The following is a 57,671-nucleotide window of genomic DNA, read 5'->3' on the forward strand; positions in this document are numbered from 1 at the left end:
AATATTCTGGTTCTTTTTAATCTTGAAGAATCTGGAGGTTTAAGAAGGCCTATTAAGATTGATAGCTCCAGATTTTTGTGTGCGATTAAAGGAGGAGCTGTGAAAAGAAACTTTAGTCCTCTTCCCTACTATCAGCTAGCTGATGAGGGGTTGATACCTGAAGCTCATATTAAAAAACGTGATAGAAATATTGAGCTGATAAGTGAGCTAATAGAAAATCCAGATTTTCTCCTTGAGATTTCTACTGAAGAAAGAAGCAAAGTTCTGGTAAATCAGGCGAAAAGTAAAGGGGTAAGGGCTCAGAGAATATATAGGTTATTAAATCAATATTGGAGGGGTGGGCAAGAAAGAAATGCCCTCCTGCCTGCTTACAAGAATTCTGGAGGAGCTGGAAGAGTTAGGGTCTCAGGAGGTCTTAAACGTGGAGCTCCAATAAGAATGCTTACACCGAGCATGGAAATACACCAAGGGGTTAACACTTCGGAAAATGATAAGAATAATTTTATTTTAGCGATGAAGAAGTATGGCTTGAAAGGGCGTCGAGTTCCATTTAGTCAAGTTTATGAAAAAATGTTGAAGGAGCTATACTCACAAGAACTAATACTGGCAGAGAGTGAATCTAGGTCGCCGAATGTTCCATCATATCGTACTTTTATATATTGGGTTAAAAAATTAATCCCAAAAAATGAAATAATCCGAAAGCAAACTACAGTGGGTGACTTTGAAAGAAACAAGCGTGGGTTAAGAGGAGCTGCGACAGATCATACCGAAGTTCCTGGAAGTTGCTTTGAATTGGATTCAACAGTACTGGATGTTCATATTGTCTCTGAATTTAGGCGCTCTCATGTTCTAGGTAGGCCTACTGTTTATTGTGTGGTAGATAAAGAAAGCAGGATGATTGTTGGGCTTCACGTTTCTATGGAATATGCTTCTTGGCGTGCGGGTCGTCAAGCTCTTGTCAATAGCTTTACGGATAAGAAAAGTTATTGTTCTAGGTTCGGTATCGAAATCGAAGATCATGAATGGCCTTGCCATCATATCCCCCAGCGTTTGCTTTGCGATCGAGGGGAGTTTATATGTAAGAGCGCTGAAAAATTAGCCGTTCCATTAATCGGTCACCTGAGTATAGCTCCACCTTATCGCGCCGATCTTAAAGGCATTGTGGAACGAAGATTCGAAATATTGAATAAAAATCTAGTCCATGAATTATTAGGGACAACTAGAGGACATCATTATATTCGAGGTGATCGTGATCCACGTCTCGATGCAACATATACATTAGATGAAGTAACAAAATTACTTATTGATGAGGTTATGGAGCATAATAATTCTCTATTTGACGGTTTAGCTGCACAATCCGTCTTGTTAGTGCAAAATGGATTGCCCCCTACACCGCTTAATTATTGGAATATCCATCTAAAAAAGCATCGGCATGCTTTAAGTAGATCAGAGGAGTCCGAAGTAAGGGCTAAACTTCTACCTGCGGTAGAAGTATCTATGACGAGTAAAGGTATCCGCTTAAATGAGGATATGTACTATGAATGTGACCGGGAAGAATTTCAAGAATGGAAAGTGCTTGCCAGGTCTACCAAGTGCTGGAAAATGGAAGCTCGTATCGATCAAGATAACTCTTCATTCATATATGTTCGCCTTAAGGAGCGCGAAGGGTTCACTAAATGCAACTTGATGAAGTTTTCTGCAAGCCTTAGTGATAAGCATCAAGCTGATATATTGTATTTTAAAGATTGGAAAAAGAAAGAAAAATGTAAAAATAAACCAGGTAAAAAGTCTATAGAAAGACATAATAGACGTAAATTAGTTAGCCAAGTAGCAAAAAGTGAAACAAAAAAAGATGTACAAGATAAGAGTAAGACTGAGCGAATAAAGGGAATGAGAACACGAAGAAAAGAGGCGGTTCTTGATAGGCGAATTGAATACGGTGAATCCATTAGAGAAGAGAAATCAGAACTATATCCCGATGATGAGAACTTAGAGTCAAAAAGGAAAAATGAAGCTGTCTCATTAATAAAAAGGAAGAGGCGGAACCAGTGAGAGGTGTAAATTATGCAGAGTATAACATTGCAATACTCCCGGAGCATCGGGGGAACCCCTTGATCGAAGCATTACCAAAAAAATTGAAAGATGAGGATTTGGTAGAAAAATTAAGTAGCTATCCTTCATTTTCTGAAAACGAGAGAAAGTTGAGTGCTTTCGAGCGTATTGAATACCTTACAAGAATCGAAGAGTTAAGGCAGCCTCTTCCAGTATATCTAGAATGCTTTAGAGCAATTGAAATTGCGATTAAGAAAGGTTATTCAAGCAAGAATCCCCTGTCGCCGACAACCATGAACTATTTACACTACCCTGTAGACCAACGATCTAAAGTTGCTCCTAGAACAGGTTATTTCAAATCTAACGGGAGTGGTATAACTTTACTTGGGGAAAGCGGTGTCGGAAAAAGTTGTATGCTAGAGCAGATTTTAAATTGTTTTCCAGAAGTTATTGAGCATCGTAAATACCAAGGTGAGCCTTTATATATTAAGCAAGTAGTATGGGCTAAAGTAGATTGCCCAGAAAACTCAAGTATCAGAGCCCTTTGTCTTAAGATTTTATCGGAAATTGATAGAAAGCTTGGAGGAGAAGAGACTAAGCCAGAAAAAACGAGTGATCTACTTGTTAAGCAAATTGAAGCTAAAATAAAGTCTAGCTTTTTAGGTGTCATAATAATAGATGAAATGCAGCATTTAAATTTGGCAAAAGCTGGAGGCGAAGATAAATTTCTGGGGTTTCTTCATAATCTTATGAATGAATTGGGAGTTCCCATTCTTCTGTGTGCAAACCCTCCTTTTGACAAATTATTAGGGAAAACTCTAAAGACAGCAAGACGTGCAGAAAGTCAAGCTTCTTTTACTATGGACTTGATGAAAAATGATGAGGAGTGGACCATGTTTGTTGAAGAACTTTGGGTGTTGCAATGGACAAAGGAAAAAACTCCTTTAACTAAATCTCTTAGTGACAAATTATATGATCTATCTATTGGTAATATGGATCTGGCTGTAAGAATTTATAGGGAGTCTCAGCGTTTAGTAATTGGTTCAGATAACGAGTCTATAACAGAATATGTCCTGGAGTATGCAGCAAAAAAAGCTATAAATTTCTCCAAAAAATCTGTAGATGAAGCAAGGATAAATAGGCTTGAAAAATTTCGGCGTATCAGAAGGGAAAAGAGTAATAATAGGTCTAAGGTCGAAACTAGTGAAATTTCCGTTAAATCTATAGATACTTCGAAATCAGAAGTTATGATTATCCCCGGAGATTTAAATCGCCCCCAGCACCATGAATTTCATCAGAAGCTATCTTACTTGCAATCTATTGGTGACTTAAATGAACTTATTAAAGATCCAGACTTGATAAGGCGAGCATCTATTGCAGAGAATCCTGAAGCTGAGTTAAAAAAAATGGAAATTTTATTTAAAAATCCGATCAAGCATCTATCCTCAAAGTAAGTTTCACCCCATATTTGACAATATGCTCCTGCCCAAAGCTTTTCCTGATGAACTTTTCTTTAGTCGAATTATTCGCTTTGCTACTATTTCTGGATTAAAGGGTAAAGAGTTTAATAAAATATATCTTGCTGAGGAGAGGGCCTCCATACACCCCTTTTTGACATCGAATCTAAAAAAACTTTCAGCCCTGACAGATGATGAAGCGTACGAAATTTTATTTGGTCAGACATTGGCTCCAATATATATATTTTATTTGCCTAAGTATTCAAATAACATAATAAAATTTATGTTGAGTAATGATAGCGCGAGATCAATAAGGGAAAGTCAGCTCCCATCATTTGGTGCAGGTTCTTCGCTATGCTTGAAATGGTGTCAAGAGTGCGCCTGTAGCGATATAAATCAATATGGAGTTGCTTATTGGCATAGGTCGCATCAAATCCCTGGGGTCTCTTCTTGTGGTATACATCCAGTACTCTTAGAGAGAATTGACTTACTTAATCGTCAACGAATTAACCTTGGATTGTTACCATCAGTGACCTGCTGTGCTAAAGAAGCATCTAGTGTTGAATATAAGGTAGGTAAGTTTGGATATGATTTTTTAAGAAAGATCAAATGGCCTATTCCGTTAATAGATGTTACTTCAAAATATCGCCTTAAATTAAATAATATGGGCTTGGTAACGAATAGTGGCCGTATTAGGCGTCTAAAATTAATGCAAAATTTTTATGTATATTCACAGCAGTATCGGCCATTTTATAATAGCTCGCTCCCAAAATCTTCTGAAGACTTCAGATATGTTTCTCAACTTTTAGTTCAAGGAGCAAGCCATAATCCCTTCCAGCACATTTTTTTCTCAAGTTGGCTTTTTTCTACCTTCCAGCAATTATTAGAGGATCATAATAGTGTAGAGTTTGAATTCCAAACCCGTAAAAAGGATTTTGCTATGAGGACGAAAAGGAAAGAGAGGAAATGTATTGATATTCTACGAAGCAGGTCGCTTAATGAAACCTCTAAAATTACAGGGAAAAGTAGAACTTATCTGAAAAGACTTGCAGCGCTCCACGATATCCCCTTGAATCTTAAGCCAAAGAAATTATCTAAGGCTTGTAGAGATGAAATTATTCACCTTGGGTATACAAGAATGAACCGGCATCGAATAGCTACAATTTGTAAAATTGGTGTAGGATCAGTAGAACAAGTTATCTCAACTCATCCTGAACTAGTAACTTATCGTAAACGATGCCATATGGAGTCAATGCGACGTCGCTATAGGCTAAAAATCCTTAAATATTACAAATCCCACCCTAAAGCAATTCGTAAAGATATTAAGTTACACTGTAATAAAGCCTTTTATTGGTTGTATTTATATGATCGTGAATGGCTAGAGGTTGCTCTACCTAAACCTCTAAAGGCTAAGGGGAGGTATCCTAAAAAATAGAGAACATATTTATTGATTGAGAGGTGCAGGAAGGCCTAAGGGATGTTTATAACCATACTTCTTGCGAAACTCATATCTCTGTATGTTTAGCCAAGTAATAGCACATCTTTTTGTAAAGTCAATATAATTATTGCTGTTAATTTCCATTCTTGAATAATCGCTTTCACGAGAGCTAGCTATAACACCAGAAATTGAACAGTCAGTGAAAGAATCTATATTCCATCGGGAACAAGATGCGCAGGCTCCCTTTTTATCTTTAAGTATAGGGAACTCCATTCCCCATCGTTTAACTTTTATAGTTTCAAAATTTTCTTTTTCGAAGTTTTTAATGATTTTATAGTTTGATTGCAATTCTTTACTGTACACATCATAAAAACTCATATGACAATATCTCTTCAATCTTGCTCTTAAGAGGTTCAGGTCGCTCTTCGTGGGTTCTGCTGATCTCCTATCAGAAAATTTCCCAATGTAATTTTTCTGATAGGATAAAGTCTGAACAAAATATTCTATGTAGGTTAGTTTTGCACAGGGAGAAAAGTAAAGTTTCCACTTACTTATGGGGTCCTCATAATGTTTATTATTGTAAACTTCTGAAGTTAAATGTTTTATTGAGCTGGATACTTTCTCCCAGTTAGCCGATAAAACACCTAAAATCACGCTTTTAATTTTGTTTTTTACTGAAGGGGTTCTTTTGATTTGCCATAACGGACAGTTATGCTTTTCGCAATATGATATATATAACCACTTGCTTTCGAAAAACGCATGGCCCTGATTTGCAAGTTTTTCTTCAATACACCTTTTACAAAACTTAATAGGTATTCGTTTTCCAGTAAATTGTCCATGAGAGTAGTTAAGAATTTGCGGGAAGCCTTTAAAATGTGTAAATCTATTTCTGCTAAAAGTGTCCTCTGTTCCGATAGAGTAAGTAGAGTCAAAAATGTCAATCAGTACTTTCTCGGGATAAAAAGTGAAATATTTTTTGGCTGTATCCGGAATTGAAGGGTACTCTCTCCATCCACCCCCGCCAGCTATTAAGCTATTTATATTCCGAAACCCAGCTTTTATAAAAACTCTTAATATAAAGGAATGGATGGATTCACCCGGCTGTTGCAGTGCTCTAAACATAGTTATACCATATTGTAAAGATAGAAATATTGTGTGGTTTGTAGTTTCTCTATCTAGCTTGCTGATAAGTTTGTTCTGAGAGCTATAGAGCTTCATAAATATACACACATATATTTTGAAATGGCTTATTATTTTTTATGAATACCTAATGATATACCAAGAAATCTAATATTTAATAATTAAAAGTACTTAAAGGACATGTTATTGTTTCCATATAGTATATCCCTTGAAAAATTTACAATACTCTATTGAGCCATGTCAATTGATGACGGGCTCGTTCTAAATATCTCACTCTGTTTATATGTATATTATAATTTTCGTATACTAATGGGATTTTTTTCATTTTTAAAAAATACTATAGGGTTTAGCATGGTTTTTCAGAATTGCTTCAATGGTATTAAGCACCTGCTGATTGTAGATCTTGAGGCAACTTGTTGGAATGATCGCCCACTATCTGTTGGGGTAATGGAGGTCATTGAATTCGGACTTGTACTGACTACTTTGGATGGTGAAATCTTAGCTAGTCATAGTCAATTTGTTAGACCAATGATTAATCCGAAACTTAGTAAGTTTTGCAGTGAACTTACAGGTATCAAAAATAGCATGGTGGCTAGTGCGCCTGATTTCAGAGAAAGCACGAGTCTCCTTAACTTATGGTTATCTCATTATGAGTATCAAGCCTGGGCTAGCTGGGGGGAATACGATTGGAAGCAGATCAAAGTAGAGCTGATACGGCACGGTTGCGCGCCAGATTTTTTTGCTAAACCGCATATCAACCTGAAAGCAGTATGGCAAGAAAAGACAGGTAAGAAGCGTCGTTCAGGACTTGGATCTGCTCTACAGTCTCTCGGTATTGTCTTTGAAGGTCAGCAGCATCGCGGTGTGGATGATGCACGTAATATTTCGAGAATACTTCCTTACTTGACTATTTAAAAAATGTATCGTTGGTTTGATGCGAATAGGTGATGTACTTATTATAAATATAATTTTGATTGTATGAGAGGCTTAACCTCTGCCTTTCATGTCATAGAAATTTGTCTCATTTATTCATAGATGGCTATTGTATTTTATGACTCTTAATCTTTTATTGCGGGAAGATCAAGAGTACTCGATTTAATATTGTTTAGATACTCCGCTTTGATTGGTTGTTGATATGAAAGTTAAATTATTTTATATGATTATGTAATCCTGGGTTTGTTCAAAAAGATTGTTTTATATTTTCTGGGACTCATTATAGATATCGTATCTAAAGGAAATGATACCCACCATATCTCCTATAGTGGCAGTTAAGTTACATATTTAGATCTCAGACTAGAGCTAGAGGGGTAGTGTTCAGAATTCTGTGTCATTTCTTTACTATTAGCAAAAAAGAGATGACCCATGACCAAACCTACTTTCGATATGGATGCCGCCGTCAAAGCCTTATGCGAGGGTAAAGACCTCAATGGCAAAGATGGCATCCTCACCCCTCTGATCAAACAACTCACTGAAGCTGCCATGAAAGCGGAGCTGGAAGAGCACCTCGCCAGCGAGGATAAGCCCAACCGCAAGAATGGCACCACCTCAAAAACTATGAAAAGCCCCGCTGGCAGCTTCGAGCTGCAGGCGCCGCGGGATCGTGCCGGCACCTTCGAGCCTCAAATCGTCAAGAAGCATCAAACTCAGCTTACCGACGAACTGGAACGCAAGATTACCGCCCTGTTTGCCCTGGGTAACAGCTATCAGGACATCCGCACACATATTGCCGATATCTACGGAATGGAGCTTTCCAACGGCACCATCAATGCCGTTACTGACAAGCTGCTGCCTGAACTACAAGCTTGGCGTGAGCGCGACCTGGAGGCTGTCTATCCTATTGTCTGGCTCGATGCTATCCATTACAAAATCAAGGAAAACGGTCGTTATGCCAGCAAGGCCATTTACACGATTCTTGGCCTCAATATCGAAGGCAAGAAGGAGTTATTGGGGCTCTACCTATCCGATCAAGAAGGCGCACATCATTGGCTGAGTGTTCTGACCGATCTCCACAACCGTGGGGTCAAAGATATCCTCATTGCTTGTGTTGATGGCCTGCAGGGTTTCCCTGAGGCCATAGAGAGCATCTACCCTAAGACCGAGATCCAGCACTGCATCATCCATCAGATCCGCAACTCACTAAAGTATGTAGCTTCAAAGAATCAATAGGCCTTTATGGCCGATCTCAAATGCATCTACAAGGCGGCAACGCTCAATGCCGCCGAGCACGCTTTGGACGAGCTGGAGACCAAGTGGGGTGACAAATATCCAATGGTGATTAAGTCCTGGCGGGGTAAATGGCCGACTCTCTCGGCCTACTTTAAATACCCGGAATACGTCCGCACACCGATCTACACTACGAATGCGGTGGAGGCTGTACACAGGCAGTTCCGCAAGTTGACCAAGACCAAGGGCGGCTTCGCCAATGAGAATAGCTTACTGAAGCTTCTCTATGCCGGTATACTAAAAGCCTCCGAACGCTGGACGCACCCAATTCAAAATTGGAATCTGACACTATCACAGCTGACGATCCACTTCCCAGATCGACTGGAGAAATACATCAGCCTATGAGGCTATTTGGCTGACACAGAGTTTCCTAATTACCACCCTTGCTAAGTCACATGTAACTGTATATAAATACAGCTATCATGTTGATCTGTAAGGGAATACACCATGGCTCGCAACAAGGTACAGTTCCAGAAGGGTATTAGTTTGACCCAACTCCTTAAAGCTTATGGTACAGAAGAGCAGTGCTTCGATGCTCTCTGTCAATGGCGTTGGCCAAATGGCTTCTGTTGCCCTCACTGCGGACATGACAAACATTGCAACCTCGCTTACCGCAAGCTCAAGCAATGTAACCGGTGTCGACGTCAGACATCGATTACTTCTCGTACGATATTTGACTCCACCAAACTGCCCCTTACTACTTGGTTTCTCGGTATCTTTCTGATTACCCAGGATAAGAAGGGTATTTCCTCTATGGAGCTGGCTCGTCATCTGGGTCTCTCTTACAACGCTGCCTGGCGTATGAAGCAGAAACTCATGCAGGTGATGATGGAGCGGGACCAACAGTACAAGCTATCCGGTTTTATTGAATTGGATGATGCCTATCTCGGTGGTGAACATACTGGATGCAAGCCGGGGCGCGGAGCTAAGGGTAAAACTCCCTTTGTGGCTGCCGTTGAAACTACCAAAGATAGACGTCCTACTCGTATCAAGCTCTCTATTATCAAGGGCTTCAGGAGCAGTGAGATTTCTACCTGGAGCAAAAAGCATCTTTGCAGCGGTAGCATGGTTATCTCAGATGGCCTTGCATGCTTCAATGCTGTCACAGAGGCTAATTGTGTACATGACAAGATTGTTTGTGGTGGTGGTCGAGCTTCTGTTGAAGAGCCTGAGTTCTATTGGGTGAATACGGTACTCGGCAATCTAAAAAGTGCACTGCGTAGTACCTACCATGCGATTAGGCCGAAATATGCGCAGCGATATTTGGCAGAATTTCAATATCGATTTAATCGACGGTTCGACTTATCAGCACTCATTCCAAGACTTTTTTTTTCTCTCTTCGGACACCTCCAATGCCGGAAAGACTGCTGAAAATTGGCTTAGTATAGGTGGTAATTAGGCAGAGTTTTGAACACCCTCGCTAGAGGTGGTATCGCTATACTTTATCAGCTTAATTCTAAGGTATTACATTTACCTAAGCCCTTTGCTCGAATCCGTTTAACATTGATATTTATTAAATGACGGATCACGAAGCGAAATAGTAATTTCTTAATGCCAGTTAAATTACTTCCATAGAGCAGATAAAAATCATCAGGTTGCGTATAAACTCCGAAATCGTCTGCGATACCTTCTTTCTGTATAAATGTATCTTTATCCTCCCAGTCAATGGGTGGGTTTTGTAGGCATTTTGTGGCAATACCATAGCCTTTAAACTCAGAGCATTGATTACGGAACCCTTCTTGGACTTTGTTCAGGTATGGGCGGTCGATAATATATCCTTCAAGGTTGATCCACCTATCATTTGAATATACTTCAACCCAGCTGTGGATAATTCGTTCAGGTACGATATAGAATAGATAACTAGGTATGGCACCTTTCTGAAGGTCTTTAAAAATAGTAAATCCATGAATGCGTGTAGGAATGCCAACAGCGCGAAGCAAAGCCATTAGCAATGTTCCTTTAGTGTTACATTGTCCGTACCCGTCTTTCAGTACCCTGCTAGCCGGAATACGATCATCACTATTGTAACCAAATAAAATATCATCACGAACAAACTTATAGATGGCACCAATGGCGTCATACTGAGATAGCTTACGCCATTTCTTATTTTCAATTAACATCTGAATGGTTTTATTCTCAAAGTCAAGCATAGGGGTTTCTGATAAGTATTCACGAGTAAGTGTCTTCATTCATTTGTTCTCCAAGGTAAGTTATAATGTGGGCTTATTTAAACTCTGCCCTCTCGTATAATTGAATAAACCTCCTAAGACTTCACGAAAGCTCTCTTATCAAAATCATTCCTAAATGAATGTCGCATAGACTTTTATTTGGGCTGCTTATTCAAAGTTAATCCCCCACTTTCATGCAAGGTTAACGGTTCCTGAAAGAATTTTAATCTACTTAATGAATTTAACATTAGTATTATGATCTCGCATCCCGATTACTTGAAGAATATAGCCCTTTTAAAGCTCTACCTTTCCAACCCAAATTCCGTGGACTATGGGACCGATAGACTCCTTACTAGTGTAAGTGTCGTTAACTGTAAATTGACCTCTTCTAGAGGCTGACTCCTCACTTGGAGAGAAGGTGTGACCAAATAGCCACTTTGGGGTTAATGATAACTTTAGGGCAGTGAGTTAAGTTGAGGTGTCTGAATTTACTTGCTAGAATCCCATTCAGTAGATTCTGGTCTCTTTGTAACTTTTATGAATGTAGTTCGACTATCATTTCTATTAATTGTGCTTATGGTCTTTCAGACCGCAGGTGCATTCTATGATAGCCATGAAGAAGTTCAGGAGGTAACGAATCACCTGTCTCTACATCATGATGAAGATCTGCCCGGCAATTTACCGTTTCAACCGGACAGCTCCCCTTCTGATTTAAGCTTACAGATCCCCTCCAGCGGGGATGAGGCTGATCAATCTTCGTTTCTTCTGGATTTATGTAATCACTGCTGTCATTGCCATGGAAGTACCTTTACCGCCCTGGTAGGTCAATCATTACTCTCTATTCTGAGCGGAATCGTTAATTATCGAGAATTCGGCAATACACGTGTTCCCAGTGGTTATTTTACCCCTCTACTCCGCCCACCTATAACCCAAGTCTGATTGCTCTAATGCCGCGCGAGTAAGGAGAGCTACAAGGCCCCCTTGCGCAATTAAAAACTGACTTGGGAGATACCCATGGATTTTTACTGCACGCTCACTGAGAGTGTGATTCGTCGTCGTGCCATATTCCAGTTGATGGTGGCGATAATGTATTTAGCTGCGCAATCAGTATCCGCGCAGGAGGGGGATTTACTGACATTACCAGATGCGATTGAGCTGACGCTCGCACAGAATCCGGAGCTTGCGGTATTCCCATTACAGAGAAGAGGTCTAGATGGTGCTGAAGAGACTGCAGCACTGCGGCCTGCGTTAAGCCTAGGAGGTGAGGCTCAATACAAGAACTTTGGTGATGGTGGCTCCAATAATGCGCCAGATCCCGAGGATGATGCCGACAATGAGCTTGAGTTGACGGTAACTTTATCCTCCGTAATTGAGCTAGGAGATAAACGTAGAGCTCGAATAGATGTAGTCAATGCCCAGCGTAATTTACTGATCGCGGATGAGCAAGCTAAGGCGCTAGATCTTCTGGCAGAAGTTATCCGTCGCTATGCTCAGGTTCTTGCTGCCCAGGAATTAGCTGTATTGGCTAGGGAGAAGGTATTACTCGCACGTGAAACGCTAAGCGCTGTCAGCGCCAGAGTCAGCGCTGCTGCTAGCCCGGTTTCTGAACGCCTACGAGCGGAGTCCGCCCTGACAAAAGCAAGCCTCGCTAAGCAGACGGATGAGAGCATGCTAGTGTACTACAGGCATGCCCTATCGGCTCTGTGGGGACAGCCGAGTATAGATTATCGAGTAGACTCCAGTGAGCTCTATCGTTTTGAGCCCGGCGCTAGTTTTGAGGAACTTTATGCGCGTGCGCAGGAAAACCCAGCTATAGCGCGCTTTGCTTCCGAAGAGCGACTGAGTGCTTCACAGCTTCGTCTCACCCAGTCCAACTCAAAGCCTGATGTTGGATGGTTTGCAGGTCTTCTCGTGAATCGGGCTGTTGACGAAACTACAGCTTTAGCTGGTTTCGAAGTTCCACTCTTTACCGCAAAACGCAATCGTGGTGCCGAGCTAACAGCAATGACTGAATTGGATGAGGTTATGCTCCGTCGTGAGGCGGCATTACTACAACTTTATCCTCAGCTATTTCTTGCCGTAACCGGTCGCGAACAGGCCCTGGCTACTGTCTCCAGTTTGCAGGATTCTGTAATCCCTAAGCTTCGCGAGGCATTGACTGAAGTAGATCGTGCCTATCGTCGTGGCCGGAGTTCTTATCTTGACTTAATTGTTGCTCGGGAAGAGTTGCTCGATGCTGAACGTGCACGAATCGAAGCAGCGCGGTCTGTACTTCTTTTCGGCGCTGAGATTGAGCAGCTTACAGCAGGGCCTTTAGGTTCCGAGAGTGTAGGAAGCGGAAAATAATTTTGGATTTAGATATGAGCAGATTAAGTAAAGTAATTCGCCTGGCAATATTATCCATACTCCTCATTTTCTCTGGATTTTGGATTGCAAGCCTGGGTCATGCAAATGGTGGTCATGATGAACATGTTAAGCAAGATGAAGAGCTGGGCTCCAATGATAGCCATGATGAGCATGATGAACAGGAAGGGAAACAATTCTCTAGTCATGGACATAGTGATAACCATGGCGGACATGATGAGCATCAGGAGGAAAAGGGCCCCAATGGTGGCCGTTTACTGACTGAGGGGGATCTAACGGCCGAGTTGCTTATTTATGAAAGTGGTGTAAAGCCAGAGTTTCGAGCCTGGATTTCTCTTAATGGTAAACCTTTAGAGAATGCTCGTGTTTCCGTAGAGCTTGAAAGACTTGGTGGAAAAGTGGATCAAATACCCTTTGCCTGGGAGGATAGTGTTGGGTATTACCGCGGTGAAGGCGTAGTAAAGGAACCTCACTCTTTTGATGTTGCCGTTTCTGTTTTTTACAACGGCGAGCGCACAAGTTGGGATTATGAGTCCCATGAAGGTCGAGTGCAGATCTCTGAACAAATGGCAAAAAAGGCAGGCATTAAAACTGCAATTGCTGCTCCAGGTATAATTAAAGAAAGCGTTACCTTATATGGTAAAACTGCGATAGATCATCGTAACCTCAGTCATGTGCGTGCACGTTACCCAGGAACCGTAATCACTGTTAAAAAAACGCTTGGCGATTTGGTAGCGAAAGGGGAAGAGCTTGCTTCTATCGAATCCAATGACAGCTTGCAAATTTATCCATTGGTCGCTCCTATTAGCGGTCAGATAATTGATAAGCAAGCCAGCCAAGGTGAATTCAGTGGCGAACGGGTGCTGTTTACCATAGCTAACTACGACCAGCTGTGGGCTGAGTTGCAAGTATTTCCGATGCGTCGCGATCAGATCAAATTAGGGCAACAGGTTTCAATTACAGCTGGTGAGCGTTCTTTTGAGTCAACTATCAGCAGCCTTGCTCCGAGCAGTAATGGTCAGCCCTTCGCGATTGCAAGAGCGGTGATTGAAAACCCCAATGAGCTCTGGACTACCGATCTAATGGTCCAAGGCCAAGTAGTAACCAATGAAAAATCTGTGCCTTTAGTGGTCGAGAATCGTGCACTACAACCTTTCCGCGATTGGACGGTGGTATTTATCAAAGTGGGAGAAACCTATGAAATTCGTCCACTAAAACTCGGCCGTAGCGACGGCACTGTAACCGAAGTGCTGAGTGGCCTCAATGAGGGTGATCGCTATGTCACCGAGAACAGCTACCTGATCAAAGCGGATATTGAAAAGTCCGGCGCTGCACATAGCCATTAAATGAGGCCAGAAGATGATTGAAAGTATACTGCGCTTCTCAATTGAGCGGCGCTACTTCGTACTGTCCCTGATCTTTGTATTGGTGGGCCTGGGGGTTTGGAGTTATCAGAGACTTCCAATTGATGCGGTTCCCGATATCACCAATGTTCAGGTACAGATTAATACCGAGGCTCCTGGTTATTCACCTTTAGAGGCGGAGCAGCGGATTACTTACACTGTGGAGGCGGCACTCGCCGGCTTGCCTAATTTAGAATATACCCGTTCGCTCTCTCGCTACGGTTTGTCCCAGGTCACTGTTGTTTTTAAAGAGGGTACAGATCTCTATTTTGCTCGGAACTTAATTAATAGCCGTCTCAGTAGTATTAAAAGTCATTTGCCTCCGGAGTTAGAGCCTGAAATGGGTCCCATTGCTACCGGACTCGGTGAGATTTTTATGTACACAGTGGAGGCTCTGCCTGGCGCCACCCAGCCCAATGGGCAGCCTTACGACGCCACTTCACTGAGGGAAATTCAAGATTGGATTATAAAACCGCAATTATCCTTAGTCCCCGGAGTTACTGAAGTTAATACCATCGGTGGCTATAACAAGCAGTATCACGTAACACCCGAACCTCGACAGATGCTTAACTTTGGCGTATCCATGGAAGATATCGCTCTAGCGCTGAGCCGCAATAACGAAAGTCGCGGCGCTGGTTACTTGGAGGGGAATGGACGGCAACTTCTGGTGCGTTCACCAGGGCAGTTGCGAAATATTGCCGAAATTGAGGATGTGGTAATTACCAGTCGCGCCGGGGTGCCGGTTAAAATTTCGGATGTAGCCGAAGTAGCTATTGGAAAAGAGCTTCGCACCGGTGCTGCCACTCGCGATGGTGAAGAGACCGTATTGGGCACAGCTATGATGCTGGTAGGGGAAAACTCCCGGGAGGTAGCTCGAAGTGTAGCGGAAGCCTTAAAGCGAATAAAATCAACCGTACCTGAAGGTATTAAGGTAGAGGCGGTTTATGATCGGACCACTCTGGTAGATAAAGCTATCGCTACAGTGCAAAAAAACCTTGTTGAGGGTGCGCTGCTGGTTATCGTGGTATTGTTCTTGTTGCTGGGAAATATTCGAGCCGCCTTTATTACTGCAGCGGTAATCCCGCTTTCCATGCTTGCCACCATTTTCGGCATGGTGCAAACGGGTGTTTCCGCCAATCTGATGAGTCTCGGAGCCCTTGACTTTGGCCTGATTGTCGATGGGGCCGTGATAATTGTGGAGAACGCGATTCGCCGACTTGCCGAAGCCCAGCATCGCAACGGAGGCAAGCTGCCCCTACAAGAGCGTTTGGAGCTAGTATTCCAAGCTACCAACGAAGTGATTCGCCCAAGTTTGTTTGGTGTTTTGATCATTACCGTGGTGTATATCCCTCTATTTTCGCTTACAGGTGTGGAAGGGAAGATGTTCCACCCCATGGCTGCCACTGTAGTGATGGCTTTACTCGCTGCACTGGTGCTTTCATTGACCGTTGTGCCTGCAGCAGTTGCTGTTTTCCTGACAGGTAAAATCAGTGAAAATGAAAACAAAGTTATTGTTGCGACCAAATCTTTATATAAACCACTGTTGATTGCTGCAATGAAAGTGCGCTGGTTAGTACTTTCTGGGGCTCTTGCATTAGTACTGTTCTGCAGCTGGCTTGCAACAACACTGGGTTCTGAATTTATTCCTCAGCTCAATGAGGGTGATATCGCTTTACACGCCCTGCGTATTCCTGGTACCGGTTTAGAGCAATCTGTAGAAATGCAAAGCTTGTTGGAGCAGCGTATTAAGGAGTTTCCTCAAGTAGATAAAGTATTCGCAAAAATTGGTACACCAGAAGTAGCAACAGACCCAATGCCGCCAAATGTAGCCGACAATTTTGTGATCCTGAAGCCCCGTGACCAATGGCCCGATCCGAAACTGCCCCAGGAACAATTGGTTGCTGAAATCGAAGAAGCTGTGCGTCAGTTACCGGGAAATAACTACGAGTTCACCCAACCAATCCAAATGCGCTTTAATGAACTAATTTCCGGCGTACGTGCAGACCTGGGTATTAAAGTATTCGGTGATGATCTGGATCAGCTGGTGGCTTCTTCAAATGAAATTCTCGGTGTGCTAAATGGAATTGAGGGTGTTGCTGATGCTCGTGTAGAACAAGTGGAGGGTCTACCGATTCTATCAATAGTGCCGAATCGAATCGCACTCGCCCGCTATGGAATAGATCTGCAAACCTTGCAAGATTTGGTTTCAGCGGCTATTGGAGGTGAAGAGGCTGGATTGATTTACGAAGGCGATCGCCGTTTTCATCTGGTAGTGCGTCTGCCGGAAGGCTTGCGACGAGACTATGAGAACCTTGGGGATTTACCTGTTCCGTTACCTACTGGTAGCCCATTGGGTAGCTATGTGCCCTTGTCAGAAGTTGCTAACTTGGAAATGACCCCTGCCCCCAACCAGATCAGCCGGGAAAATGGTAAGCGCCGTGTTGTGGTAACTGCCAACGTCCGCGACCGTGATTTGGGGTCCTTTGTTGAAGAGGCGAAGAGCCGTATTGATCAGCAGGTCTCTTTGCCTGCAGGTTACTGGCTAGTATACGGCGGCACTTTCGAGCAATTGGAATCCGCCAGTACTCGCCTCTCAATAGTGGTTCCACTGACACTATTGGTAATTCTGGGACTTCTGGTGATGGCCTTTGGTTCATTCAAGGATGCCTTAATTATTTTCAGTGGAGTACCCCTGGCGCTTACTGGAGGTGTCTTGTCCCTATGGTTGCGCGATATGCCTTTATCTATTTCTGCTGGAGTAGGATTTATTGCACTATCTGGTGTGGCGGTGTTAAACGGTTTGGTAATGCTCTCCTTCATCCGACAACTTCGTCAGCAAGGTGGTGAGTTGCTCACATCCATTATCGATGGTGCTATGATCCGCCTGCGTCCAGTATTGATGACTGCGTTGGTTGCAAGTCTCGGTTTTGTTCCTATGGCTTTGAATGTAGGTACTGGAGCAGAGGTTCAAAGACCACTAGCTACGGTGGTAATTGGAGGCATAATTTCTTCTACTCTCCTAACCTTGTTTGTACTGCCATTGCTTTATCGGATAGTGCATGGAAGAGAAGGTATATTGAAAATATAAACATAATTTATGATGCTCACCTTTGCTTATATTTAGGTAGGGGTGAGCAAAATTTTAATGAAAATATTTAAGTGTTTGTTGGTTCATTTTTGAGCATGAAAGAAATGGATGCGCTTGATATTTATATAAGATAAATAGAAAATAATAGATGTTTCTATTGCCTCAATGGAGTGACGGGTTTTTAGTGTGTAGGTTTAGTATGAGTTTACTGCTTGCAGATTTTTATTCTAGTTCAATGCCAACCTTTATAGGTCCTAAATTGAGTGGGCGGAAGTGCTGGTGCCCTTGATCTCTGATTTTAGTGAATTGTAATTTGACTTCTCATGAGGTTGACTAATAAATATGATCTGAATTTTTAAAGAAAGACAGGATCTAGCCTCGAGAGAGAATTTGAAGTAAGTAATTGTTGATGTTTAAAACATAAATATCCCTAAGTGGAGTTCTGTTTAGAGAGGGCATGAATATGTCTGAATGTGGTTGCGGTGTAGAGCAAGCAGATAAATTAGAGAGAAGCACTTTAATGGTGCTGCTAGTGATCAACGCAATTATGTTTGTGTTTGAATTAATTCTTGGATGGTTTGCTCAGTCAACAGGACTGATTGCTGACTCTCTAGATATGTTGGCTGATGCTGCTGTGTATGGGATCTCTTTATTTGTTGTAGGTAGAGGGGTTATATATCAAGCTAAGGCAGCTAATGTCAGTGGAATAATTCAAATTATATTGGGATTGTGGGTGTTGTATGAGGTTTGTAGGAGATCACTTTTTGGAAGCGAGCCAGAAAGTATACTAATGATATCAATAGGGGCCTCTGCCTTGTTAGCAAATGTTGTTTGCCTCCTAATAATATCAAAGTATAGGGAAGGGGGTGTACATATGAGAGCCGCTTGGATTTTTTCAGCCAATGATGTTGTCGCAAATTTAGGAGTGATTGTGTCAGGACTACTAGTGGCGGTAATCGATAGTCGTTTTCCTGATCTTGCTATAGGCTTAATAATTTCGGCTGTTGTCACTCGAGGTGGTTTTTTGATTCTTAAAGAGGCGAGGGAGTCCACTCGAAAAGCCAAAATATCCTAAGTGACCTTAAGGTTTTAATAGTATGAGTAATATCAACTTCTTAGTGGCTTGTCTAAAATAGTTTGTAGATCAATGGGAGTCTTACCTGAAGATGCTTGTCACTAATTTCTGAGAGCAAAAGATGCAATGATCCCTTAAGGTTTGAGTTGGCGAACTTATGAGTGCTTTTCTCTCATAGAGCAGTTTTGTGCATCCATTTTAATGCGTTATGACATGACGCACTTTTTTCACCTTTGACCTAGATGGTCTAGGCAGAAATTTTATTATTATATGCTGCCGAATATTCCCTTACAGCCTCCAAAGGATCTAGTCGAAGTATTGTTAGGTGTTGAATATCTTTCATTGGGGCATAAAAGCCTAAGAAGTCCTCAAGTGTTTTTTTTATAGCTCTAAATTTTTAGCCGACTGTAACTAAAAATTGATACGTACCTTCTGTTGAAAAGAATATTGAGCCGCGACATTAATGTCTACTAGGTGAGCTTCATGGCAAAGTATGGTGCAATGCTTTAGATCGGTGATTTGATCTATATCTCTTCAGTCTTAAAGCCGTATGGCAAATAATTGTCGAGCAGCTGTTTCATCGAGTTAGATGTTTCAGAAAGTTCTCTGTCGCTCATATTCTATAGGTAATATTGGTAATGATAACGATTTTCAATTAAGTGTGTGGTTCTGTGCCTGTAAAAATTTATACTCTTCATAACTTCCGGTCTAGTGGATACTTTTGGTGGGAAAGTTGAGTTTAATAATTTAACACTAAGTTAGGGTGAAGTATGGGGCTTAATTGGGAGGTGGCTCGGAGGTACTAGGAAGGTGTTCTGTTTCTTTTGATACTAAATATCGCCATTGCTAGATGAAATAAGAAAATGTTACGTAGATTGCGTGTGCCGTATGCTCTCTCATTTTGCAAAGTACTCCTAAAGTTAGCTAGAAATCAGATCTTATCTTCAGCCACATCTACGAGGTTTGGTATGCGCTTTATAATTGAAGCCGATTTTGTAGTGCTTCTTTAAGCTGGCCGGCAAAGATAATGTTTTTCAGTTCATCGGCGGATGTAGGTAAATCTATCCCTGGTGCTCAGCTTTCAGCATTTTTAGTTTGGTGGATGCTTCTAAAGTGCCTGCTGAATAGATATTTTCCCATGGTAATAAAATGTGTAAGCACGATTGGGTATTTCTGAGGGATGTCTAAAGCGGTATTCTGGTTTTTTGTGTGTTGAAAATGGCCATTGTTTCTGTGGTTTTAATTGTGCAATAGGGAATCTCGCAAAGATAATGTGGATAATTTTTTATTGATAGTTAAAAAATAAAGAGTAATAAATAGATTATTATGGATGGTTGTCATAAATGAGACTGAGTTTTCTATTTTAGTCATGAGAATTAATGGCGTTTAGTTGGTGTAGGTAAAAGAAAAGGAGGTGGAAGTACAGTTGCGCCTTACTTGGTACTATTCTCCTTAAAGTAGATCGTTGTAATAAAAAAATATCCAATAAATTACTTGGTGTTGCGGGGCGTGTTGTTAATTGTGGTGTGGTTTATATGAATGTGATGTATCAATCTTTACTTAAAAATACGAATTTTCTGCTGAAAAATAGCAGGGAGATTAAAGATTGAGGAAAAACGACAATGTAAGCTTGAATATTTGTGCGAATTTACTCTACCCCTAAGATTGAATTAATTCTATTAAGCTTGTCATCAAATAGTTTATATTTGTTAATTGGCTGGTCACAATATGTTACCAAAATATAAGCTGTAATTTGCTGTAATTGGCGGCAAGGTGCTTTCTTGGGTTTCCCGTTGGGAGTCGGAGTTCAGGTGTGAGTGCAAGCTTCAATAGTAAAAAAAATATGTATAAAGCCTGTTCGTTTTGTTGTGAGTTCATGATCGCAAGATGATTTTTATGTGATTGGCGGACCGATTGTTCTGGCTAATTTTTAGAGGTAATTTGAAGGGGTAAGATTGTAAGTGGGTGTAAGTGAGAGGGGCTGGTCATGTAGCAAAAAAAAAACCATACTACGCGGCAAGAAAAATAAAAAAATAAAGAAAATTACTTTGAAGTGATTGTTAAAATTTCTAATGTGTTTAATATTTCTCTCGGAAAATAATAAATAGAATCGATAAGTAGAGACTCTTGATGGTGGTCAAAGATTTACCCGGCAGATTTACCCGGCAGATTTACCCGGCAGATTTACCCGGCAGATTTACCCGGCAGATTTACCCGGCAGATTTACCCGGCAGGTTTACCCGGCATGATTCCCGGATGGGTCTTTCAGTCGAGTTCTAAATTCTCTGATGTTTAAACCATTCTTAATTCAAGCTTTGAGGTTTTTGTTAAGTTTTTTGATATATATCAGCTTGATTAAAACAGTAAAAAAATAGCCTAAATGCCTCCGCATAGACGATTGAGGCCGTGTCTTATTTGACTTTAAAAATGGAGATTGAAATGTCGATACAGTTACAAAACATACTCAAGGAAAACGGGTTAGACCCTTTAAAGGTGGCACTGTCATCTGTGGCGGAACTCTATTCGATGACAGAGGATAACTTACTGGATTTCAAGACAGGCTTGATCCATGAGGCATTCGCTTATCACTATGAGAACAATGCTTTTTTCCGCTCCGCTTGCGATAGCAAAGGAGTGACACCGGATATGATCTCAACTCCAGCTGACCTGATCAAAATACCTCTGATTCCCATTGAGCTTTTTAAATCAAACGATAGCCATAAGTTACTTTCAGTCAGCCTACGTGATGTAGAGCTAGAAATGCGAAGCACAGGTACCTCTGGTATTCCCAGCGTTTCGCGCCGCTGCGCGGACACCGTTGACAATGCGGTGCTGGGGATTTACTCGATGTATCGCGAATTCCTAAAGATCTCCAAAGGTGCCGGCCTTTATCTTTGCCCCTCAACCGAGGAAATTCCTGAAATGGGCATGATCAAGGCCCTCAATATGCTCGCAGGTCTGCTGGACACTCATAGATTCATGGTTCGGCAAGAATCTTTTAAGCCCGAAGAGGCCTTAGAACAGCTTGAGGATTGGAATGATAAATTCAGTCGCCATTTGATTGGTCCTCCATTCCTGATCAATCGTTTTATCAGCTACCTCAAAGCTACCAACACCCGAATTAAACTCGATAAGAGTAGTTACATCATCACTCTTGGGGGGTGGAAGCGCTTCTCAGGCCAGATGTTGTCACGTGCAGAATTCAACAGTGAATGTATCGAGTACTTGGGCGTTGAAGAGAGCCAGATCCGTGACATCTACGCCTTGGTTGAATCCAATGTCATTGCTATTGACGATGAGTATGGAATCAAGCATGTCTCCCCCTTCGTTCATTTCTCGGTAAGAGACCCCAAACAACTAGATCGAGAGGTCGAACCGGGCCAGACCGGCCAATTGGCAATTCTTGACCCTCTCGCACGTTCGACGCCTGGTTTCATGCTTACTGAGGACTTGGTGCGACTGTTGCCTGAAGCGAGTCGTTCGGGAAGAAGTGGTCAACGCATGCAGTATGTAATGCGCCTACCTGAGTCAAAAGAATTTGGTTGCTGTGCGGTTAATTTAGATAAGCGGCTTGAAGATTTGGACGCAGAGCAGGCTGCTAGCGGCAGTTGTCCAGTCGTCGCCTAATTACAGCTGTCCAAGATGGAGCTACAACATGTACAACGACATCATCATTGACAACTTTTCCGACCCGGCTCATGTCGGTGATATCAACGAACCCAATTACGAATATGAAATTGGCAATCCAGTATGTGGAGATCGGATTCGCGTTCAGATCAACATCACCAATGGACTGATTGACAGTGCTCGCTTTAGAGCTTGGGGCTGCGCTACTTCGGTGGCGACGGCCAACATTTTCTGTGCCTCGCTTGAGGGGTTGGCACCGGAACAGCTTGCCGGGAGAACAAGTAGCGAAATAGAAGGCATGCTTGGTGAACTAGAGCCATCACAACACCATTGTGTTGAGATTTTGCAGCAGCTTCATCATAGGTTGCTGAGCTTAGTTGGCAAAGATTGTCGGGAGGTGATGCCATGACAAATGCTCACTCGATTGAGGGTTACTTCGACTACAACGCCACAACCCCGGTGTCGGAGGCTGTAGCTACGGCTATGTCCTCTGCGCTTCGGCTCTTTGCTAATCCATCGGGGCGTACGCTTCCTTCGACCAGTAATCGTGAGCTAATCCAGCGAGCAAAGACCCATGTCGCTAGCCTACTGGGTACCGCGCCGGAAAAAGTTTTCTTTACCTCCGGCGGTTCTGAAGCCAATAACTGGGCTATTAAAGGAAGCCTGATGAACGACCTGGGTAGGGCCGGCCATATCCTAACCACGGCGATTGAGCACCCTTCAGTTCTAGAAACTATCCGATACTGCGCCCACCAATTCGGATTCGAAGTCACCTGCTTGAAGCCGGGACCGAGTGGCGCCGTCAGTTTTGAGGCTGTCGCTGAAGCTATCCGGCCTGACACCAGATTGATTTCCATGATGTATGCGAACAATGAAACCGGCGTTATTCAACCTGTGGATCAGGTGGCAAGGCTGACCCGCTCCCGAGGCATTCCGTTCCATGTCGACGCAGTGCAAGCAGTAGGTAAGCGGCCTCTTGATGTCGAGGCATTAGGTGCTGATTTTGTTTCTTTTTCCGCACACAAATTCTATGGTCCCAAGGGTATTGGCGGCCTATATATCCAGAATATAGATCGCATATCTCCCTTGATTCATGGTGGTGGACAAGAGATGGCAATGCGCTCTGGTACCGAGAATTTGGTCGCTATCGCCGGACTCGGTGAGGCTGCTGACGAATGTCGCAGGGAGCTTGAGTACTGGGATCATCACTGTCTGAAGTGCAAACAGCACTTGATCGAACAGCTTGGCAAATCCTCTATCGAAACACATATCAATGGTGCTAGTCATTATGAGGGGGCGATTTCCAATACCTTAAACCTATCGATTCCAGGCATTCGGGGTGAGGCGCTTGCTCTGTTAATGGAAAAGAAAGATGGGATTGTGGTGTCGATTGGCTCTGCATGCAGTAACAACAAGACCCGTCAACTATCGCCTGTATTACAAGGAATGGGGCTAAGTGATGAAGAAATACAAAGTGCGATCAGGATTAGCTTCGGCCGCTTTACCAGCCTTGATGATATAGATCGTTTTGTTGATTCATTGCAGCGGTGCGTGGCACAGCTCAAAAGCATGAGCTTTAAAGGGTGAGGAGTTGGGCTCATGACGGATAAGATTTTTCCAGCTCAGCGCTTCATGGATCAGTTCGCCCGACACGTGGTTAATGAGCCTAGCCGTACCGCCTGCGTATTCCAGCCTCATGGGCCTGATAGTGCTCTATCGCTGAGTTACGGTGAACTGAATCAGCAGGTACTGGAACGGGCCCGACTGTTAGTCGAGCGCGGATATAGAGGCCAGCCGCTTGCTCTGCTTTTCCCTGCTGGTCTTGATTTTGTGGTCAACTTCCTCGCCTGCCTCGCGGCTGGCGTCATTGCTGTACCCCTGAACCTGAGTCGCAATGCTCAGCAATTAGAGCGCACTGTTCGTATTCTTGGTGATGCAAAGACCAAAGCCATTCTGACGACCGCTGAGACTCGTGAACAGCTATTTGAGCAATTAGCAGAATTACCGGCGATTAATTTGGGCGACCAGGCCTGGATTGATGAGCAGCAGGTTGGTGCTGCTAAAGATGTAGAGTTACCTCTTCCGGCTCCAGATGAGTTGGCGTTTGTTCAGTACACCTCAGGCTCTACTGATCTACCCAAAGGTGTGATGGTAAGTCACGCCAACATTATCGATAACCAATTGGCTATCCAGCAGGCGTGTGGCCACCGCGAAGGTGTAATTGCTGGCGGCTGGCTGCCACAGTTCCACGATATGGGACTGATAGGCCATATGCTGCAGCCATTGTTCCTTGGTGGTACCTACGTCTTCATGCCACCGATGAAGTTCGTTCAGCGTCCACGCCGGTGGTTAGAATTGATATCTCACTATCGAATTCATAGCTCTGCTGCACCTAATTTTGGCTATGAGCACTGCATCAAGTTCATAGGTGAGCGAGAGGACTTATCGGGATTAGACCTGAGTTGCTGGAAGGTGGCTTTGAATGGCTCTGAGCCTGTCAGCGCCGACACTATGAGGATATTTGCTGAACGTTTCCAGCCTTACGGTTTTTCCTCTACTGCTTTCTTTCCCTGCTACGGCATGGCTGAAACCACTTTGTTTGTCTCTGGAGGACCGAAAGGCGTAGGCATTGAAACCCTGGCTTTCGATCCCGCAGCATTTGACTCTGGTCGACTGCAATCTACTGGTGAGGGGCGTCAAGTGGTTAGCTGCGGTCGTATCACGCCAAGGATGATTTTGAAGGTTGTTGATCCGGAGAGTGGCCGGCTAGCAGATGAGGGTTGTATTGGTGAGATATGGATTAGTGGTGCCTCAATAGCACAAGGTTATCTTAACAACCTTGAGATTAGTAAGCAGCAATTCGGTGCTCGTATATCGCCCTGCGACGGTCATTATTACCTCAAAACCGGGGACATGGGCTTCGTCCGTGACAATAAGTTGTATATCACCGGGCGGATTAAGGAAATGTTAATCCTGCGCGGCCGCAACCTTTATCCATACGATATTGAACGTACCTGTAGTGACCATCCTGATGCGGCAGGCAATAACGGAGCCTCGGTTTTCACTGTGGATAGCAATGGCCAAAACCGACTGGCAGCCATTGTTGAGATTCGCCGCCACGCCTTTCTTAACCGAAACCACGATGAACTCCGACAGGAGCTGCGTGAGGCAGTGATGTTGGCACATGATGTCGCCCTCGACCAGCTTTTGCTGGTCAAGCCTGGCGGTATTCCGAAAACCACCAGCGGCAAAGTTCGTAGGACTGCCTGCAGGGATCTGATTGCAGCCGAAGAGGCGCAGCTCGCATGAACCGTTGATAGGAAATATAAGATGACGAATGAATTTAGAATGAAAAACCTGGTGGAACAGATCACAGATTTTATCGCTGCTAAGACACCAGAATTTTCGATTGATAAGCACAGTGACACCTCTTTCTCAAGTCTAGGTCTAGACTCGGCAGACCATGTCCAGCTATCGACTATGGTGGAGGACCACCTCTCTGTTGACATCGATCCGACGCTAGCCTTCGACTACCCAACGATTAACGCTCTTGTGGCACATCTCGAAAAGAATTTTTCAAGAACAGCTTTGGAGCGCAGTTGATGTCGCGACTTGATTGCATAGTTATCGGTGGAGGCCAGTTCGGTCTTCACACCGCACGAATGCTGCAGCAGGCTGATCTCAACTACCTTCTGCTTGAACGGGATAGTATTGGCGACGTTTGGCGTAACCGGCTCGAAGGTATGAAGCTATTCACTTCACGTCAATTCTGTGCCCTGCCAGGACTAGCCTTTCCGGGCGATCCTGAGGGCTTCCCGACTACAGTAGAAATAGCTGATTATTTGGTCAGCTATGCAGGCCACTTTGATCTTCAGGTTCGAGAAGGCTGTGAAGTTGTTGGTCTCGATCGCCTTTCGAACGGCAGTTTTCAGGTCGACCTTGCCGACGGCACGTCTCTGCTCGCCACCAGTATCGTCAATGCAACTGGTGCTAATCAGATACCCCAGGTGCCGGCGATAAGTTCCCAACTTGCTGGAGAGGTGCAGCAACTAGACGGTAGTCTCGCCTCAACCGATGTCATTTCTGATGGCCACACTGTTGCCGTTATTGGGGATGGTGCTACTGGGCGTCAGATCGTGGACCGGCTAGCGGGACGTTGCAATGTGTTTTTGGCCACGGGTTCCCCACGTGGCCTGCCTCCCAACCGTTTGTTCGGACGTGATATTTTTTGGTGGCTTGATCGCTTGCGTATCCTTTCCGCCGATAAGAACAGCCTCATCGCGAAGATATTAAAAAAGCGTAACCCTGTCCCCTGTGGTGAATACAACAATAGACGGCTGAAGGCTAAAGGCGTAAAGATTGTTGGCCGTGCTTTGGAGTGCTCTGGCCGTCAAATCCGTTTCGACTCCGTCGGTTGGCATGACATAGATACAGTGATTTGGGCAACAGGCTATTGCGACCGAACGAGCTGGCTAAAGTTGCCGCACTGTGTCGATGAGAGGGGCTTCATTGAAAACTATGGAAGGACTCCAGAGCCTGGGCTTTTCTTAGTGGGACGTAAATGGCTTAGTTGTCGAGCGTCGGAGCTGGTAATGGGGGTTGAGAAGGATGTAGAGCGAGTAATGGTGCCGCTGCGAGCCTTTTTATCCGAAAGGAAAGAAATACCTTGAACAAAAATATAAAGACCGATTGGATCATTCGCTCTGGCGCCAGTAAGTGGCTATTAGCGCTGGTGCTGTTGCTCACATTGATGTCGGCTGTTGGCCTAAAACGGATGGGGCTGGCCAGTGATTATCGCGTTTTCTTCGATGATAACGATCGTGACCTACTGCGCTTGGAGCAGATGCAAGATACTTATAGCACGACTGATAACGTGTTCATCATGATTGAACCGGTGGATGACAACATCTACAACCAGCGTACTCTGAGCCTTATACATGAAATGACACGCGCGTTGTGGCGGACGGCCCATGTCTCTCGAGTAGATTCGCTAACGAACTTCCCCTATAGCTCTGCTGAAGACGATGATATTTTGATTGAGGAGTTCGTCTACGAGCTTGACGAATTGACGCCGCAAAGGATCGCCTTTATTGAAACTGCCGCTAGTAGTGAGAGGGACTTGGTTGGCAATTTGGTTAGTAAGAACGGACGATTTACCGCGATCAATGCGACCATTCGGTTGCCAGGGTTAGACCATAAGGCCGAAGTGCTAGCCGTTACCGGTGCTGTCGATGAATTGATTAAGTCATTCAAGATGGAATATCCGGATCATCGTTTTTTTGTCACCGGTGTGGTGGAGATGAACGGTGCCTTTTTCCAGGCGGCAAAAAAAGACTTCATCACGCTGATACCGTTGATGATCCTTTTTGTGCTGGTCAGCGCTGCTCTAATTCTCGGATCACCTGCTGCAGGTGGCGCTATTTTGACGGTAGTAGTGTTGGCACTGCTAGGGTCTTTGGGTCTAGCTGGTTGGCTCGGTATTCAATTGTCTGCGCCATCAGTATCGGCTCCAATCATCATGTTCACGGTGATAGTAGCGTCGGCCATCCACATCCTCAGCTATATTCAGCGCCAGATACGCAGTGGTGTTTCTCGTGAAGAAGCAGTCTTGCAATCCTACCGGCGCAATCTCAAGCCGATTGCGGTGAGCCATGTCACTACTATTATCGGTTTTCTGGCGATGAATTTCAGTGACTCACCGCCGTTTCGAGATCTTGGCAATATAGTTGCCTTAGGTGTGCTCTTCTCGCTACTTTTGTCGTTGACGGTTCTACCACAGCTTCTGCTGCGTATTCGTTTTTCAACGCGGGAAACAGGTGCCAACCGACTGATTAATCGCATGGCTTTGTTGTCAGGCTGGGTTATCGCTTACCGCCAGCGGATATTGTGGCTAATGCTACCTTTGTCCCTATGCGTCGCTGCACTCAGTCCATTGAATCAATTAAACGATGATTTAATCCGCTATTTTGATGAGTCGCAGCCCTTCCGTGCTGATTCTGAACGTATCGATCGCCACTTTTCTGGTATTTATACAATCGATTACTCGCTCTCGGTACCAGAGCAGAACGGTATGTTTCAGCCAGAGTTTTTACAGTTTCTTGATACATTCGATGACTGGCTACATGAGCAGCCAGAAGTTTTTACAACTGCAAGCCCCCTGCACCGAATCAAGGATCTTAACCGTTTGATGAATGGTGGTGATGAGGACTCTTACCGGTTACCTGGCGATACAATTACCGCTGCACAGCAGTTCCTGCTATACGAGATGTCGTTGCCGTTTGGTCGTGATGTGACCCATCAGGTGAATTTGAATAAATCCTCGGTGAAACTGACTGCACGATTAAAGAATCTAAGCTCGGTGGGCTTAATTGCTTTTGAAAAACGGGTCGAAGAGTGGTTATTGCAAAACCAACCTCGCTCCATTGATATCTATCACAGCAGTCCCGCAGTGATTTTTTCCCACATTGGTCAATCAAATATTGTAAGTCTCCTTGAAGGTGCCTCGCTAGCGTTTGTGGTGATTTCATTGACGTTGATGCTGGTATTCCGCTCACTCGATATTGGTCTATTGAGCTTGGTTCCAAACCTGCTTCCAGTCGCGGCAGCATTTGGATTTTGGTATCTCGTTAATGGTCAAATCTCAATGGGGCTGGCTGGGGTGTCGGCAATGGCGATCGGCATAATCGTCGATGATACAGTTCACTTCCTCTATCAGTATGTCAACGGTCTAAAGCGGGGGCTCAGTCCTGAAGATAGCGTAAGCGAAACCATTAGTAAGACTATGGGTGGGATCGTGATTAGCTCAATGCTGCTAGTGATAGGCTTCCTTCTATTGTCGACCTCGGCGTTCGAGAAAAATGCCCAGATGGGTATGCTCACGGGGATGTCTATTGTGTTGGCATTGGTGTTTGACTTGATATTACTACCGGCCTTGGTTCTAACCTTTATGCGCAGGACACGTACGTCGAACCTGCAATTTCGTACCGACAAGGAACTAAATAATGCGAACTGATTACCGTCTCCTCCTTCCAGTGACAATACTTTGTGGCCTAATCGGTTTGCCGGTTCAAGGCGCTGCTAGCGATGTTAGAAAGGGGCGGGAGGTCGCAGTGGCAGTGGATAACCGTGATCTTGGTTACGGCGACAGTGTTGCCGAATTGACGATGATTCTACGCAACAGGGCCGGAGATGAAACTCGACGTGAACTGCAGATCAGCTCACTTGAGAGTCACGAGGGTGGAGACAAATCGTTAATCCGCTTCAATTTTCCTGCCGATATCCGGGGCACGGCGCTTCTAACGCATCCGCAGTTAGAGGATACCGATAAGCAGTGGTTATATTTGCCTGCCTATTCCCGTATTAAGAGGATCTCATCTCGCAATAAGAGTGGTGCGTTCGTCGGTAGTGAGTTTTCGTTCGAGGACTTGTCTGATAAGGCGGTCGACGATTTCCGCTATACCTACGTGAGAGAGGAATCATGCGAAGATGGTGCCCTGGTTTGTGACGTAATTGACCGAGTGCCAGAAGACTCTCACTCTGCATATAGCCGGCAGCGGGTCTGGGTTGATCAGAGTGCTCGACGTATCTTCCGTATAGACTATTTCGACCGTAAGGAAACGCTGCTCAAGACTTTTTCCGCAAGGGATTTTCGCCTCTACGACGATCGTTATTGGAGGCCCATGGAGGTGGTTATGCATAATCAGCAGAGTGGAAACGTAACGATCTTAAGCTATAGCCGCATCGAGTTTGGTACCGGTCTCTCAGTTGCGAATTTCCATCGCAATACACTCCGGGATTAAGGGTATGGGGGTCTTGCGTTTAGCGTTTTGGGTGCAGCTGTGTCTAAGCCTTACCATTATGCCGGTCCTCGCAGAGGTCAAGGTTGACAAGTATTCTGTTGATATCGCGGCCACGGCTCGTATATTTGCAGAAGAGGAGTCGCTGGCCATTGATGATAGCTACCGCTTCGGACCGGGGCTGGAAATTGAAGCAAATGCTGAGGGGGATATTGGTGATACTGGCTATAAGCTGCGGTTGTTTGGTAGCTGGGATAAGCAGGATGGGGAGCGTCGTTATGCCGATATCCGCCAAGCCAGCCTTCACTGGCGCCGTGATCAGTTATCGCTGAATCTTGGTGTTAGCACTTTCTTTTGGGGCGTTTCTGAATCTCTGAATATAGTCAATGTACTTAATCAGGCTGACTTGCGCCAAGCTATCGACGGAAAGGAAAAGATGGGGCAGACCTTCGCATCTTTAGGTCTGCGTTTTGATAACGGCGAACTATCGATATTCTATCTGCCAACTTTTCGTGAGCGAGAATTTCCAGAGCGCCCGTCATTCGGACTACCGATTTCGGACCGGGCACTTTTTGAAAGCTCGAATAGAGGTGGAGATGTTGCTCTGCGAGGCCATTTTTACGCTGGTGATTTAGAAACAGGGATCGGTTACTTCAGAGGCACTAGGCGGGCGCCACTACTGGTAAGGCCTAGCCCTTCAGCGACGATGTTGACTCCCTTTTACATCGAAACCGAGAATTTTTTACTGGACACACTTTATCTCCTCGGCGACACGACCTTGAAGTTGGAAGCGAAAACTGGTCGCGAACTGGAGCAAGGTTTCTTTGCTGCAAACGTTGGCCTTGAGCACCCGATTTATTCGCTACCGGATAGTATGCAAGATCTGTCCTTGATCGCCGAATATCTAATCGACGATAGGGATGAGCAAGCTGAAACATTAGGTCAGAACGATCTCTTTGTCGGCCTTAGAGCTAGCTTCGGTGATACCGGTGACAGCGAATTTCGAGGGGTCATAAGTTATGACTTCGATAGTCATGGCAACTACCTCGACTTAGGCTTAGAACACCGTCTGAGCGATTATTTTAGAATCGAAACTCGGGCGTTTTTATTCCTCAATGTGGGCCGCAGTGATACTTGGCTGTATCCAGTACGGGATGAGGATTTTATCGAGTTTAAGTTGCATTATTCTTTTTGAGCGGACCCTATGAAGACTGGAGTTAACAGGGATATAGGTCTTTGGATTGCTACCGTGAAGGAGTTTGAAACTCTAATCGAGCATGATCCGCAAACTGTCTTCACCACAGTTAGCGAGGCTGAGCAGAAAAGATATAGTGGGATTGTTAATCGAGCGGCGGGCCTACATTTTCTGCTTGGTCGTTACCTATTGCGTTATGTTTTATCCGCTAAAAGTGGCGTAAGTATTTTGCCGGCAGATTGGGAAATTTTCCCTGATGAGCAAGGCAGGCCTAGAGTTTTAAACCAAAGTGTGGCCCCAATAAAATTTAGTATTTCTCATGCTAGTGGTGTGGTCGCGATTGCGCTTAGCTCTACCGTTGATCCAGGTATAGATCTGGAGCCCCTTGCTCGTGAACTGGGCTCAGGTCTAAATTTCAGGCATTTACTTAGTCCAGAGCAATATGACCAGGTAATGACTATCCCAAGCACTGCTCACTGTGAATTGTTAACAAGGGTTTGGTGCATTAAAGAGTCTGTGTCCAAAGTGTGTGGTTTGGGGCTTCGACTGCCTTTTTCTACGATCGAGTTTGATCTTGTATCTTTGCTTAACTCGCAACCAGCCACGTGGCTTGAGTGTAAGGTAAGAGAAATGGGGAGCTTTTGGTTTAACCTTTGCACGTTGGCGCAACGCTATTGGCTTTGTGTAGCGATGGAGTCGCCGGCGTTGTCGCCTTTGGGTCGATTGGAAACAAACCATTTTAACCTACTCAGCCGCAAGGCGTTTTAGAAACAAGACGTGGAGTTGGAAGTAGCTGCCGCACAAAATTAATTTTAGGTCCAGTTACGCTGCTTCAATGTCATTAATACAGGATGAGATGATGGACGTGCTCGAGTACATCAGGGAAAAGGAAAGGTTGCTTAGGGCTCGGATTAACAATTTGGACCTCAAAAGCACCCATGATAATCACCTGCATCAGTTGTCCTATTACATCAGTAACTTGCTTAAAAATTCATGGACTTCGAAAGCTGGGCCGGTTGTTGATCCTGCTACCAATCGTGAATTACAAGTCATTAAGAACCCTAAGGCCATCGCTTTCTACCAAGACTGGCAAGCACGTATTGGTCAGCAGATATATATTGGGCGCTGGATTGTAGTTGACCAGTCGCGCATTGACAGTTTTGCCGAAGTAACTGGAGACCGCCAGTGGATTCATATTGATCCAGAACGAGCAAGGGCTGAATCGCCGTTTGGAGGCACAATTGCCCACGGCTTTTTGGTCCTATCGCTAATTCCCGAGCTCACCGATGCTGTCAATCCGGAAAAACCGCCTTACCCTGAAGCTAGAATGATTATAAACTGCGGCCTTGAACAGGTGCGTTTTCCTTATCCAGTTAAGACTGGCAATCGTATCCGAGCTCGTACGACTTTAAAGTCCCTGGTGCCATCGAAGCGTAGTGTGGAAATGATCAATCATATTGAGGTAGAGGTTGAAGGTTCAGGTCGCCTGGTTTGTGTTGCGGATAGTGTGCTGAAACTTTACTTCTGAATTCAAAATGCACGCGCACCCTCCCGGCACTTACTAATTATCATAGGCAAACTGGGAGGAGAGTAATTCTCGATTGATCGCTCTTGCAAGAGCGCAGAATTAGCCATCTCTGGATAGAGATATGAACCTTGAGTATCTGTGATTATCGAAAGGTGTATTCCTGCTATCTGATAGGGAATTTCAGAGGCTATGGGGGCTGGGGTTTATTAATTTCCCTGGTTAAGTAGGGAAATGCAGCTGGGGGCGGCGTTAGACGTAAGACTTACCCACGTTTAGTAGACACCCTGTATAGTTAGGTTTAGGCCTAACACGGAGGTGTATCATGGGTAAGAAAAGAACTCAGGCGTATACGGAGGAGTTCCGCAGAGAAGCAGTTAAGAGAGCGGAAAAGGCTGGAGCAACAACGGCTTCTGTGGCGCGAGAGCTAGGCGTCAGCGCACAGCAGATCTACAACTGGCGTCGTCAATTTAATCGACTGTCTGATAAGCAGTTCAATAGTTTAGACGGTGTCGACTATTCCAAACAGGAAAGCGCTGAAGTTCGCAAACTCAAGAAGGAGCTGCATGAAGCTCGTCAGGAGGTTGAGTTTCTAAAAAAGGCAGCTGCGTACTTTGCGAACCACCAAGAGTAAAGTACGCATTGATACAAGAGCATGTAGGGTCATTCCCGGTTAGCTTGATGTGTCGGTGTTTAGAAGTCTCAAGATCGGGTTATTATCGATGGCGGGGGCGATTGCCATCTGCTCGCACGATTAGAGAGATACGAACAATCGAGAAAATCCGAGAGACGTTTGTTGAGTTTAAAGGTCGTTATGGCGCGCCTAGAATTGCTTGCGAGCTTCAAGAGTTAGGTGAGCCATGCTCGCGGAACTACGTCGCTAAGCTTATGCAACAGGAACATATTAAAGCGAGAAACGGCAAAGGCTTTCGATATAGTCAGCCCGTAGAGGGGAGCATTAACGTCTCCGCCAACTTACTTAAGCGTTGCTTTGATGTGGATCGACCAAATTGCCGCTGGACCAGTGACATTACGTATATCTGGGTTCTGGATAGGTGGCTATACCTCGCGGTAGTTATGGATCTGTACTCTCGACGTATTGTAGGTTGGGCATTCGACTCGCAGATGACCGATGAATTGACACGTCGAGCATTGAAAATGGCCCTAGAGCGACGACCAATAAAGCCTGGACTGCTAGTTCACTCTGACAGGGGTGTGCAATATCGATCGCAGAAATACCAGGATCTCTTGTCCGAAAGCAAGTGCAAGCCGAGTATGAGTCGCCAGGCTAACTGTTGGGATAATGCGGCAATGGAATCATTCTTTAGCAGGCTAAAAGTCGAGCTGGTCTATGCCGGAACATTCGAAAGCGAAGAGCAAGCAAAATCTGAGGTGTTTGAATACATTGAGATTTTCTACAATAGAGTTCGTAGGCACTCTGCATTGGGCTATGTAAGTCCAGCAGAGTATGAGCGAAAATACGCATAGTTAGAGTGTCTACTTTTTGTGGGCAAGACCAACGTGTCTTTACCACCTAGATAACTCTTTTATTTCTGACCTTTCTGACTGAGCGCTCCATTGCCGAGGATTAGTGGCTGCGTTGCTACAAATCTAGATGGATTCCATCAAAGATCGGGTGGTTCACTTGTAATGATGAGGTATGAGCGCTAGATTTGTAACCAACCAATAAGCAAATAAATAGAAAGAATTTTTTTAATAAAGATTTTTTTGGTATGCTATATCTAATTTTTTCTTTTTTTAGGATAAAATTGTCGGTATGTGTGTGTAATTTGAAGCAACTTACCTCTTCATTTATCTCACCTGTTTGATACCCCAAAGGTACATTTAGGCTCTTGAAGTGATTAGTGTTCAAACTTTATTGTTCCAAAATAAAATTAGTGTTCAAACTTTATTGTGCGAGAACAAATGGGAGATGTTATTCCTTTCAAAAGAAAAACCGCTTGGCAAAAGCACAAGGGCAGCACCCTATGCAGGGAAGGTTTTCATAAATGGAAAGTGGTTACCGAGCGCAAGTTTGACGTAAAGCAGGGAAAGTTGGTTACTGAATATCGTTGTGAACGCTGTGGAAAAACGAAAATTAAACACTTGTAAATTTTCTCTCTCCAAATCCGATATTCATGGGGCAGTTCAATTAATAGTTAGGTAATTTACTCTCCCCTGTTAAGAAAATTGTCAAAACTCAGTGTCTTTAATACGGGTGATTACTGAGAAAAGATATTTTGGGGGCAGCAAATAATGCAACGCTACTGTTAAGTTACGCAGTAACGTTGCATAGGTTTATAAGTAGATTAAGGGACTGATTTGGTTTGCCCTGATAGATAGTCTACTGAACTGTGCCTCTTTAGATTCAGCACACCTTGTATTACTTGCCATGTGATCGCCAGTGCACCGACGATAAACACCACATCACCAATAGTTCGTATCCATCTTAGAGTAACTAGCGTTCCACTTTGCATTAGGGTTTCACTGCGGGCATACCAAAGGCCTTCTGAAGCGCTCGCCATAAACTGGATAATACCGACCGGCAAAAGGCTGGTGAACAACATTAAAGCCAAACCTATATTCATCCACCAGAATGCCGTTTTCATCAATTTCTCGCTAAATATAAACTGGGGGCGAATATATCTAAGAACGAGTAAACTAAAGCCCAATGCCAAGAACCCATATACTCCAAACAATGCACCATGGGCATGTGTGGCTGTGGTATTTAAGCCCTGAAGATAATATAACGCTATCGGTGGGTTAATGGTAAAGCCAAGTACGCCTGCTCCTAACATATTCCAGAAAGCAACAGCTACAAAAAACATCAAGGGCCATTTGATTTTCACCATCCAGGGTGCACGATTTTTTAAGCTATAATGATCCCAGGCTTCATAACCCAACAAGATAAGTGGGACCACTTCGAGTGCACTAAATGTGGCCCCTACCGCCATAACGGGTGTTGTCGTCCCTGAGAAATATAGGTGGTGAAAAGTTCCCGGTACACCCCCTAGTAAAAATAATGACGCTGAAGCTAGAGAAGTCACAGTCGCCATGCGTTTAGATACAAGGCCCATATTGAAGAAGATAAATGCAAGCGCAGTTGTAGCAAAAACTTCAAAGAAACCTTCTACCCATAAGTGTACTATCCACCAGCGCCAAAACTCCATGACCGATATGTGTGTGCGCTCGCCATAAAAGAAGCCTGCACCATAAAATAATCCTATGGCAATTACGGAGGCGGCAAACAGGGCTAGCAGGTTTTTATCACCCTTTTGCTTTAATGCTGGAACAATACCGCGCAGCATTAATGCCAACCATAGTACGATGCCGGTAAATTTACCGATTTGCCATAGTCTACCAAGATCTACAAATTCATATCCTTGATGGCCCAGCCAAAAGCTGAGCTCTGGTGGCAGAGTTTGCGCAATGGCTAGATAATTGCCGACAAATGATCCAATAACGACTGCTATTAATGCCCAAAACAATATATCAACACCAAGTTTTTGGAACTTAGGATCTTTACCACCGTTGATAATTGGAGCAAGAAATAGTCCGGCAGCTAAAAATCCTGTAGCTATCCAAAATAGAGCAGCCTGTATATGCCAGGTGCGTACCAGGCTGTATGGAAACCACTCCGATGTTTCTATCCCATAGAACCCTTGTCCTTCGACAGTATAGTGGGCAGTAAAACCACCTAAGAAAACTTGGAAAGTAAATAGTCCTACTATAGCTAGTAAGTATTTTCCAAGAGCTTTCTGTGAGGGGGTTAATTTGAAGGTGCTGATTGGATCTTGCTTGGGGGCAGTAGGGTGTTTGTCTTCAGTGCGTAGGAACGCCCATGCCCAAACTAGGGCGCCAATACCGGCAATCAATAAGACCACGCTAATAATAGACCAAATAATATTTTCGCTAGTTGGCTTATTATCAATTAATGGTTCGTGGGGCCAATTGTTAGTGTAGGTTGCGCCACCTGTTGAACGCTCGGTTGAAGCTACCCAGGATGTCCAAAAGAAGAACTCAGTAAGTCGCGCTCGGCGATCCGCATCGGGCAGTGTAACCTCTTTCATTGCGTAATTTGCGCGGGTTGGCTGTAAAGCGGGGTCACCTCCAAAAAGTGCATCATAATATTTTGCGGTTTGCTCTATAGCTGTGACTCTTCGCTTAGATAAAGTGGCAATTCCAGATTCGCTGCTATAGGTGTTGGTTCTATAATCTAATTTAAGGTCATAGAGAAGTTTGTGTTTTTCCCTTTTGGATAAAGATTCATATGGTAGGCCAAATTCCGCTTTTGCCGCTATTGATAACCAATTAATTAGCTCTCGATGTAACCAATCAGCGGTCCAGTCTGGGGCTTGGTAGGCACCATGCCCCCAAATAGATCCCAGTTGCATTCCTCCAACGGATTGCCAAGAAGTTTGGCCATCTAAAATTTTATCTTTAGTGGTCAGTATTTTGCCATTTTCTGAGACAAATGCCTCAGGTATCGGGGGTGCCTTCCGATATATTTCACTGCCAAAATATCCGAGTATTGAAAAGGTTACAACTAAAACGCCGATCAATGTCCACCAAAGAGATTTGTAAGTTCTCATCAGAATTATCCTTGCCAATATAAATTGGCTTTTTTAGCAATATGCTATTTAAACTATTAATTTTCGTATATCTCCCTAGGCTGCTTGTAAAACAAAACATCGTAAACATCGGGTGTCTGTAATTATTCGGAGTGGATTTATGATGCCTGATTGAGTGTTAATAGGTTTTAAGCTTGACTCTTCGCATTCTTGCTTAGCTGTGTTGAACTCATGAGGTTGACCTCCAGTAGAGGCGTTAACTTGCAACAGAAAAAACATAAACTCTCCTTTTCCTTGTGTTGCTTGAATAAATCAAATTGAGAATGGGCTTCTCAAAATAATGTTTGGTCGTGTAATACATTGATTTTTAGGTGACCGATACCTTGTATTTGGGTAATAAAAAGTGGCCAATAATCGTTGTTAACCTGCCGCCCCTAGGCAGAGTTTCCGTAAGCGAACATGTCGATGTTCATTGCTTGGCCTCTTGAATTAATTGGCGGCCTTAAATTCAGGAAAGCAGCCTCTGAAATCAGGGCGCTTTCGCTCGAATCGCCTCTAATAGCTTTTGGGTCAGTCATGAATAGCACATTCGGCTGTAACCGTAGCCTAAGGGCTAGGTTGAACGAGCATTTGAGACTGAGCATTCTCTACCCCTTTATCTATACATGCATATAAGATGCATCTTTTGCATGGCAATTTACACCTAAATTTCAATGATGTAAACTAGATGCATCTTTAAATTTTCAAGGGATGAAAATTCTTGGCTTCACAATGAGGGGCTTTGCCAATGAAGATCACGCAATTTACTGACTACTCTTTGCGAGTGTTGATGTACCTTGCTATACAGGATCGAGAGTTAGTAACCATCAGAGAAGTTGCTGAGCGCTACCAAATATCTAAAAACCACCTAATGAAGGTGGTACAAGAGTTGAATCTCAAAGGCTACTTGATTGCAACCCGGGGTAAATATGGTGGCATTCGGCTAAGCCGAGCTCCTGAAGACATTAATGTTGGAGAGTTAGTTCGATTATTGGAGCAAGATACCGTGTTAGTAGAATGCTTTGGGACAAATAATCAATGTGTCATAACTCCTGCGTGTAGGTTGAAGATAATGTTCGCCGAGGCTATGGAAAGTTTTTTTATTTGTTTGGAGCAATACACCTTGGAAGATCTAGTATCAGGCCCGAATCAGACTGACCTTATCAATATACTAGCTTTTCCTGCGAAAATTGAGAGGGCGTAGCAAGGTCCCTAGGTTAGGCTCATCTTATATTTGCTTGAGGGAGAAAAAGTACAGTTTTCTATTTAAAACCTGGAAGATTCATACTCCAGGGCCCTTATTACATAAAGGGCTTTGTTTTCCGCCAGGTGAAAAGCCTATCTTCAATTTCCTCTCACCCTATATCAGGTAGCCACCCAATGCACGTTGGTCTGACTTTTAGGTTTTAGGGGGTATTGGGAATGCTTCCTGGAGTAAGGAAATACTCAGCACAAATTTATTGCTCCTGCTCAAGCGCAATGCCTTTATCTGAGAGATGGTTACTGAATATCGTTATGAATGCTGTGGTAAAACGAAAGCGAGGATTGTGTCAATTTTGTCTTATAGGAACCAGTTTAATTGGGAGTCGGCTTCCCTGCCTGCCTCAGTAGTGCGAGTATCGAAGTACAATGATACCCGCAACATACTGATTAAAAACTTAAAAACAGCAGCGAATTAATAACGATAGTAGCGACCGCGATAACGATAGTAATCTCTGCGCTTTCTTTCCCTATCATAGAGGTAGCCTGCACCTGCACCAATAACCGCACCTGCGGCAGTGCCACCGGGGCGTCCGCCACTAATCAAGGCACCTGTTACTGCGCCTATACCGACGCCGGTGCCGATTCGGCGGTCGGTATCACTCATATTGGCGCAGCCCGTACCTCCAAGGCTTGCAGTCAATACTGCGGCCAAGCTGAGATATTTGATAGCTTTGATACGCATAGACACCTCTGTTACTGGAAGGTTGAGGTATAAAGAATCGGCGCAGGCCGACTATTTCGGAGCCAGTGTAGAGTCCGCATGCACTGGCAACAAATCCAAATTGGGAGTTTCATTCCCTTTTTTTGTCGATATTTAGGTGGTTGTTAAGGTGTTCGAAAAACAAGACTTGGTAGAACTGGCTCGACTCAAAATGCCATTTGGAAAATACTCGGGCCGGGTTTTAATAGATTTGCCTGAGGAGTACCTGCTTTGGTTCGCAAAAAAGGGGTTTCCAGAGGGGCGTCTAGGACAGTTGATGGCATTAGCCCTGGAGATAAAAGTAGAGGGATTGCAGGGGCTTATTGATCCACTGCGCTGACCTTTTAGCAGGTTTTCCCAGTATTGCAATCACCTTGGTCGGTTTGCTCTGCGGGACTTTGACATTAATATAGTAATGCCTAGGTGTGCTTTGCGGAGCGAAGCCCAAGAAAAAGCGGGCCGTAATGGAGACTGGACTGACCCGGAAATAGGCCCACAGCGGGTAACCACTGGTCTGAATGATTTCAGCGAGGTAGTAGCGGGAGTAGAGCCAGTCAGCTTAAAAGAGGGAGCGGTCGAAACGAATTCGGCCGCCACTCTTTTAAATTATTCTAAACTCAGTTCTCACCGACTAATATCCGCCGGCAATATCTTGTGAGAGAGTTGCCCGACTCGAAAGTCGGACGCAGCTATCTACTAACTAACTGATCAGAGTGGAATTCGGATAACAACACCACCCATAGTGTGGCCCAGCTCAAAGTCAGTGCGCGGGCTGTCTACGTGATCGTTGTGACAGCTCACACAAGCAGGTGAAACACCTACATCCGCATATACTGCAGTGAAGTACTCGGTATCACCTAGTTTTTCGCGGCCGTAAAAGTTTTTCCCTGGGTTGTCGATTACGTACTGCAAGCCCTCTTTTTCCATCTCAGTGCGCGGTTTGTTTTGCTTGTTGATTGGCCACAGAGAGAGCAGGGCATAGTTAAAGCCAGACTCATTTTCGGCAACACGCTCAGCTCCCATACGCATCATCTGCGCGGGGAGTGGTAGCAATTTCTTATCTTGCCAGTGCTCATCAGCGTCGAGGATTTTCTCCTCGTTCTGCAGGCGGTTTACAACCTTGTTGGTGTAGTTGGCCCTGTCTGCCTCGATAACGGCAAAGATGGCATCCGCCATTCGCTCCGGAGCAACTCCCTGGTTTTTCTCACAGCCGGTGAGCAGTGCCAGTCCAGCGATAATACAAGCGGCAATACGCATATTTTCCCCTCCTATTGGGATTGATTTTGCTTGTTTTTGCTTTTGGTAATCCTTGCAATACGCTCGCGGATCAGCTCGAAGGTTTCATGCTTCTCTGCGGGTTTATGCTTGAAATTATTGTTAATCAGAGTTTTGTCAGCCAGGGCAGCCAGGGAGAATTCGGCTCCATGACAGCTCAGGCAAACGGGCATCATTTTTTCATTGGGGCGAAGGTTATGATTTTGATTATGGTTAACTACAACCTGTTCGCCATGGGTTTCCCGTGGTAAATGGCAGCTGGCACAGCTTACGCCACCCTCTGGGTTTGAATTCCAGGTATCGAAGTGAGGGGACTCTTTGTAAGAGAGACTGTGCTCATCACTGTGGCAACCCAGGCAAGCCTCTACAGCGGCAAATTTCAGATTTACTTCATGGGGCCCGTGACAACTGACACAGCTCAATTCATCCGTTGCGCTGGTATTCATGGGAAGGCGGGCCTGTTGTGGGGAGATGGCGCCGACCTGCCGGATAAAGCCCTCTTCCAGCTTGCTGGACATGCGCATTCCATGTTTTCCTTGAGTGAAGGATTCTTTTTGATCGCTGTGGCAACTAGCACATTGCTCGACAATCTCAACACTACTGAATTGCATTTGCCCATCGACGTGACAGCTGCTGCAGTTCACCTCTGTTTGTGCGTGAATACTCTGTGCCCAGACCGTTGCGATTTCTGCAGTCTGGCTAGAGCTACTAATGTCTGCTTCGCTAACTTTTAAAGGGGCTTTATCTGAATGCTCATTTAGCCAGGACTGAACTGCTGTACGAGCGGGAAGCTTTGCAGTTTCCAATAGATCAGGTTGATCAACATGGGCGATAAGGAAGTCTTCATACAGGGAGCCATTATCGTGATAGTTGTGGCAGCCCGCACTTGCGCAGGTTTCAAATCCCAGGTCTTTGTGACTACTGCGCTCTTCGGCAATATCGCTGTGGCAGTGAAAGCAAAAGTCGCCCGCCAGGGTTACTCCCATCTCTCCGGTGATTTGTGGTTTGTGCTCAGTGTGACAACTTACACATAGCCGGGCGTCAAGAGTCTCCAGAAGTACAGCATTGCGCGGATCTAAAAATTTCTGCCGGGGGTGTGAGTCGTCTACAAGCTCCAGTTCTTCCGCATGGCAATTCAGGCAAGCTTGCTGAACAGCATCCTCACCGGCAAAGCCATCGGTATGGCAGGAAGTACAAGCCAGCTCAATTTGATGGTGACCGTGCGTGGCATCTCCACTGATAAATAGAGATTTATCGTCAACGTTAAGGTTGTATGCCACCGCAGAGCCGATAGCCAGCGTTAGCAATACACCGTAATGCCAGAATTTAAATTGATATGATTTCATCTAGAAGTAATAAACCGCAAAAATATGGTAGGCGAGAAGGACCGGTAAGGCCCAGAGCAGGGCATAGTGAACTCGGGACCACCATTTTCGGTGTTCGCGAAGTTTCAGGTCAGTCCAATGGTGGTTGCGCGCCATAAAAACGCCGACGAGAGAACCAGTTGCGGTTGCAGTTAGAAATACCAGCATCAATGCCAAATTCAGGTTTTCACCAAGGCGGAAGCCTGAATGTACAGCGAGAGCAAGTAGAGCGATTAAACCTGTAACGCTGTGTGCATAGCGCCAGTGATCGACATGCCCAAGGCTAAGTTTATTCCAACGTTTCCTGATACTGAGAGCGGCAGTAAACAGGCACATAGCGAGAATGGTATAGCCCGTAACCTGCTTCCAAAAATTGTCGTACCAGAGCTTTTCCCAAAAAAGTGCAGTCTGCACTGAGGAGGAAACTGGAGCTGGCGGCATCAGGAAAGCCAGGGCTATCAGGATTAATGACAGAACAGAAGTTATCAATATCCCCTTGGAGTGCCGCATTACCAAGTTGGGAGCTGGCACATCCAGAAGCTCAGCCATTAGCGGGCGGCAACTACCGCAAACAGACCCGGCTGTTGTCGCTTGTTGCAATTCGTTTAAATTGCGCTTCCCTGCGGAAATAGCCTTGCATAATTCCCCTTTGGTGACAGAGTTGCACTGGCAGACCAGATAACTATCGGGAAAATCTTTAATGCTATTGCCGCTTTTTTTGGCAAAAACTCGCCCTTCGCTTTCAAAGTCTTTCAGTGTGCGCAGAGAGATTTTTTGCTCCTGTGCTACGGTCTGGCGTAATTCATTGGCTTCATCCCAGCTGCCAATATAAATGGCCCCAACGATGTATTCGCCTTTGATAAATAAGCGTCTATAGATCCCCTTAAAACGATTGCGATAGACATGGCTCTCAACGCCCTCTTGCTGATTGAGGTTTTCCGGGGTTACCTCTCCCATTATTCCGCAGGGAATATGGGCAATTTTCAGCTGAATATCGGTATAAGTGCCGGAGTAGGGCTGCGAGAGAGATATACCGCTATGGTTGCGACGAATATGTGAGCAGCAGCTTTCAGCTTGTTCGTAGCCCGGTCGGACCAATTGGTAGACTTTCTTGTCAAACTCAGCGCACTCGCCTACGGCGTAAATATCCGGGTCGGAAGTTTGCATCCATTCATTGACTACGATTCCGCGTTTAGTTGAAAGTCCGCTCTGTTCGGCCAGGCTAATTTCCGGCTTAATCCCTGTGCACAACACGATAGCGTCGACGGGAATTTTTTCGCCACTTTCAAAAGTGAGTAGGCGCTTGCTATCGCTCTCTTCAATGGATGTTAGGGAGTCCGAAATTTTTAACTCTACTCCCAGTGCAGTGAGTGCGGACTTTAGGAACTCCTCTCCTTCTTCACCCAGGAGCCCGCTGAGTAAGTGTCCTCTGGATTGTAAAGTGATGTTGTTTTTAGGTGTTTTTAACGCGGTTGCAGCTTCAAGGCCCAGAGCACCAGCACCGATAACACAGATGTCTGCATTCTGCTCCCTTAGCTCAAGTAAATCATTGGTGTTACGCAGACTTCGAAAAGGGTAAACACCAGGCAGATCCGCACCCGGAATCTTCGGAATAATAGGATTTGATCCAGTCGCTATTATTAGTTTGGAATAAGGCTGTATATTCCCTGCAGCATCGGTGACTGTTTTTTGGGAGCGATCGATAGAGACTATTTCACGGTCAATATATTCTGCCAGGCGGTGGTCACTTTGACTGAGAATAGGGTTATCAAGCTCCTCCAGCTCTACATGGCTTGATAGATATTGAGAAAGTTTAACCCGGTTGTAGGGAGACTCTGTTTCTGCCCCATAGATAACAATTTGAGCTTCATCACAGAATTCTAATAATTTTTGTGCGCAACGCACGCCCACCGGACCAGTACCGATAATTACATAAATTGGGTAGCTGTTATCATTAGTGTGGATGCCGCTTGGTAATTGCTCGACAAGTGTGTCGTCTAGCTCAGTCATACCTCCCCCCGACTGCTTTGATTTTCTATTAGTCTTTGTATTTTTAATTTGTCTGCCAGATGGCTTGCTAATTTTCTTAGACTAATATCCCACTCTTTAGTGTTTTTTTGAATTCTAATCCCTATATGTTTAAACAAAATTAAATAAACGTCTAGTGCCGATTAGAGCATGACGATAGAGAATTGGGTGTAAAGTAAGGTCAGGTCGGAAAATAAGGCTGGATTTAACTGGCGTGCACAGTTTTTTTGAGGGCTAAATGTATCTTGCCCAAATTCGGTGCTTATATTTAATTTGATTGTGAAAAATTGGCGGGGTGAGGGGAGTGCTTTCCAGTTACTTTGTGACCGCTGAGCGGCCAAAAAATATGCGGCCCCGTCCTTGTGGGCTGCGGACTGTAAAATAGTATGCCTATTGTAAAGATTTGTTTCTTGTCGGCATTCCTAGGTTAAATATCTCACTACTCCTGATAAAAAAACTAAACGTTGCTTTTAGGAGGGTTGGTAAAGGACGTAGAGTTCTTTTTCTTCTAGGGCAGTACGGCGAGTTAGCGCTTCACCGATTTTCTGATAATCCATTTTGAAATCGCGAACCATTTCAGGAGTGAAGGCTTCGTGGTTATAGCGTTTGCAAAATTGCACAACAGCATTTGCAATTTCATTCATATCGGTGCGGAAATCTTTAACTACTTGCAGTGTGTGGGCATCGCCAGCCAGTGCTTGCTCCAGGTATACGTAAAAACGTACATTTTCTTTGATTAGATGGGCCTGGAAGCCAGATTTAAATTGGGTCAGTAGCTGCGACAACTGGCGGTAGTTCTGCTTCTCATAACCCTCTGACCACATGCGCTGAAAAATACTGATCAGGGTGCGGTGATCGTCTTCAAGGGCTTTGATTAGAGTGGGATCGTAAGAGATTGTGCGGGCACCTTTAGCTCCTGCATAAGAGCTGCGAGTATATTTTTCCTCAAGATCCGCCGCGTCTTCTGTTTTGTTACTTCGGAACATTCCAGAAATAAAACTAAGCATGAATTTAGTCTCAGTAAATTTAAAGGTTTGTTATTAGGTCTGATAGCGCCGCGAAGTTGGGGGTAACTTAAAGAAAGCAAAGCTGTTTGGGTCCCGGCGGGCGTGGCGGATTTTACATTGGATGACAGTTGGTTTAACTGTTATGGAAGGGGCGAGTAAAGCAAAATTTCCAAAGTGGGACTTGTGTCACACTTCAGATCTTTGCTTTTTAATTTTTATCGAAATGTAGTTGATTATCGCCAGTAGAATCAAAATAAATTCAAATATTCAATTAATAAAAAACCCGGCATAGCCGGGTTTTTTTGATTGCTTGAGCTTAGCGCTGCTCGAGCGGTACATAATCGCGCTGCGGGTAGCCGGTATACAGCTGGCGAGGACGACCAATTTTGTACGGATTGGAAATCATTTCATTCCAGTGTGCAATCCAGCCTGAAGTACGGCCGGTGGCAAAAATTACGGTGAACATATCGGTGGGGATACCGATAGCCTTCATAATAATGCCGGAGTAGAAATCTACATTCGGGTAGAGTTTCTTCTCTACGAAGTAATCGTCCTCAAGGGCGATTTTCTCCAGCTTCTTGGCGATCTTCAGCAGGGGATCATTTTCTGCACCCATAGCACCCAGAACTTCATCACAGATGCCCTGCATTACGCGGGAGCGGGGATCGAAGTTCTTGTAGACGCGGTGACCAAAGCCCATCAGGCGGAAGGGGTCATTCTTATCCTTGGCGCGCTTCACGAATTCGTCGATACGGCTTTCGTCGCCAATTTCCTGCAGCATGTTCAATACCGCTTCGTTGGCACCGCCGTGAGCGGGCCCCCACAAAGTGGCAATGCCGGAAGAGATACAGGCGAACGGGTTGGCGCCAGAAGAGCCAGCCAGGCGAACAGTGGAGGTAGACGCATTCTGCTCGTGGTCTGCGTGCAGCAGGAAGATGATGTCCATTGCCTTGGCGACAACCGGGTCTATCTTGCTGGGCTCGCAGGGGTTGCCAAACATCATGTGCAGGAAGTTCTCGGAATAGCTGCGGCTATTGTCCGGGTACATGAAGGGCATGCCCTGGGAGTGCTTGTAGCACATCGCTGCCAGGGTTGGCATCTTGGCAATCAGGCGGTGGGCGGAAATCTCGCGGTGCTCCGGATTAGTGATATCCAGGGAGTCGTGATAGAAGGAAGCGAGGGCACCGACTACGCCACACATCATCGCCATTGGGTGGGCATCGTAACGGAAGCCTTTAAAGAAGCTCACCAGGGATTCGTGAACCATGGTGTGAGACATAATGGTGTCTACATACTTCTTCTTTTCTTCTGCGTTGGGCAGTTCGCCATTCATCAGCAGGTAGCAGGTTTCCAGGTAATCGGATTTTTCTGCCAGTTGCTCGATGGGGTAGCCGCGGTGCAGCAGTTGGCCCTTGCCGCCATCAATAAAGGTGATCTTGGAATCACATGAGGCGGTAGATACGAAGCCCGGGTCGTAAGTAAATAAGCCTTTACTGGTCAGACCGCCGACATCAATAACATCGGGGCCGAGGGTGCCGGAGCGAACTGGCATCTCAAGGGCGCCGTCGATACCATCGACTGTGAGGTGCGCTTTTTTATCGGACATTGCGGACTCCTAAAAATGTTCTTATGCCGGCCTTTTCCCGCTGTTTTCGGGAGCTAGCGGCCTTTTGAGCGGGGCCAAACTTAAGTGCCGCGCCGCAAATTGTCAAACCAAAAGGAATGGACGACCAGTCTATTGGCGACAGGATATCCGGTTCCGCTCCATACTCGTAGAGTATTTGTCTAGATAATGCACAGGAAAGTCTGAGGAAATCCCGCGATTCCCGATTTACTACGCGATACTGGTGGGAACCCGGCGTAATCGCAGGCGTTCGTTGTGTTTTGACTAGTGAATGCCTATAATCCGCGCGGCTTGCGCCATGGTACGGCTACTTTGTATAAGGCTTCATCAGGTCGAGTGCAAAGTAATCAGCAAGCAGCTCGTCCCTCCATTGAAAAGCTAACGGGCGCCCGGTCGTTCAGGGCAACAAGGTGTTTTTCCTGTGAACAAAAACAGACCTGTCAATTTAGACATTTCCACTATAAAGCTTCCCGCTACCGCTGTGGTTTCCATTTTGCATCGTATTTCCGGTGTAGTGCTCTTCGTTGTTGTTGCACTACTACTGTGGATGCTCGATGTCAGTTTGGAATCCGAGCAGGGATTCGCCGAAATTGCAGCGGTATTTAACAGTATCCCTGCCAAGCTCATTCTCTGGGCATCGCTGGCGGCACTTATTTACCACATTCTGGCAGGTGTTCGTCATCTGTTTATGGATATGGGAGTAGGTGAAAGTCTCGAAGGCGGCCGTCGCAGCGCTGTGTCAGTGCTGGTGCTGGCTGTAATCCTTATTCTTCTGGCGGGAGTATGGTTGTGGTAAAAACAGTAACAAGCTTTGGCCGTAGCGGTACTTTCGATTGGCTCTACCAGAGAGTCACTGCGGTAATATTGCTCGCCTATACCCTCTTTATAGTGGGTTTTATCTTTTTTAGTAAAGACTTCGGCTACCAAGCCTGGTCCGAACTGTTCGCCCAGCGCTGGATGCGTGTTTTCAGCCTGGTTGCCTTGCTGTCCACCATTATTCACGCCTGGATTGGCCTCTGGTCCGTGGTAACTGACTACATCACCAACCGGATGATGGGCGGTAAAGCCACTGTTCTGCGCTTGTTCGTAGAAGTGATTCTGGCTGCCGTTGCCGTGTTGTACGCGGTGTGGGGCATTGAAATTCTTTGGGGTGTATAAGCAATGGCGAACATGCGTACTATTTCATTTGACGGGATTGTAATTGGTGGAGGCGGTGCCGGTATGCGCGCTGCCCTGCAGATGGCCCAGTCCGGCTATAAAACTGCAGTTATTACCAAGGTATTCCCGACTCGTTCTCACACAGTATCTGCCCAGGGTGGCATTACCTGTGCAATTGCCAGTTCAGATCCCAACGATGATTGGCGCTGGCATATGTACGATACCGTTAAGGGTTCCGACTATATCGGTGACCAGGACGCTATTGAATATATGTGTTCCGTAGGTCCAGAAGCGGTATTTGAGCTGGAGCACATGGGCCTGCCTTTCTCCCGTACTGAGGAAGGTCGTATTTATCAGCGCCCCTTCGGCGGTCAGTCTAAAGATTTCGGCCGCGGTGGCCAGGCTGCACGTACTTGTGCTGCTGCTGACCGTACCGGCCATGCACTGCTGCACACCCTCTATCAAAACAACGTTAAGCACAAAACCGAATTCCTGAACGAATGGTTTGCGATTGACCTGGTGAAGAACCAGGATGGTGCTGTTGTGGGTGTGATCGCCATGTGCATCGAAGATGGCGAAGTGGTTTATATCAAATCCAAAGCGACTGTATTCGCTACCGGCGGTGCCGGTCGTATCTTCGCTTCCACCACCAACGCGCACATCAATACCGGTGACGGTGTCGGTATGGCCCTGCGTGCTGGCATGCCGGTCCAGGATATTGAGATGTGGCAGTTCCACCCCACTGGTATTTACGGTGCCGGTGTACTCGTGACCGAAGGTTGTCGCGGTGAGGGTGGCTACCTGATCAATAAAGATGGTGAGCGTTTTATGGAGCGCTATGCGCCCAACGCCAAAGACCTCGCTTCCCGCGACGTTGTGGCTCGCTCTATGGTTCTCGAGATTCTCGACGGCCGCGGCTGTGGCCCGGAAGGCGATCACGTATTCCTGAAGCTTGATCACCTGGGTGAAGAGCTGCTCAACAGCCGTCTGCCCGGTATCTGTGAATTGTCCAAGACCTTCGCTCACGCCGACCCAGTTAAGGTGCCGATCCCGGTAGTACCTACCTGTCACTATATGATGGGTGGTATTCCCACCAACGTTCACGGTCAGGCTCTGACCCAGGACGCTGCGGGTAACGATCAGATTGTTGATGGCTTCTACGCCTGTGGCGAAGTTGCCTGTGTGTCCGTACACGGAGCCAACCGCTTAGGCGGTAACTCCCTGCTGGACCTGGTGGTATTCGGTCGCGCTTCCGGCCTGTTTATTGAGAAGTCCCTGCGCGAAGGTATCGAGCACCGCGAAGCTTCCGAGTCTGATCTCGAAGCCGCTATGGCTCGCTTGAATCACCTGGAAACCAATGAGAAGGGTGAGAAGGCTGCCGACCTGCGCAAAGAGCTGCAGGGCGTGATGCAGAACCACTTCGGCGTATTCCGTCGCGGCGACTTTATGGCCGAAGGTGTGAAGAAGCTTGCAGATCTGCGCGAGCGTATTGAAAATGTGCGCCTCGAAGACAAGAGCCGCGCGTTTAACACCGCCCGTGTTGAAGCGCTGGAGCTGCAAAACTTACTGGAAGTTGCCGAGGCCACTGCAGTTGCTGCAGAGACCCGTACTGAGAGCCGTGGTGCTCACGCCCGTGAGGACTTCCAGGAGCGCGATGATGAAAACTGGCTGTGCCACTCTATGTATTTCCCCACGGAAAAACGTGTTGGCAAGCGTGCAGTAAACTTCGCGCCTAACACTATGGAAGCCTTTGAACCGAAAGCTCGGACTTACTGATTCGGGAGCGGAATAGAGTATGTTGAAAGTAAGCATTTACCGTTACAACCCGGAAACCGACAAAGCGCCTTATATGCAGGACTATGAACTGGACACCAAGGGCAAGGACCTGATGGTGTTGGACGTTCTGGAACTGCTGAAAGCCGAAGATCAGACCTTGTCTTTCCGTCGTTCCTGCCGTGAGGGCGTTTGTGGCTCCGACGGTATGAACATTTCCGGTCGCAATGGTCTGGCGTGCACTACGCCACTGTCTGAAGCTGCCCCCAAGGGTAAACTGGTTCTGCGTCCGCTGCCGGGCCTGCCTGTTATCCGCGACCTGGTTGTGGATATGGAGCAGTTCTACGAGCAGTACAAGAAGATTGAACCGTACCTGCAAAACGATACCCCGGCTCCGGCCATCGAGCGTCTGCAGTCTCCGGAAGATCGCGAAAAGCTTGACGGTCTGTACGAGTGTATCCTGTGCGCCTGCTGTTCCACTTCCTGTCCGTCTTTCTGGTGGAATCCGGACAAGTTTATCGGCCCAGCTGGTTTGTTGCAGGCTTACCGCTTCCTGGCAGATAGCCGCGACCTGGCTACTGATGAGCGCCTGTCAAATCTGGATGACCCCTTCAGCGTATTCCGTTGTCACGGTATTCAAAACTGTGTCAATGTTTGCCCGAAAGGACTGAATCCGACGCGCGCGATCGGCCATATCCGCAATATGCTGCTGACCCGCGCCGTGTAGGGGATGCTGCGGCCGGTTATCGGCCCGCTGGGGTTCGCGCTCTGCGAACCCGGTGCCAGGTAGGGTGCCAAGCAAACGACAAAAAGCCGGTTCTAACCGGTAAAAAACTGAAAAGGGGAGGTGGCTTTGTGCGCCTCCCCTTTTGTGAGTGAAAGGAAAGCGCAGTGGCTCAAGAGAAGATAAGCACACTGCAATTGAGGTAGGCATCAACATGCACGAAAGTACCATGGAGCAGCTGTGGCGTAGCTCCCATATCTCCGGGGGCAATGCTGCCTACGTGGAGGAGCTTTACGAGACCTATCTGCACGACCCCAACGGTGTCCCCGAGGAGTGGCGCAATTATTTCGATAGCCTCCCCCGCGTTGAGGGCAGCAGCGATGTTTCCCACGCCGCTGTTCGCCAGCACTTTGAGCTGCTCAGCAAACACCGCGCGCGTCCGGTGGCCGCTCCCGGTGCGGCCGGCTCTGCCAATATTGAGCACGAGCGCAAGCAGATTAAAGTTCTGCAACTGATCGATTCCTACCGCCATCGCGGCCATAAAAAAGCGACCCTCGACCCCCTGGGCTTGATGGCTCGCGAACAAGTGCCCGACCTGCAACTGAGCTACCACGGCCTTACTGAGGGTGATTTCGATACCACCTTCAATACCGGTAGCCTGTTCCTCGGTAAAGAAGAGGCGACCCTGCGTGAAATCGTCGAGGGTTTGGAGAATACCTACTGTGGCAACCTGGGTGCGGAGATCATGCATCTCTCCAACCTGGAAGAGCAGCAGTGGTTCCAGCAGCGCCTTGAGCGCAGCCAGTCTAAAGCCAACTTCGGCACCGACATCCAGATTGAAATCCTGCAGCGCCTTTCCGCCGCTGAAGGCCTGGAGCGCCACCTGGACTCCAAGTACCCTGGCACCAAGCGCTTTGGTGTAGAGGGTGGTGAGAGTCTGATCCCGATGATGGACGCTCTGATCCGTCGCTCCGGCACCTACGGGGTGAAGGAAGTGGTGATCGGTATGGCCCACCGCGGTCGTCTGAATACCCTGGTCAATATCCTCGGTAAAAACCCTGCGGATCTGTTCCAGGAGTTTGAAGGCAAGAAGACCCTCGATACTTCCGGTGACGTGAAGTACCACCAGGGCTTCTCTTCCAACGTGATGACTCCCGGTGGTGAAGTGCACTTGGCCCTGGCCTTTAACCCGTCGCACCTGGAAATCAGTGCGCCCGTGGTAGTGGGTTCCGTACGCGCCCGCCAGGATCGCCGCAAAGATGCGACCGGTGAGAAAGTAATGCCGATCAACATCCATGGCGACGCGGCTTTTGCCGGCCAGGGTGTGGTGCAGGAAACCCTGCAGATGTCCCAGACCCGCGGTTACTACACCGGCGGTACTGTGCACATCGTACTGAACAACCAGGTGGGCTTTACCACCAGCAAGCGTGAAGATGCCCGCTCCACTGAGTACTCCACCGATCCCGCTAAGATGATCGATGCGCCGGTGCTGCACGTAAATGGCGACGACCCGGAAATGGTCGTATTGGCCGCGCTGTTGGCGGTGGACTACCGCTACGAATTTAAGAAAGATATCGTTATCGACCTGGTCTGCTACCGTCGTCGCGGCCACAACGAGACCGATGATCCCTCTGGTACCCAGCCGCTGATGTACCAGACTATCCGCAAGCACAAGACTACCCGCACGCTCTATTCCGAGAAGCTGGTGGGCGAGGGCATCCTGGACAAGGTTGCCGCAGACAAGCTGGCCAACGATTACCGCGACAAGCTGGATGCCGGCGAAGACGTTGCTACCGGTCTTGTGAAGAAGCCGGACTCCTCCATGTTTGTGGACTGGAGCCCCTACCTGGGCCACGACTGGCAGGTGCCTGCAGATACCGGCTACGCGCTGCCGAAGCTGCAGGATGTCGCCACTCGCATGACCAACGTGCCCGATGGTGTGGTAATGCAGCGCCAGGTCTCCAAAATTTATGAAGACCGCCGCAAAATGGCCGGTGGCGCCCTGCCTCTGAACTGGGGCATGGCGGAAACCCTGGCTTACGGTACTCTGCTGGAAGAGGGCTTTATGGTCCGCTTTACCGGTGAAGACGTGGGTCGCGGTACCTTCTCCCACCGCCACGCGGTGGTTCACAGCCAGAAAGACGGTCAGAGCTACGTGCCTTTGCAGCACATGTTTGAAGACCAGCCGCCTTTCTATATCTACGACTCGCTGCTGTCCGAAGAGGCGGTGTTGGCGTTTGAATACGGCTACGCCACCACGACACCAAAGTCCCTGGTGGTGTGGGAAGCCCAGTTTGGTGACTTCGCCAACGGTGCCCAGGTTGTAATCGACCAGTTCATCACTTCCGGTGAGCACAAGTGGGGCCGTATGTGCGGCCTGGTAATGCTGTTGCCGCACGGCTACGAAGGCCAGGGCCCAGAGCACTCCTCTGCACGCCTTGAGCGTTTTATGCAGCTGTGTGCGGAGCACAATATCCAGGTGTGTAACGCCACTACCCCGGCACAGATCTTCCACCTGCTGCGTCGCCAGGCGGTGCGCCCAATGCGCCGTCCTCTGGTGATTATGAGTCCAAAGTGGATTCTGCGTCACAAGCTGGCCACTTCCAGCCTGGAAGAGCTGGCAGAAGGTCGCTTCCACAACGTGATCCAGGACCAGGGTGTAGATCCTGACAAAGTGAAGCGCGTGGTTCTGTGTTCCGGCAAGGTTTACTACCACCTGCTGGAAGCTCGTATGGAGCGCGAACAGGAAGATGTGGCGTTCGTACGAATCGAGCAGCTGTACCCATTCCCGGACGAAGAGTTTGTGGAAGCGGTTTCCGCATTCAAGAAGATCAAGAGTGTTGCCTGGTGTCAGGAAGAGCCCATGAACCAGGGCGCCTGGTACTCCAGCCAGCACCACTTGCGTCGCCTGTTGTCGGAAACCCATCCGAAGCTGGATCTGGAATATGTGGGCCGCGCCCCATCCGCAGCACCTGCGGCGGGCTATATGTCCACGCACCTTGAAGAACAGAATAAGTTCATCAACGAGGCGCTGACCGTCAAATAACCGGCGGCAGTAATAAGTGAAGAGTCAATCTCAGGAAACAGAAAAAATGACGATCGAGATTAAAGCGCCAACTTTCCCTGAATCAGTTCAGGACGGAACTGTCGCCACCTGGCATAAACAACCTGGTGAAGCTGTGTCCCGCGATGAACTGATCGTGGATATCGAAACCGATAAAGTTGTGCTGGAAGTTGTTGCACCTGCCGATGGTGCCCTGACTGAAATCATCAAGGGTGAGGGCGATACCGTTCTCTCCAATGAGGTGATTGCCAAGTTTGAAGCGGGCGCTGGCGCAGCTGCTGCCCCGGCGGAAGAAAAAGCAGAAGCTCCGGCTGCCGAAGCCGCAGCTCCTGCGGCTGGCGACAAAATTGCCATGCCATCTGCCAAGAAAATGGCTGCTGAGAAGGGCGTAGACCTGGCCGGTGTTGAAGGCACTGGCAAGGGTGGTCGCGTTCTTAAGGAAGACGTAATGAAAGCGGGCACTGCGCCGGCTGCCGCTGCTGTACCTGCCGCTGCAGTTGCTGAAGTTGCGGTTGCTCCGGGTGAGCGCGTAGAGAAGCGTGTTCCTATGACCCGTATGCGCAAGCGTATCGCTGAGCGCCTGCTGGACGCTTCCCAGTCCACCGCCATGCTCACCACCTTTAACGAGGTGAACATGAAGCCGATTATGGACCTGCGCAAGAACTACAAAGACCTGTTTGAGAAGACCCACAACGGCACTCGCCTGGGCTTTATGGGCTTCTTCGTAAAAGCTGCAGTAGAAGCGCTGAAGCGTTACACCGCAGTGAACGCGTCTATCGACGGCAACGATATCGTTTACCACGGTTACCAGGATATCGGTGTAGCGGTTTCCTCTCCGAAAGGCCTGGTTGTGCCGATTCTGCGCAATGCGGAGAACATGGGCCTGGCGGATATGGAAAACAATATCCGCGATCTGGGTGTTCGCGCCCGGGATGGCAAACTGTCTATCGAAGAGATGACTGGCGGTACCTTCACCATCACCAACGGTGGTGTATTCGGTTCCCTGCTGTCCACTCCGATTTTGAATCCACCGCAAACCGCAATTCTGGGTATGCACAAAATCCAGGAGCGCCCGATGGCGGTAAATGGCAAGGTGGAAATCCTGCCGATGATGTACCTGGCGCTGTCCTATGACCACCGTCTGATCGATGGTAAGGAAGCGGTTGGCTTCCTGGTAGCGATCAAGGAAATGATCGAAGATCCAGCGCGTATCTTGCTCGAAGTTTAAACAATAAATCTTGGGGCCTGCGGGCCCCCTCGATCACACTGCATTAGAAATATCTGGAACTGATCATGTCCGAAAAATTTGACGTAATCGTAATTGGCTCCGGTCCTGGTGGTTATGTCGCTGCCATCCGTGCCGCTCAGTTGGGCTTGAAAACGGCTTGTATCGAAAAGTGGAAAAACAAGGAAGGTAAATACGTAAATGGCGGTACCTGCCTGAACGTTGGCTGTATTCCTTCCAAGGCACTGCTGGACAGCTCCTGGAAATACCACGAAGCCAAAGATGCTCTCGACGTGCACGGCATTGAAGTCGGCAAGGTCAAGATGGATGTGAGCAAGATGATCGAGCGCAAAGGCGAGATCGTTAAGAAGCTGACCGGTGGTGTAGCAGGTCTGTTCACCGCCAATAAAGTGACCTCCATTTTCGGCACCGGCAAATTGCTGGCGAACAAGAAAGTGGAAGTAACCGACGACGAAGGCAACAGCACCGTCTACGAAGCTGAAAACGTCATTCTGGCTTCCGGTTCTGTACCGGTAAATATTCCGCCCGCTCCGGTAGACAACAAAATTATTGTCGATTCCACTGGTGCTCTGGAATTCACTGAAACTCCAAAGCGTTTGGGTGTTATCGGTGCCGGTGTTATCGGTCTGGAGCTGGGTTCTGTATGGAACCGCCTGGGCTCCGAAGTGGTTGTTCTTGAAGCGATGGACAAGTTCCTGGCGATCATGGACCAACAGGTTGCCAAAGAGTCCCAGAAGATCTTCAAGAAGCAGGGCCTGGATATCCGCCTCGCTTGCCGCGTAACCGGCTCCGAAGTGAAAGGCGAAGAAGTGGTTGTTACTTACCAGGACAAAGATGGTAAAGAGCACCAGGAAACTTTCGACAAGCTGATCGTTTGCGTTGGTCGTCGCCCTTACACCGAAGGCCTTCTGTCTGAAGATGCCGGTGTGAAGATGGACGAGCGTGGATTCATCTATGTCAACGACCTGTGCATGACTTCTGCACCGGGCGTATGGGCGATTGGTGACGTGGTACGCGGCCCAATGCTGGCACACAAGGCCTCAGAAGAAGGTGTTGTGGTTGCCGAGCGTATCGCTGGCCAGAAGCCGATGATGAACTACGACGTGATTCCCAACGTTATTTACACTCACCCGGAAATCGCTGCGGTTGGTCGCACCGAAGAGCAGGTGAAGGCCGATGGCGAGCCCTACAACGTAGGCAGCTTCCCGTTTGCTATCAACGGCCGCGCTATGGCTGCCAACGATACCCAGGGCTTTGTGAAAATCATTGCTCACGCGGAAACTGACCGCGTACTGGGTGCCCATATTGTTGGCCCGTCTGCCGCAGACCTGGTTCAGCAAGTGGCGATCGCGATGGAATTCGGCTCCAGTGCTGAAGACATCGGTATGACGGTATTTGCGCACCCGACTCTTTCCGAAACTGTGAAAGAAGCGGCGCTGGGCGTGAACGGCCATGCGATTCACACCGTAAATCGCAAGAAGCGCAAGTAAGAATATTTTTCGATTTCGGGGCACTAATTATTGATTAATTAGCGCCCCGGTTTCATTTGTGGAATTTGAAATTTGCAACGACGGAAATTTTAAATTTCTCTTTCAGGTGCAGAGTGATCTGCAATTAGTAAACACATTTTATATGTGAATTGGTATTGACTATGAACTTGCATGAGTATCAGGGCAAACAACTGTTTGCGGAATACGGATTGCCGGTTTCCAAAGGCATTGCAGCGGAAACCCCGGCAGCGGCAGCAGCAGCGGCTGACGAAATTGGCGGTGATAAGTGGGTAGTAAAGGCCCAGGTACACGCTGGTGGCCGCGGTAAGGCTGGCGGTGTAAAGCTGGTAGATTCCAAGGCAGAGATTGAAGAGTTTGCCAAGAAGTGGCTGGGCGAGCGTCTGGTAACTTATCAAACAGACGAAAATGGCCAGCCGGTTTCCCGTATCCTGGTTGAAAGCTGCACTGACATCGACCAAGAACTGTACCTTGGCGCCGTTGTTGACCGCTCCACCCGTCGTATCGTTTTCATGGCTTCCACCGAAGGCGGCGTTGAGATCGAGAAAGTAGCGGAAGAGACTCCAGAAAAAATCTTGAAAGCCACTATCGATCCGCTGGTAGGCGCTCAGCCTTACCAAGCGCGCGAGCTGGCTTTCAAACTGGGCCTGAACCCGACTCAGGTTAAGCAGTTCACCAAGATCTTCCTCGGCCTGGCAAAAATGTTCCAGGAAAAAGATCTGGCCCTGCTGGAAATCAACCCGCTGGTAATCACCACCGAAGGCAACCTGCACTGCCTGGACGCCAAAGTGGTAATCGACAGCAACGCGCTGTACCGCCACGCTGACCTGCGCGAAATGCACGATCCTTCCCAGGAAGATTCCCGTGAAGCGCACGCTGCCAAGTTCGACCTGAACTACGTAGCTCTCGATGGCAACATCGGCTGCATGGTAAACGGTGCTGGTCTGGCCATGGGTACCATGGACATCGTAAACCTGCACGGCGGCAAGCCAGCTAACTTCCTGGACGTTGGCGGCGGCGCGACCAAAGAGCGCGTTGTTGAAGCGTTCAAGATCATCCTGTCTGACGAGAACGTAAAAGCCGTACTGATCAACATCTTCGGTGGTATCGTTCGCTGTGACATGATCGCCGAAGGCGTTGTGGGCGCAGTAAAAGAAGTTGGCGTTAAAGTACCGGTTGTTGTACGCCTGGAAGGTAACAACGCAGATCTGGGCGCCAAGGTTCTGAGCGACAGTGGCCTGAACATTATCGCGGCTACCAGTCTGACCGATGCGGCTCAGCAAGTGGTTAAAGCTGCGGAGGGTAAATAATCATGTCAGTATTGATTAACAAAGACACTAAAGTAATCTGCCAGGGCTTCACCGGCTCCCAGGGTACTTTCCACTCCGAGCAAGCGATTGCTTACGGCACCAAGATGGTTGGTGGTGTAACTCCGGGTAAAGGCGGCCAGACTCACCTGGGCCTGCCAGTATTCGACACCGTTAAAGAAGCGGTAGAGAAGACCGGCGCTGAAGCTTCCGTAATCTACGTACCTGCGCCTTTCTGTAAGGATTCTATCCTGGAAGCGGCCAACGCTGGTATCAAGCTGATTGTTTGTATCACCGAAGGTATCCCGACTCTGGATATGCTCGACGCTAAAGTGAAGTGCGACGAGCTGGGCGTGCGCCTGATCGGCCCGAACTGCCCGGGTGTTATCACTCCGGGTGAGTGCAAGATCGGTATTATGCCAGGTCACATCCACAAGCCGGGTAAAGTGGGCATCGTTTCCCGTTCCGG

At 46.6% G+C, this 57,671-nt stretch carries 43 protein-coding genes and 2 pseudogenes (2 of these 45 cut by a window edge); 36 read left to right on the top strand and 9 right to left on the bottom strand.

Translation table 11 applies throughout. The features are described 5' to 3' along the window. The 3 genes in view from ACJJI5_RS06915 to ACJJI5_RS06925 are tightly spaced (at most 59 nt apart) and all read left to right on the top strand, a layout consistent with a single transcriptional unit that may run on beyond the window. A protein-coding gene (locus ACJJI5_RS06915; protein ID WP_152454495.1) for a TnsB C-terminal domain-containing protein crosses the window boundary here: on the top strand, nucleotides 1-2,052 show its 3' portion. Its footprint begins 93 nt before the window's first position; 2,052 of the gene's 2,145 nt are visible here — the last part of the coding sequence; its start codon lies beyond the left edge, outside the window; the stop codon is at nucleotides 2,050-2,052. Nucleotides 2,053-2,111: 59 nt separating this feature from the next. Next, nucleotides 2,112-3,506, top strand: a complete 1,395-nt coding sequence (locus ACJJI5_RS06920) for an ATP-binding protein (protein WP_216646257.1) — start codon at nucleotides 2,112-2,114, stop codon at nucleotides 3,504-3,506. A gap of 22 nt (nucleotides 3,507-3,528) precedes the next feature. Continuing rightward, complete coding sequence (locus ACJJI5_RS06925) at nucleotides 3,529-4,944, top strand: TnsD family Tn7-like transposition protein (protein WP_152454494.1); 1,416 nt, start codon at nucleotides 3,529-3,531, stop codon at nucleotides 4,942-4,944. Nucleotides 4,945-4,953: 9 nt separating this feature from the next. Here the strand turns inward: ACJJI5_RS06925 and ACJJI5_RS06930 are convergent, their stop codons facing one another. Further along, the gene (locus tag ACJJI5_RS06930) at nucleotides 4,954-6,069 is read right to left on the bottom strand and encodes a hypothetical protein (protein WP_152454493.1); all 1,116 of its coding nucleotides are present in this window, start codon (nucleotides 6,067-6,069) and stop codon (nucleotides 4,954-4,956) included. Nucleotides 6,070-6,396: 327 nt separating this feature from the next. Between ACJJI5_RS06930 and ACJJI5_RS06935 the strand changes: the two genes are divergently transcribed. From ACJJI5_RS06935 to ACJJI5_RS06945, 3 genes and pseudogenes are all read left to right on the top strand, one after another. Next, nucleotides 6,397-7,002, top strand: a complete 606-nt coding sequence (locus ACJJI5_RS06935; protein WP_216646256.1) for a 3'-5' exonuclease — start codon at nucleotides 6,397-6,399, stop codon at nucleotides 7,000-7,002. A gap of 447 nt (nucleotides 7,003-7,449) precedes the next feature. Beyond that, nucleotides 7,450-8,655 (top strand): annotated as a pseudogene (locus ACJJI5_RS06940) (IS256 family transposase). 102 nt (nucleotides 8,656-8,757) lie between these two features. Then, nucleotides 8,758-9,698: pseudogene (locus ACJJI5_RS06945) on the top strand (IS1595 family transposase). Nucleotides 9,699-9,755: 57 nt separating this feature from the next. On the opposite strand, the gene ACJJI5_RS06950 reads toward ACJJI5_RS06945, so the two are convergent. After that, nucleotides 9,756-10,499 carry a transglutaminase-like domain-containing protein gene (locus ACJJI5_RS06950; RefSeq protein ID WP_152454492.1) on the bottom strand — a complete coding sequence of 248 codons (744 nt, stop codon included), beginning with the start codon at nucleotides 10,497-10,499 and terminating at the stop codon, nucleotides 9,756-9,758. A gap of 516 nt (nucleotides 10,500-11,015) precedes the next feature. On the opposite strand from ACJJI5_RS06950, the gene ACJJI5_RS06955 reads away from it, so the two are divergent. The 19 genes from ACJJI5_RS06955 (at nucleotide 11,016) to ACJJI5_RS07045 (ending at nucleotide 34,663) form a co-directional block, all read left to right on the top strand. Further along, complete coding sequence (locus ACJJI5_RS06955; protein ID WP_282933837.1) at nucleotides 11,016-11,417, top strand: hypothetical protein; 402 nt, start codon at nucleotides 11,016-11,018, stop codon at nucleotides 11,415-11,417. 75 nt (nucleotides 11,418-11,492) lie between these two features. Further along, a complete protein-coding gene (locus ACJJI5_RS06960; RefSeq protein ID WP_152454491.1) occupies nucleotides 11,493-12,824 on the top strand; it encodes a TolC family protein in 1,332 nt (443 codons plus the stop codon). Between the two features lie 14 nt (nucleotides 12,825-12,838). Beyond that, entirely contained in the window at nucleotides 12,839-14,188 is a 1,350-nt protein-coding gene (locus tag ACJJI5_RS06965; protein ID WP_152456399.1) for an efflux RND transporter periplasmic adaptor subunit, read from the top strand. Nucleotides 14,189-14,201: 13 nt separating this feature from the next. Further along, complete coding sequence (locus ACJJI5_RS06970; RefSeq protein WP_152454490.1) at nucleotides 14,202-17,333, top strand: efflux RND transporter permease subunit; 3,132 nt, start codon at nucleotides 14,202-14,204, stop codon at nucleotides 17,331-17,333. A 457-nt stretch (nucleotides 17,334-17,790) separates the two neighbouring features. After that, entirely contained in the window at nucleotides 17,791-18,408 is a 618-nt protein-coding gene (locus ACJJI5_RS06975; protein ID WP_253868658.1) for a cation efflux transmembrane domain-containing protein, read from the top strand. A 2,439-nt stretch (nucleotides 18,409-20,847) separates the two neighbouring features. Continuing rightward, complete coding sequence (locus ACJJI5_RS06980) at nucleotides 20,848-22,035, top strand: LuxE/PaaK family acyltransferase (RefSeq protein ID WP_152454489.1); 1,188 nt, start codon at nucleotides 20,848-20,850, stop codon at nucleotides 22,033-22,035. A 28-nt stretch (nucleotides 22,036-22,063) separates the two neighbouring features. Continuing rightward, the gene (locus ACJJI5_RS06985; RefSeq protein WP_152454488.1) at nucleotides 22,064-22,444 is read left to right on the top strand and encodes an iron-sulfur cluster assembly scaffold protein; all 381 of its coding nucleotides are present in this window, start codon (nucleotides 22,064-22,066) and stop codon (nucleotides 22,442-22,444) included. Beyond that, nucleotides 22,441-23,622, top strand: a complete 1,182-nt coding sequence (locus ACJJI5_RS06990) for a cysteine desulfurase family protein (protein WP_152454487.1) — start codon at nucleotides 22,441-22,443, stop codon at nucleotides 23,620-23,622. The genes ACJJI5_RS06985 and ACJJI5_RS06990 overlap by 4 nt, the downstream gene beginning before the upstream one ends. A gap of 12 nt (nucleotides 23,623-23,634) precedes the next feature. Then, nucleotides 23,635-25,344, top strand: a complete 1,710-nt coding sequence (locus tag ACJJI5_RS06995; protein ID WP_152454486.1) for a fatty acyl-AMP ligase — start codon at nucleotides 23,635-23,637, stop codon at nucleotides 25,342-25,344. 21 nt (nucleotides 25,345-25,365) lie between these two features. Beyond that, nucleotides 25,366-25,638, top strand: a complete 273-nt coding sequence (locus tag ACJJI5_RS07000; protein ID WP_216646255.1) for an acyl carrier protein — start codon at nucleotides 25,366-25,368, stop codon at nucleotides 25,636-25,638. Beyond that, nucleotides 25,638-26,705: a flavin-containing monooxygenase gene (locus ACJJI5_RS07005; RefSeq protein ID WP_152454485.1), complete on the top strand. Its 1,068-nt coding sequence runs from the start codon at nucleotides 25,638-25,640 to the stop codon at nucleotides 26,703-26,705. The genes ACJJI5_RS07000 and ACJJI5_RS07005 overlap by 1 nt, the downstream gene beginning before the upstream one ends. Further along, nucleotides 26,702-29,047 (top strand): efflux RND transporter permease subunit, encoded by a 2,346-nt coding sequence (locus ACJJI5_RS07010; RefSeq protein WP_152454484.1) that lies wholly within the window; start codon nucleotides 26,702-26,704, stop codon nucleotides 29,045-29,047. The genes ACJJI5_RS07005 and ACJJI5_RS07010 overlap by 4 nt, the downstream gene beginning before the upstream one ends. Further along, nucleotides 29,037-29,834, top strand: a complete 798-nt coding sequence (locus tag ACJJI5_RS07015) for an outer membrane lipoprotein-sorting protein (protein ID WP_152454483.1) — start codon at nucleotides 29,037-29,039, stop codon at nucleotides 29,832-29,834. The genes ACJJI5_RS07010 and ACJJI5_RS07015 overlap by 11 nt, the downstream gene beginning before the upstream one ends. Before the next feature lie 4 nt (nucleotides 29,835-29,838). Beyond that, nucleotides 29,839-31,026 carry a hypothetical protein gene (locus ACJJI5_RS07020; RefSeq protein WP_152454482.1) on the top strand — a complete coding sequence of 396 codons (1,188 nt, stop codon included), beginning with the start codon at nucleotides 29,839-29,841 and terminating at the stop codon, nucleotides 31,024-31,026. Between the two features lie 54 nt (nucleotides 31,027-31,080). After that, nucleotides 31,081-31,794 (top strand): 4'-phosphopantetheinyl transferase family protein, encoded by a 714-nt coding sequence (locus ACJJI5_RS07025; RefSeq protein ID WP_172975418.1) that lies wholly within the window; start codon nucleotides 31,081-31,083, stop codon nucleotides 31,792-31,794. A 67-nt stretch (nucleotides 31,795-31,861) separates the two neighbouring features. After that, the gene (locus ACJJI5_RS07030) at nucleotides 31,862-32,554 is read left to right on the top strand and encodes a MaoC family dehydratase (protein ID WP_282933835.1); all 693 of its coding nucleotides are present in this window, start codon (nucleotides 31,862-31,864) and stop codon (nucleotides 32,552-32,554) included. Between the two features lie 322 nt (nucleotides 32,555-32,876). Further along, complete coding sequence (locus tag ACJJI5_RS07035; RefSeq protein ID WP_282933834.1) at nucleotides 32,877-33,185, top strand: transposase; 309 nt, start codon at nucleotides 32,877-32,879, stop codon at nucleotides 33,183-33,185. Nucleotides 33,186-33,193: 8 nt separating this feature from the next. Next, a complete protein-coding gene (locus ACJJI5_RS07040) occupies nucleotides 33,194-34,039 on the top strand; it encodes an IS3 family transposase (protein ID WP_282933833.1) in 846 nt (281 codons plus the stop codon). 438 nt (nucleotides 34,040-34,477) lie between these two features. Then, entirely contained in the window at nucleotides 34,478-34,663 is a 186-nt protein-coding gene (locus ACJJI5_RS07045) for a hypothetical protein (protein WP_413662993.1), read from the top strand. A gap of 197 nt (nucleotides 34,664-34,860) precedes the next feature. Here ACJJI5_RS07045 and ACJJI5_RS07050 read toward each other — a convergent pair whose 3' ends face one another. Then, nucleotides 34,861-37,143, bottom strand: a complete 2,283-nt coding sequence (locus ACJJI5_RS07050) for a nitric-oxide reductase large subunit (RefSeq protein WP_445355866.1) — start codon at nucleotides 37,141-37,143, stop codon at nucleotides 34,861-34,863. Nucleotides 37,144-37,909: 766 nt separating this feature from the next. Here ACJJI5_RS07050 and ACJJI5_RS07055 point away from each other — a divergent pair. Then, nucleotides 37,910-38,365, top strand: coding sequence for an RrF2 family transcriptional regulator (locus ACJJI5_RS07055; RefSeq protein WP_444911363.1), 456 nt, complete (start codon nucleotides 37,910-37,912; stop codon nucleotides 38,363-38,365). A gap of 471 nt (nucleotides 38,366-38,836) precedes the next feature. On the opposite strand, the gene ACJJI5_RS07060 is transcribed toward ACJJI5_RS07055, so the two are convergent. Then, nucleotides 38,837-39,106, bottom strand: coding sequence for a YMGG-like glycine zipper-containing protein (locus tag ACJJI5_RS07060; protein WP_108734168.1), 270 nt, complete (start codon nucleotides 39,104-39,106; stop codon nucleotides 38,837-38,839). Nucleotides 39,107-39,254: 148 nt separating this feature from the next. Here ACJJI5_RS07060 and ACJJI5_RS07065 point away from each other — a divergent pair, with 148 nt between their 5' ends. Further along, entirely contained in the window at nucleotides 39,255-39,464 is a 210-nt protein-coding gene (locus tag ACJJI5_RS07065; protein WP_282933831.1) for a DUF3820 family protein, read from the top strand. 368 nt (nucleotides 39,465-39,832) lie between these two features. On the opposite strand, the gene ACJJI5_RS07070 is transcribed toward ACJJI5_RS07065, so the two are convergent. The 5 genes from ACJJI5_RS07070 to gltA all read right to left on the bottom strand — a co-directional run bounded on the left by ACJJI5_RS07070 (nucleotide 39,833) and on the right by gltA (nucleotide 46,404). Next, entirely contained in the window at nucleotides 39,833-40,381 is a 549-nt protein-coding gene (locus tag ACJJI5_RS07070) for a Tll0287-like domain-containing protein (protein WP_282933830.1), read from the bottom strand. Between the two features lie 11 nt (nucleotides 40,382-40,392). Further along, on the bottom strand, nucleotides 40,393-41,745 hold the full coding sequence (locus tag ACJJI5_RS07075) for a cytochrome c3 family protein (protein WP_445355867.1): 1,353 nt from the start codon (nucleotides 41,743-41,745) through the stop codon (nucleotides 40,393-40,395). Beyond that, nucleotides 41,746-43,773 carry an FAD-dependent oxidoreductase gene (locus tag ACJJI5_RS07080; RefSeq protein WP_445355868.1) on the bottom strand — a complete coding sequence of 676 codons (2,028 nt, stop codon included), beginning with the start codon at nucleotides 43,771-43,773 and terminating at the stop codon, nucleotides 41,746-41,748. It lies immediately after the preceding gene. A 488-nt stretch (nucleotides 43,774-44,261) separates the two neighbouring features. Then, a complete protein-coding gene (locus ACJJI5_RS07085; RefSeq protein WP_413662988.1) occupies nucleotides 44,262-44,798 on the bottom strand; it encodes a hemerythrin domain-containing protein in 537 nt (178 codons plus the stop codon). A gap of 316 nt (nucleotides 44,799-45,114) precedes the next feature. After that, nucleotides 45,115-46,404, bottom strand: a complete 1,290-nt coding sequence (gene gltA, locus ACJJI5_RS07090; protein ID WP_413662987.1) for a citrate synthase — start codon at nucleotides 46,402-46,404, stop codon at nucleotides 45,115-45,117. A 439-nt stretch (nucleotides 46,405-46,843) separates the two neighbouring features. Between gltA and sdhC the strand changes: the two genes are divergently transcribed. The 9 genes from sdhC to sucD form a co-directional block, all read left to right on the top strand. After that, a complete protein-coding gene (gene sdhC, locus ACJJI5_RS07095; protein WP_282933825.1) occupies nucleotides 46,844-47,218 on the top strand; it encodes a succinate dehydrogenase, cytochrome b556 subunit in 375 nt (124 codons plus the stop codon). Beyond that, nucleotides 47,212-47,580, top strand: coding sequence for a succinate dehydrogenase, hydrophobic membrane anchor protein (gene sdhD / locus ACJJI5_RS07100; RefSeq protein WP_282933824.1), 369 nt, complete (start codon nucleotides 47,212-47,214; stop codon nucleotides 47,578-47,580). The genes sdhC and sdhD overlap by 7 nt, the downstream gene beginning before the upstream one ends. 3 nt (nucleotides 47,581-47,583) lie before the next feature. Continuing rightward, nucleotides 47,584-49,356, top strand: coding sequence for a succinate dehydrogenase flavoprotein subunit (gene sdhA / locus ACJJI5_RS07105; protein WP_282933823.1), 1,773 nt, complete (start codon nucleotides 47,584-47,586; stop codon nucleotides 49,354-49,356). Between the two features lie 19 nt (nucleotides 49,357-49,375). Beyond that, a complete protein-coding gene (locus ACJJI5_RS07110) occupies nucleotides 49,376-50,080 on the top strand; it encodes a succinate dehydrogenase iron-sulfur subunit (protein WP_282933822.1) in 705 nt (234 codons plus the stop codon). 211 nt (nucleotides 50,081-50,291) lie between these two features. Next, entirely contained in the window at nucleotides 50,292-53,123 is a 2,832-nt protein-coding gene (locus ACJJI5_RS07115; RefSeq protein WP_282933821.1) for a 2-oxoglutarate dehydrogenase E1 component, read from the top strand. Between the two features lie 46 nt (nucleotides 53,124-53,169). Continuing rightward, a complete protein-coding gene (gene odhB / locus ACJJI5_RS07120) occupies nucleotides 53,170-54,369 on the top strand; it encodes a 2-oxoglutarate dehydrogenase complex dihydrolipoyllysine-residue succinyltransferase (protein WP_413662986.1) in 1,200 nt (399 codons plus the stop codon). A 65-nt stretch (nucleotides 54,370-54,434) separates the two neighbouring features. Continuing rightward, a complete protein-coding gene (gene lpdA / locus ACJJI5_RS07125) occupies nucleotides 54,435-55,877 on the top strand; it encodes a dihydrolipoyl dehydrogenase (protein WP_020412682.1) in 1,443 nt (480 codons plus the stop codon). Nucleotides 55,878-56,038: 161 nt separating this feature from the next. Then, nucleotides 56,039-57,205, top strand: coding sequence for an ADP-forming succinate--CoA ligase subunit beta (gene sucC / locus ACJJI5_RS07130; protein WP_282933818.1), 1,167 nt, complete (start codon nucleotides 56,039-56,041; stop codon nucleotides 57,203-57,205). A gap of 2 nt (nucleotides 57,206-57,207) precedes the next feature. After that, nucleotides 57,208-57,671 carry the 5' portion of a succinate--CoA ligase subunit alpha gene (gene sucD, locus ACJJI5_RS07135; RefSeq protein WP_108734154.1) on the top strand. The gene runs 409 nt beyond the window's last position, so 464 of the gene's 873 nt are visible here — the first part of the coding sequence; the start codon lies at nucleotides 57,208-57,210; the stop codon falls past the right edge of the window.

The organism is Microbulbifer maximicatervae (SeqCode) (assembly GCF_052467955.1).

Coding starts and splice junctions, on each gene's coding strand:
- ACJJI5_RS06925 (WP_152454494.1), top strand. CDS start 3,529: ATGCTCCTGCCCAAAGCTTTTCCTGATGAACTTTTCTTTAGTCGAATT.
- ACJJI5_RS06930 (WP_152454493.1), bottom strand. CDS start 6,069: ATGTTTAGAGCACTGCAACAGCCGGGTGAATCCATCCATTCCTTTATA.
- ACJJI5_RS06935 (WP_216646256.1), top strand. CDS start 6,397: ATGGGATTTTTTTCATTTTTAAAAAATACTATAGGGTTTAGCATGGTT.
- ACJJI5_RS06950 (WP_152454492.1), bottom strand. CDS start 10,499: ATGAAGACACTTACTCGTGAATACTTATCAGAAACCCCTATGCTTGAC.
- ACJJI5_RS06955 (WP_282933837.1), top strand. CDS start 11,016: ATGAATGTAGTTCGACTATCATTTCTATTAATTGTGCTTATGGTCTTT.
- ACJJI5_RS06960 (WP_152454491.1), top strand. CDS start 11,493: ATGGATTTTTACTGCACGCTCACTGAGAGTGTGATTCGTCGTCGTGCC.
- ACJJI5_RS06965 (WP_152456399.1), top strand. CDS start 12,839: ATGAGCAGATTAAGTAAAGTAATTCGCCTGGCAATATTATCCATACTC.
- ACJJI5_RS06970 (WP_152454490.1), top strand. CDS start 14,202: ATGATTGAAAGTATACTGCGCTTCTCAATTGAGCGGCGCTACTTCGTA.
- ACJJI5_RS06975 (WP_253868658.1), top strand. CDS start 17,791: ATGAATATGTCTGAATGTGGTTGCGGTGTAGAGCAAGCAGATAAATTA.
- ACJJI5_RS06980 (WP_152454489.1), top strand. CDS start 20,848: ATGTCGATACAGTTACAAAACATACTCAAGGAAAACGGGTTAGACCCT.
- ACJJI5_RS06985 (WP_152454488.1), top strand. CDS start 22,064: ATGTACAACGACATCATCATTGACAACTTTTCCGACCCGGCTCATGTC.
- ACJJI5_RS06990 (WP_152454487.1), top strand. CDS start 22,441: ATGACAAATGCTCACTCGATTGAGGGTTACTTCGACTACAACGCCACA.
- ACJJI5_RS06995 (WP_152454486.1), top strand. CDS start 23,635: ATGACGGATAAGATTTTTCCAGCTCAGCGCTTCATGGATCAGTTCGCC.
- ACJJI5_RS07000 (WP_216646255.1), top strand. CDS start 25,366: ATGACGAATGAATTTAGAATGAAAAACCTGGTGGAACAGATCACAGAT.
- ACJJI5_RS07005 (WP_152454485.1), top strand. CDS start 25,638: ATGTCGCGACTTGATTGCATAGTTATCGGTGGAGGCCAGTTCGGTCTT.
- ACJJI5_RS07015 (WP_152454483.1), top strand. CDS start 29,037: ATGCGAACTGATTACCGTCTCCTCCTTCCAGTGACAATACTTTGTGGC.
- ACJJI5_RS07020 (WP_152454482.1), top strand. CDS start 29,839: ATGGGGGTCTTGCGTTTAGCGTTTTGGGTGCAGCTGTGTCTAAGCCTT.
- ACJJI5_RS07030 (WP_282933835.1), top strand. CDS start 31,862: ATGTCATTAATACAGGATGAGATGATGGACGTGCTCGAGTACATCAGG.
- ACJJI5_RS07035 (WP_282933834.1), top strand. CDS start 32,877: ATGGGTAAGAAAAGAACTCAGGCGTATACGGAGGAGTTCCGCAGAGAA.
- ACJJI5_RS07045 (WP_413662993.1), top strand. CDS start 34,478: ATGGGAGATGTTATTCCTTTCAAAAGAAAAACCGCTTGGCAAAAGCAC.
- ACJJI5_RS07050 (WP_445355866.1), bottom strand. CDS start 37,143: ATGAGAACTTACAAATCTCTTTGGTGGACATTGATCGGCGTTTTAGTT.
- ACJJI5_RS07055 (WP_444911363.1), top strand. CDS start 37,910: ATGAAGATCACGCAATTTACTGACTACTCTTTGCGAGTGTTGATGTAC.
- ACJJI5_RS07060 (WP_108734168.1), bottom strand. CDS start 39,106: ATGCGTATCAAAGCTATCAAATATCTCAGCTTGGCCGCAGTATTGACT.
- ACJJI5_RS07070 (WP_282933830.1), bottom strand. CDS start 40,381: ATGCGTATTGCCGCTTGTATTATCGCTGGACTGGCACTGCTCACCGGC.
- ACJJI5_RS07075 (WP_445355867.1), bottom strand. CDS start 41,745: ATGAAATCATATCAATTTAAATTCTGGCATTACGGTGTATTGCTAACG.
- ACJJI5_RS07080 (WP_445355868.1), bottom strand. CDS start 43,773: ATGACTGAGCTAGACGACACACTTGTCGAGCAATTACCAAGCGGCATC.
- ACJJI5_RS07085 (WP_413662988.1), bottom strand. CDS start 44,798: ATGCTTAGTTTTATTTCTGGAATGTTCCGAAGTAACAAAACAGAAGAC.
- gltA (WP_413662987.1), bottom strand. CDS start 46,404: ATGTCCGATAAAAAAGCGCACCTCACAGTCGATGGTATCGACGGCGCC.
- sdhA (WP_282933823.1), top strand. CDS start 47,584: ATGGCGAACATGCGTACTATTTCATTTGACGGGATTGTAATTGGTGGA.
- ACJJI5_RS07110 (WP_282933822.1), top strand. CDS start 49,376: ATGTTGAAAGTAAGCATTTACCGTTACAACCCGGAAACCGACAAAGCG.
- ACJJI5_RS07115 (WP_282933821.1), top strand. CDS start 50,292: ATGCACGAAAGTACCATGGAGCAGCTGTGGCGTAGCTCCCATATCTCC.
- odhB (WP_413662986.1), top strand. CDS start 53,170: ATGACGATCGAGATTAAAGCGCCAACTTTCCCTGAATCAGTTCAGGAC.
- lpdA (WP_020412682.1), top strand. CDS start 54,435: ATGTCCGAAAAATTTGACGTAATCGTAATTGGCTCCGGTCCTGGTGGT.
- sucC (WP_282933818.1), top strand. CDS start 56,039: ATGAACTTGCATGAGTATCAGGGCAAACAACTGTTTGCGGAATACGGA.